Annotated in this window: 49 protein-coding genes and 1 tRNA gene (2 of these 50 cut by a window edge); 8 read left to right on the forward strand and 42 right to left on the reverse strand. The window is 30.3% G+C overall.

Annotated elements, in window-relative coordinates; genetic code table 11:
* Positions 1 to 27, reverse strand: partial view of a tyrosine--tRNA ligase gene (tyrS, locus tag ACN6I1_RS12360; RefSeq protein ID WP_419742101.1) — the start only. Its footprint begins 1,194 nt before the window's first position; 27 of the gene's 1,221 nt are visible here — the first part of the coding sequence; it begins with the start codon at positions 25 to 27; its stop codon lies off the left edge, out of view.
* A gap of 192 nt (positions 28 to 219) precedes the next feature.
* On the opposite strand from tyrS, the gene ACN6I1_RS12365 reads away from it, so the two are divergent.
* The gene (locus ACN6I1_RS12365) at positions 220 to 2,964 is read left to right on the forward strand and encodes a transglycosylase domain-containing protein (RefSeq protein ID WP_419742102.1); all 2,745 of its coding nucleotides are present in this window, start codon (positions 220 to 222) and stop codon (positions 2,962 to 2,964) included.
* Between the two features lie 43 nt (positions 2,965 to 3,007).
* Here ACN6I1_RS12365 and spoVAE read toward each other — a convergent pair whose 3' ends face one another.
* From spoVAE to spoIIAA, 6 genes are all read right to left on the reverse strand, one after another.
* The gene (spoVAE, locus tag ACN6I1_RS12370; RefSeq protein WP_021428531.1) at positions 3,008 to 3,370 is read right to left on the reverse strand and encodes a stage V sporulation protein AE; all 363 of its coding nucleotides are present in this window, start codon (positions 3,368 to 3,370) and stop codon (positions 3,008 to 3,010) included.
* Positions 3,371 to 3,382: 12 nt separating this feature from the next.
* Positions 3,383 to 4,396, reverse strand: a complete 1,014-nt coding sequence (gene spoVAD, locus ACN6I1_RS12375; protein ID WP_419742103.1) for a stage V sporulation protein AD — start codon at positions 4,394 to 4,396, stop codon at positions 3,383 to 3,385.
* Between the two features lie 15 nt (positions 4,397 to 4,411).
* Positions 4,412 to 4,849 (reverse strand): stage V sporulation protein AC, encoded by a 438-nt coding sequence (spoVAC, locus tag ACN6I1_RS12380; RefSeq protein ID WP_278682091.1) that lies wholly within the window; start codon positions 4,847 to 4,849, stop codon positions 4,412 to 4,414.
* 85 nt (positions 4,850 to 4,934) lie between these two features.
* Complete coding sequence (gene sigF, locus ACN6I1_RS12385) at positions 4,935 to 5,699, reverse strand: RNA polymerase sporulation sigma factor SigF (protein ID WP_021428420.1); 765 nt, start codon at positions 5,697 to 5,699, stop codon at positions 4,935 to 4,937.
* Positions 5,700 to 5,709: 10 nt separating this feature from the next.
* On the reverse strand, positions 5,710 to 6,144 hold the full coding sequence (gene spoIIAB, locus ACN6I1_RS12390) for an anti-sigma F factor (RefSeq protein WP_419742104.1): 435 nt from the start codon (positions 6,142 to 6,144) through the stop codon (positions 5,710 to 5,712).
* Positions 6,137 to 6,493: an anti-sigma F factor antagonist gene (gene spoIIAA, locus ACN6I1_RS12395; protein ID WP_419742105.1), complete on the reverse strand. Its 357-nt coding sequence runs from the start codon at positions 6,491 to 6,493 to the stop codon at positions 6,137 to 6,139. The genes spoIIAB and spoIIAA overlap by 8 nt, the downstream gene beginning before the upstream one ends.
* Positions 6,494 to 6,656: 163 nt before the next feature.
* Between spoIIAA and ACN6I1_RS12400 the strand changes: the two genes are divergently transcribed.
* Positions 6,657 to 7,892: an LL-diaminopimelate aminotransferase gene (locus ACN6I1_RS12400; protein ID WP_419742106.1), complete on the forward strand. Its 1,236-nt coding sequence runs from the start codon at positions 6,657 to 6,659 to the stop codon at positions 7,890 to 7,892.
* Between the two features lie 56 nt (positions 7,893 to 7,948).
* Here ACN6I1_RS12400 and ACN6I1_RS12405 read toward each other — a convergent pair whose 3' ends face one another.
* Both ACN6I1_RS12405 and ACN6I1_RS12410 read right to left on the reverse strand, forming a co-directional pair.
* The gene (locus tag ACN6I1_RS12405) at positions 7,949 to 9,541 is read right to left on the reverse strand and encodes a DEAD/DEAH box helicase (RefSeq protein ID WP_220796021.1); all 1,593 of its coding nucleotides are present in this window, start codon (positions 9,539 to 9,541) and stop codon (positions 7,949 to 7,951) included.
* Positions 9,542 to 9,689: 148 nt separating this feature from the next.
* Positions 9,690 to 10,646, reverse strand: coding sequence for a calcium/sodium antiporter (locus ACN6I1_RS12410; protein WP_419742107.1), 957 nt, complete (start codon positions 10,644 to 10,646; stop codon positions 9,690 to 9,692).
* A 280-nt stretch (positions 10,647 to 10,926) separates the two neighbouring features.
* Here ACN6I1_RS12410 and pflB point away from each other — a divergent pair, with 280 nt between their 5' ends.
* Together pflB and pflA are read left to right on the forward strand one after the other, a co-directional pair.
* On the forward strand, positions 10,927 to 13,158 hold the full coding sequence (gene pflB, locus ACN6I1_RS12415) for a formate C-acetyltransferase (RefSeq protein ID WP_419742108.1): 2,232 nt from the start codon (positions 10,927 to 10,929) through the stop codon (positions 13,156 to 13,158).
* Positions 13,159 to 13,418: 260 nt separating this feature from the next.
* Positions 13,419 to 14,153 (forward strand): pyruvate formate-lyase-activating protein, encoded by a 735-nt coding sequence (pflA, locus tag ACN6I1_RS12420; protein ID WP_419742109.1) that lies wholly within the window; start codon positions 13,419 to 13,421, stop codon positions 14,151 to 14,153.
* A 40-nt stretch (positions 14,154 to 14,193) separates the two neighbouring features.
* Here the strand turns inward: pflA and thiI are convergent, their stop codons facing one another.
* Together thiI and ACN6I1_RS12430 are read right to left on the reverse strand one after the other, a co-directional pair.
* Positions 14,194 to 15,372, reverse strand: coding sequence for a tRNA uracil 4-sulfurtransferase ThiI (thiI, locus tag ACN6I1_RS12425; protein WP_150841935.1), 1,179 nt, complete (start codon positions 15,370 to 15,372; stop codon positions 14,194 to 14,196).
* 16 nt (positions 15,373 to 15,388) lie between these two features.
* Complete coding sequence (locus ACN6I1_RS12430) at positions 15,389 to 16,540, reverse strand: cysteine desulfurase family protein (RefSeq protein ID WP_419743307.1); 1,152 nt, start codon at positions 16,538 to 16,540, stop codon at positions 15,389 to 15,391.
* 687 nt (positions 16,541 to 17,227) lie between these two features.
* On the opposite strand from ACN6I1_RS12430, the gene ACN6I1_RS12435 reads away from it, so the two are divergent.
* The gene (locus tag ACN6I1_RS12435; protein ID WP_220796017.1) at positions 17,228 to 18,223 is read left to right on the forward strand and encodes an asparaginase; all 996 of its coding nucleotides are present in this window, start codon (positions 17,228 to 17,230) and stop codon (positions 18,221 to 18,223) included.
* Positions 18,224 to 18,265: 42 nt separating this feature from the next.
* On the opposite strand, the gene ACN6I1_RS12440 is transcribed toward ACN6I1_RS12435, so the two are convergent.
* Positions 18,266 to 20,308, reverse strand: coding sequence for an ATP-dependent helicase (locus tag ACN6I1_RS12440; protein ID WP_419742110.1), 2,043 nt, complete (start codon positions 20,306 to 20,308; stop codon positions 18,266 to 18,268).
* Between the two features lie 77 nt (positions 20,309 to 20,385).
* Here ACN6I1_RS12440 and ACN6I1_RS12445 point away from each other — a divergent pair, with 77 nt between their 5' ends.
* Positions 20,386 to 21,291 (forward strand): ribonuclease H-like domain-containing protein, encoded by a 906-nt coding sequence (locus ACN6I1_RS12445; RefSeq protein WP_419742111.1) that lies wholly within the window; start codon positions 20,386 to 20,388, stop codon positions 21,289 to 21,291.
* Between the two features lie 52 nt (positions 21,292 to 21,343).
* Here the strand turns inward: ACN6I1_RS12445 and ACN6I1_RS12450 are convergent.
* The 25 genes from ACN6I1_RS12450 to ACN6I1_RS12570 all read right to left on the reverse strand — a co-directional run bounded on the left by ACN6I1_RS12450 (position 21,344) and on the right by ACN6I1_RS12570 (position 47,602).
* Positions 21,344 to 21,435: transfer RNA gene (locus ACN6I1_RS12450), tRNA-Ser, on the reverse strand.
* A gap of 112 nt (positions 21,436 to 21,547) precedes the next feature.
* Entirely contained in the window at positions 21,548 to 21,835 is a 288-nt protein-coding gene (locus ACN6I1_RS12455; protein WP_021431748.1) for a hypothetical protein, read from the reverse strand.
* A 12-nt stretch (positions 21,836 to 21,847) separates the two neighbouring features.
* The gene (locus ACN6I1_RS12460; RefSeq protein ID WP_021428408.1) at positions 21,848 to 22,264 is read right to left on the reverse strand and encodes a DUF3842 family protein; all 417 of its coding nucleotides are present in this window, start codon (positions 22,262 to 22,264) and stop codon (positions 21,848 to 21,850) included.
* A gap of 45 nt (positions 22,265 to 22,309) precedes the next feature.
* Positions 22,310 to 22,501 carry a CooT family nickel-binding protein gene (locus tag ACN6I1_RS12465; protein WP_021428376.1) on the reverse strand — a complete coding sequence of 64 codons (192 nt, stop codon included), beginning with the start codon at positions 22,499 to 22,501 and terminating at the stop codon, positions 22,310 to 22,312.
* 162 nt (positions 22,502 to 22,663) lie between these two features.
* Complete coding sequence (locus ACN6I1_RS12470) at positions 22,664 to 23,479, reverse strand: lipoate--protein ligase family protein (RefSeq protein WP_419742112.1); 816 nt, start codon at positions 23,477 to 23,479, stop codon at positions 22,664 to 22,666.
* Positions 23,461 to 24,438, reverse strand: coding sequence for a radical SAM protein (locus tag ACN6I1_RS12475; RefSeq protein ID WP_220796013.1), 978 nt, complete (start codon positions 24,436 to 24,438; stop codon positions 23,461 to 23,463). The genes ACN6I1_RS12470 and ACN6I1_RS12475 overlap by 19 nt, the downstream gene beginning before the upstream one ends.
* The gene (locus tag ACN6I1_RS12480; RefSeq protein WP_247012136.1) at positions 24,435 to 25,301 is read right to left on the reverse strand and encodes a radical SAM protein; all 867 of its coding nucleotides are present in this window, start codon (positions 25,299 to 25,301) and stop codon (positions 24,435 to 24,437) included. Before ACN6I1_RS12480 ends, ACN6I1_RS12475 begins: the two co-directional genes overlap by 4 nt.
* Before the next feature lie 4 nt (positions 25,302 to 25,305).
* On the reverse strand, positions 25,306 to 27,234 hold the full coding sequence (gene acsV / locus ACN6I1_RS12485; protein WP_419742113.1) for a corrinoid activation/regeneration protein AcsV: 1,929 nt from the start codon (positions 27,232 to 27,234) through the stop codon (positions 25,306 to 25,308).
* A 310-nt stretch (positions 27,235 to 27,544) separates the two neighbouring features.
* Positions 27,545 to 27,922: a glycine cleavage system protein GcvH gene (gene gcvH, locus ACN6I1_RS12490; protein ID WP_021428363.1), complete on the reverse strand. Its 378-nt coding sequence runs from the start codon at positions 27,920 to 27,922 to the stop codon at positions 27,545 to 27,547.
* A 30-nt stretch (positions 27,923 to 27,952) separates the two neighbouring features.
* A complete protein-coding gene (acsB, locus tag ACN6I1_RS12495) occupies positions 27,953 to 30,088 on the reverse strand; it encodes an acetyl-CoA decarbonylase/synthase complex subunit alpha/beta (RefSeq protein WP_419742114.1) in 2,136 nt (711 codons plus the stop codon).
* A gap of 47 nt (positions 30,089 to 30,135) precedes the next feature.
* Positions 30,136 to 30,948: a carbon monoxide dehydrogenase/acetyl-CoA synthase methytransferase subunit gene (acsE, locus tag ACN6I1_RS12500; RefSeq protein ID WP_021431742.1), complete on the reverse strand. Its 813-nt coding sequence runs from the start codon at positions 30,946 to 30,948 to the stop codon at positions 30,136 to 30,138.
* A 37-nt stretch (positions 30,949 to 30,985) separates the two neighbouring features.
* The gene (acsC, locus tag ACN6I1_RS12505; protein WP_021428449.1) at positions 30,986 to 32,356 is read right to left on the reverse strand and encodes an acetyl-CoA decarbonylase/synthase complex subunit gamma; all 1,371 of its coding nucleotides are present in this window, start codon (positions 32,354 to 32,356) and stop codon (positions 30,986 to 30,988) included.
* Positions 32,357 to 32,384: 28 nt separating this feature from the next.
* The gene (acsD, locus tag ACN6I1_RS12510) at positions 32,385 to 33,329 is read right to left on the reverse strand and encodes an acetyl-CoA decarbonylase/synthase complex subunit delta (RefSeq protein WP_419742115.1); all 945 of its coding nucleotides are present in this window, start codon (positions 33,327 to 33,329) and stop codon (positions 32,385 to 32,387) included.
* Positions 33,330 to 33,347: 18 nt separating this feature from the next.
* Positions 33,348 to 34,118: an AAA family ATPase gene (locus tag ACN6I1_RS12515; protein ID WP_021431739.1), complete on the reverse strand. Its 771-nt coding sequence runs from the start codon at positions 34,116 to 34,118 to the stop codon at positions 33,348 to 33,350.
* Between the two features lie 45 nt (positions 34,119 to 34,163).
* On the reverse strand, positions 34,164 to 35,558 hold the full coding sequence (lpdA, locus tag ACN6I1_RS12520) for a dihydrolipoyl dehydrogenase (protein WP_419742116.1): 1,395 nt from the start codon (positions 35,556 to 35,558) through the stop codon (positions 34,164 to 34,166).
* A 21-nt stretch (positions 35,559 to 35,579) separates the two neighbouring features.
* Positions 35,580 to 36,461, reverse strand: coding sequence for a methylenetetrahydrofolate reductase (locus ACN6I1_RS12525; protein ID WP_220796007.1), 882 nt, complete (start codon positions 36,459 to 36,461; stop codon positions 35,580 to 35,582).
* A 31-nt stretch (positions 36,462 to 36,492) separates the two neighbouring features.
* On the reverse strand, positions 36,493 to 37,164 hold the full coding sequence (locus ACN6I1_RS12530) for a methylenetetrahydrofolate reductase C-terminal domain-containing protein (RefSeq protein WP_021428516.1): 672 nt from the start codon (positions 37,162 to 37,164) through the stop codon (positions 36,493 to 36,495).
* A gap of 26 nt (positions 37,165 to 37,190) precedes the next feature.
* Positions 37,191 to 38,063: a bifunctional 5,10-methylenetetrahydrofolate dehydrogenase/5,10-methenyltetrahydrofolate cyclohydrolase gene (locus ACN6I1_RS12535; RefSeq protein WP_419742117.1), complete on the reverse strand. Its 873-nt coding sequence runs from the start codon at positions 38,061 to 38,063 to the stop codon at positions 37,191 to 37,193.
* A 59-nt stretch (positions 38,064 to 38,122) separates the two neighbouring features.
* Positions 38,123 to 38,755, reverse strand: coding sequence for a cyclodeaminase/cyclohydrolase family protein (locus tag ACN6I1_RS12540; RefSeq protein ID WP_419742118.1), 633 nt, complete (start codon positions 38,753 to 38,755; stop codon positions 38,123 to 38,125).
* Positions 38,756 to 38,997: 242 nt separating this feature from the next.
* Complete coding sequence (locus tag ACN6I1_RS12545) at positions 38,998 to 40,677, reverse strand: formate--tetrahydrofolate ligase (protein WP_035116908.1); 1,680 nt, start codon at positions 40,675 to 40,677, stop codon at positions 38,998 to 39,000.
* A gap of 49 nt (positions 40,678 to 40,726) precedes the next feature.
* Positions 40,727 to 41,500: an AAA family ATPase gene (locus tag ACN6I1_RS12550; RefSeq protein ID WP_035116909.1), complete on the reverse strand. Its 774-nt coding sequence runs from the start codon at positions 41,498 to 41,500 to the stop codon at positions 40,727 to 40,729.
* Between the two features lie 37 nt (positions 41,501 to 41,537).
* Positions 41,538 to 43,460 (reverse strand): anaerobic carbon-monoxide dehydrogenase catalytic subunit, encoded by a 1,923-nt coding sequence (cooS, locus tag ACN6I1_RS12555; RefSeq protein WP_021428464.1) that lies wholly within the window; start codon positions 43,458 to 43,460, stop codon positions 41,538 to 41,540.
* A 159-nt stretch (positions 43,461 to 43,619) separates the two neighbouring features.
* Complete coding sequence (locus tag ACN6I1_RS12560; RefSeq protein ID WP_419742119.1) at positions 43,620 to 44,531, reverse strand: bifunctional enoyl-CoA hydratase/phosphate acetyltransferase; 912 nt, start codon at positions 44,529 to 44,531, stop codon at positions 43,620 to 43,622.
* A 155-nt stretch (positions 44,532 to 44,686) separates the two neighbouring features.
* Positions 44,687 to 45,832, reverse strand: coding sequence for a tetratricopeptide repeat protein (locus tag ACN6I1_RS12565; RefSeq protein ID WP_419742120.1), 1,146 nt, complete (start codon positions 45,830 to 45,832; stop codon positions 44,687 to 44,689).
* 9 nt (positions 45,833 to 45,841) lie between these two features.
* Positions 45,842 to 47,602, reverse strand: a complete 1,761-nt coding sequence (locus ACN6I1_RS12570) for a B12-binding domain-containing radical SAM protein (protein WP_419742121.1) — start codon at positions 47,600 to 47,602, stop codon at positions 45,842 to 45,844.
* Positions 47,603 to 47,779: 177 nt separating this feature from the next.
* Here ACN6I1_RS12570 and ACN6I1_RS12575 point away from each other — a divergent pair, with 177 nt between their 5' ends.
* A complete protein-coding gene (locus tag ACN6I1_RS12575) occupies positions 47,780 to 47,980 on the forward strand; it encodes a hypothetical protein (protein ID WP_021428472.1) in 201 nt (66 codons plus the stop codon).
* On the opposite strand, the gene ACN6I1_RS12580 is transcribed toward ACN6I1_RS12575, so the two are convergent.
* The 4 genes from ACN6I1_RS12580 to ACN6I1_RS12595 all read right to left on the reverse strand — a co-directional run bounded on the left by ACN6I1_RS12580 (position 47,977) and on the right by ACN6I1_RS12595 (position 53,786).
* Positions 47,977 to 48,900 carry a hypothetical protein gene (locus ACN6I1_RS12580; RefSeq protein ID WP_021428501.1) on the reverse strand — a complete coding sequence of 308 codons (924 nt, stop codon included), beginning with the start codon at positions 48,898 to 48,900 and terminating at the stop codon, positions 47,977 to 47,979. The genes ACN6I1_RS12575 and ACN6I1_RS12580 overlap by 4 nt on opposite strands.
* Before the next feature lie 275 nt (positions 48,901 to 49,175).
* Entirely contained in the window at positions 49,176 to 50,876 is a 1,701-nt protein-coding gene (gene argS, locus ACN6I1_RS12585; RefSeq protein WP_419742122.1) for an arginine--tRNA ligase, read from the reverse strand.
* A 70-nt stretch (positions 50,877 to 50,946) separates the two neighbouring features.
* Positions 50,947 to 51,396, reverse strand: coding sequence for a DUF523 domain-containing protein (locus ACN6I1_RS12590; protein ID WP_419742123.1), 450 nt, complete (start codon positions 51,394 to 51,396; stop codon positions 50,947 to 50,949).
* A gap of 11 nt (positions 51,397 to 51,407) precedes the next feature.
* Positions 51,408 to 53,786 carry an endonuclease MutS2 gene (locus ACN6I1_RS12595; RefSeq protein ID WP_021431726.1) on the reverse strand — a complete coding sequence of 793 codons (2,379 nt, stop codon included), beginning with the start codon at positions 53,784 to 53,786 and terminating at the stop codon, positions 51,408 to 51,410.
* 142 nt (positions 53,787 to 53,928) lie between these two features.
* Between ACN6I1_RS12595 and ACN6I1_RS12600 the strand changes: the two genes are divergently transcribed.
* Entirely contained in the window at positions 53,929 to 55,377 is a 1,449-nt protein-coding gene (locus tag ACN6I1_RS12600; protein WP_419742124.1) for an aminoacyl-histidine dipeptidase, read from the forward strand.
* Positions 55,378 to 55,413: 36 nt separating this feature from the next.
* Here the strand turns inward: ACN6I1_RS12600 and mprF are convergent, their stop codons facing one another.
* Positions 55,414 to 57,671: the 3' portion of a bifunctional lysylphosphatidylglycerol flippase/synthetase MprF gene (mprF, locus tag ACN6I1_RS12605; protein ID WP_419742125.1), read on the reverse strand. Its footprint extends 277 nt past the window's final position; 2,258 of the gene's 2,535 nt are visible here — the last part of the coding sequence; its start codon lies off the right edge, out of view; the stop codon is at positions 55,414 to 55,416.

Genomic DNA, 57,671 nt, shown 5'->3' on the forward strand with positions numbered 1-57,671 from the left:
CTTCAATTGCTCATTTATTTCAATCATATGTACACCTCACACATATTTTTTTTATACTTAGTTAAAAATAATTAATATTGTATCATAGTTAAATGTTAAATTCAAATAGCCAACTGACACCACGACTAATTAATTACATAATATTCATTTTTATCTATAAAATACAAAATTATTCGCATATATGATATAATATATTCTTATAGTAAGGAGGTTAATTTCATGGGAAATGATAACAATGACAAAAACAAAATACGTAGAAAAAAAGTTAGCTCCTCTAGTACTAAACCTACTGCCTCGTCGAGGAAATCAACTAAAAACAGTAGTCAAAAAACTAAAAGTATTTCTAAATCTTCAAAAAAGGATAAGTTTAAAATATTTAGAACTGTAGGTGTTACACTTTTAGTTATGTTGGTATTAGGAGTTGCAGTTTCAACTGCACTAGTATTTGTAGCCTTAAAAGACGTAGAGCCTGTTACAAAAGCTGCTCTTGATAAAAAAGTTAACACAGTTACAGAACTTTTATATAGTGATGGATCTTTAATGGGAAATCCTCCGACAGATAATAAAAAGGTTCCTATATCTATAAAAGATATGCCAGCTCATCTTCAACATGCACTTGTATCAATAGAAGATGAAAGATTTTATGATCATAATGGTGTAGATTTTAAAGGGCTTGCTAAAGCCACTCTTATAAATCTATTTACATCTTCTTCTCCTGGAGGAAGTACTATAGACATGCAGGTTTCTAAAAACTTACTTACTTCTAGCGAAGTGTCTGTTGTCCGTAAAATTAAAGATATTTACTATGCTTTAGAGATGGATAAGACGCTTAACAAGAATGAAGTTTTAGAACTTTATTTAAATAGTGCATACTTTGGAAGAGGTGCTATAGGTGTTGAAGCTGCTGCAAATGCATACTTTAATAAACATGCTAAAGATCTTTCAGTTGCGGAATCAGCTATGATTGTTGGTATAACTCAAAATCCTAATAAATATGCAGCTTATAACACTGCAAAATTAACAGGTAATGAAACTAAAGACGAATTAAAAGGAAAATTAAAATTCTATTTAAAGAGTGATGGTTTTGATGAACCTACTAAAGTAGAATCAGATATGGTTAATAAACTTTATGACTGGGGTCTTATACCTGATGATGATACTTTTAGAGAATTAAAAAAAGGTAATATGGTTTGCAGAAAAGTCGAATTAAACCCTAATGCTAAGAAAAGACAAGAAACAGTTTTAATGAAAATGTTAGAACTTGGTTACTTAACTCAAGAAGAACATGACAAAGCTGTTGCAGAGCAAATAAATATACAATTACCTAAACCATCTAAAAAACCAGCTTCGTCAGTTGAAGACCTTATAGAAACTGATGTTATAAATAGTCTTATAACTCAAGGATATACTGAAACTGAAGCTAATACATTGTACTTTAATGGTGGTTTAAAAATACGTACTACTATAGACAAAAATATGCAAAGTGACTTAGAAACTGAATTTAATAATAGAAATAACTTCCCAGGCACTGAGCCTGGCCAAGATGGAATTCCTCAACCTCAAGCTGCAATGGTAGTTTTAGATTATAGAACTGGTAAAATAAAAGCCTTAATTGGTGGTAGAGAAATTAAAGCTAGAAAAGTTTTAAATAGAGCTACTGAACCACACCAACCTGGTTCTACTATAAAACCTTTATCAGTTTATACTCCAGCTATTGATAATGGAATGAATCAAGCAGATACATTTAGCGATGCTCGTGGAGGATATAAATTCAAAGAAAATAATAAATGGAATCCCAAAACTACTACATCTGGATCTGGTGAAATGACAATGCGTAAAGCTTTAGCTTATTCATCAAATACAATAGCAATAAAAGTAGCTGAACAACTTGGTTCAACTTACAATGAAAGTGTTGATGTTATGCTTGATTACCTAAAGAACTTCGGATTATCTGATTTAAAAGATGGTCCTGGTGGGGCTGATAGAACATTCCCTGCTCTTACTCTAGGTGGTATGACAAAAGGAGCTTCTCCACTTGATATGGCTGCAGCTTATGGAACTTTAGCTAATGGTGGAACTTATGTTGAACCTATAACATTTACAACAGTTGAATCATCAGATGGTCAAGTGTTAATACAAAACACTCCAGAAGAACATAAAGTTGTAGATCCTGAAGTTGCATATGTTCTTACAGATATGCTTAAAGCTGTTATTACAGAAGGTATCGGTGGAGCTGCTAAATTTAGTGATATGCCTGTAGCTGGTAAAACTGGTACAACAAATGATAATAAAGATGCTTGGTTTGTTGGATACACACCTTATTATGTAGGTGCTACTTATATAGGTGATGACTATAGATTTGATCCAACTACAAAAGAAACCATACCTCGTAGAGGTGTTATTCATGGAAGTTCAACATCTGCTAAATTATGGTCTAAAGTAATGGGTAAAGTACATGATGGCCTTGACCCAATTGATTTTAAAAAAGCAAGTAATATAGAATTTTACAATATAAACTTATTGAATGGTAGTATAGTTCCTAAAGGAGCTTATAACGCTGGTATGGCTGCTTTCATAAAAGGACATATACCTACTACTCATTCTTCTTATACACCGCCACCAGAGACTACAACGCCTCCTGTAGAAGAAGAGAATAAACCTGAAACGGAAACTCCTTCTCCAGAAAATCCAACTCCAGAAAACCCTAATCCTGGAGATAATGGAAATAATGGCAACAATACTGGTGGTAACGAAAATAATAATAATACAGGTACTGGCACTAACCCAGGAACTGGCGGTGGAAATACAGGTGGTGGTACTGGAACTAATCCAGGTACAGGTACCGGTGGAGGAACAACAGGTGGTGGTAATGAGGTGACTCCTACTCCACCTCAAGGTAATACTCAAACTTCACCTACTCAAACCACTCAAAAACCTAATACAGCAGCAAAACCAGCTGCATAAAAAAAGAACTATATGAGTTAAGTCTCATATAGTTCTTTTTATTTTATGGCTTAGCCTTTGGGGTAAATACAACGGCCATTATATATCCAAAAAATATAGCTGCTGTTATGCCTCCTGCAGTTGCAGTTATACCACCTGTAAAAATACCCATAAATCCATCTTGTTCTATTGCTTTAACAACTCCATTATATAAAGAATATCCAAACCCTATTATAGGAACAGTTGCTCCAGAACCTCCAAACTCTACAATAGGCTGATATACACCTAAAAAACTTAATATTACTCCACTTGTTACATAAGTAACCATTACATATGGTGTTTGTAATTTAAAGTAGTCCATTAATATCTGAGCAATTAAACATATAGTTCCGCCTACTAAAAACACTTTAAGATACTCTATAAGCACTTCTTACACCTCCTATTCATTTTCTATAACTACAGCATGAGCTACACTAGGTATGCTCTCTTTTTGCAATGTACTTGTAGGTGATAATAGTGCGCCTGTTGAAACTAACATAACCTTATTAAATTTTTTAGATTTTAGCATTTTATAAATATAACCATTAAAAACAGATGCTGAACATCCACACCCACTTCCACCACAATGAACATCTTGATCGTCTAAATTAAAAATTTCTACTCCACAATCAGTATAAACTTTAGATATATCTAATCCTTTTTCTTTTAATAAGTCTATAGTTATTTGCATCCCTAATTTACCTAAGTCGCCTGTTGCAATCATGTCAAAACTATTTGGATCATCTTTTGTATCTATAAAGTAAGAGTATATCGTGTCTATAGCAGCTGGAGCCATAGCTGCTCCCATGTTATTTGCATCACTTATCCCTTTATCAATTACCTTTCCTATTGTTACATACTTAACCTTTGGTCCTTCTCCATTACTAGATATCAAAGAGCAACCAGATCCTGTAACTGTCCATTGTGCCGTCATAGGTTTTTGATTTCCTAATTCTAACGGAAATCTAAATTGTCTTTCTGCTGTACAGTAATGACTTGATGTCGCTGCAACCACTAAGTCAGCAAATCCTCCATCAACTAACATCGACCCTAATGATAAAGACAGCGCCATTGTAGAACATGCTCCATAAACTCCTAAAAATGGTATGTTTACTTCCCTAGCTGCAAATGATGTTGATAAAAGCTGATTTAGTAAATCCCCAGCAATCATATAATCTATATCATCTACAGATTTTTTCCCATTTTTTATGGCGTTTTCTATAACCGTCTGAACCATCTTACTTTCTGCAAATTCCCAACTTTTTTCTCCAAATAAATCATCGTCTAGCTTCATATCAAAATATTCTTTAAGAGGCCCATTCGCTTCTTTAGGTCCCACTATTGATGATGTAGATATTATAGTTGGTCCATTCTCTAATTTAATAGTCCTTTTTCCTATCCTATTTCTAGCCACCTATATATCTCCTTTCTATATGACAATTTTTATTATGTAGTATATTAACCCACATAACACAGATGAGCCTATTCCATACACTAAAACAGGCCCTGCAATCTTAAATAAATTGGCTCCAACACCCATTACATATCCTTCTCTTTTGTACTCCATAGCAGGTGATACTATAGAATTTGCGAATCCTGTTATTGGAATTATAGATCCAGCCCCTGCCCTTTTACCAATTAGGTCATAAACTCCTAATCCTGTTAAAAATGCACCTATAAAAATTAAAGTCATAGATGTTGCCCCAGCTGCTTTCAATTTATCTAGTCCAAAATTCATATAAACATCATTTATAGCCTGTCCAATTACACAAATTATTCCACCTACGATAAATGCTAATATATAATTTTTTGCATATGTAGGTTTAGGACTTATTTTATCAACATATTCTTTGTAATTTTTATCCATATTCTGACCTCCTATTTAATCAAGCTATATATTGTTATTATTTAACAAAACAAAAAAAATAAACCCTTAAATTAAGGGTTTATTTTTATCCTATATAAGTCTTTAGTTTTGATAATACTTTTTTCTCTATTCTAGAAACTTGTACTTGAGATATATTTAAAAGTTCTCCTATTTCACTTTGAGTCTTATCTTCAAAGTACCTAAGCATTATAATCTGTCTTTCTCTTTTATCTAGTTTTCCCAATACCTCTTTTAATAAAAGATTATCTATAACTTTATCTTCTTCATCTTCACCTTTTAGACTTATTTTATCAATTAAGCATATAGGTGCTCCTTCTTCTTCATGTATTACTCCATGTAAATATTCCACAGAGAAATTTGATTCTAATGCCATAACCAATTCTTCTTTATCTACTCCTACAACTTTTGCTAGTTCCTCTATAGTCGGTTCTCTTCCTAATTTTTTAGTTAGAACTTCAGTTTGCGTTTTAGCTTTTATTGCTACTTGTTTTAAAGATCTCGAGACTTTTATCATTCCATCATCTCTTAAATATCTTTTTATTTCTCCTAAAATCATAGGTACTGCATATGTAGAGAATTTAACATTAAATTTAGGATCAAATTTATAAATTGATTTTATAAGTCCTATTGACCCTAATTGAAATAAATCATCTCTTTCATACCCTATATTTAAAAATTTAGATACAACACTTCTAACTAACCCTAAATTACTCTCTATAAGTATTTCTTTTGCTTCTTCATCCCCATTTTGTACAAGTTGTATTAATCTTAAAGTCTCCTCATGACTAAGCAATCCCTTTCTTTCTTCTTTGTTGGCAGTTATCCCCATAACAAAACCTCTATTCTATATTAGATGAATCTATTTTCTTTTTCATAATAACTTTAGTTCCCTCGCCCTTTTTAGAAGAAACAGCTACTTTATCCATGAAACTTTCCATAACGGTAAATCCCATACCAGATCTTTCTAATTCAGGTTTCGATGTATACAATGGCTGCATGGCCATATCTAAATCTTCTATCCCATTTCCAGTGTCTTCTACTGTGATAGTTATTTCTCTATCTTCTATTTCACATCTTATATTAACAAATTTAGTTTCATCTTCATCGTATCCATGTATTATTGAATTAGTTACAGCTTCAGATACCGCAGTTTTTATATCTGCAATTTCATCTAATGTAGGATCTAATTTAGCTGCAAATGATGCAACTATTATCCTTGCAAAACTTTCATTTTCTGATCTTGCCGAAAACTTTACTTCCACAATATTATTCATTTGCAACGCCTCCTAAAAAAGAACTTACAGCATCTTCATAAGTGTCATGAATTTGTATGATCTTATTCATTCCAGATAAATCAAAAATCTTTTTTACTCTTGAATTTAAATTAATTACAGCTACCTTTCCACCCTCACTAGATATTTTTTTGTATCTACCAATAACTACTCCAATACCTGAAGAATCCATAAAATTCATATTTTTAAAATCAAAAACTATATTCTTGATTTGCTTATCTTGTATAACATAATCAATCTCTTCTCTTACTTCATTTGCAATATGATGGTCCAATTCTTTACTTAAAAACTCAACTTTTAAGTTTTTATTGTCTAAAGAAAAATTTATCATTAGCTTCCCCCTCCTATCGAATTTAAAAATGATACTTTTTATTCAATTCTATAAATCAGATTATTATCCTTCAACGAAATTTAAATAGTTTTGTTTTATTGTATCAAAAAACTATTTATTAAAATATTATATATTATACTAAATTAGTTTTGGAGGAATAATAATGGATTTTATTGACAACAAAGTTTCTGCCCGACTTGGTGGTTCATCATTTTTTGAAAGCAATGATAAACTCTATAAATTCGAGAAAATAAAAAAAATAACAAAAGAGGTTAAATCTAAATTTCCTGATGTAAAACTTATCGATATGGGAGTTGGAGAACCTGATAAAATGGCTGATAGTTCTATTGTTGATATATTATGTGTTGAAGCTGGAAAACCTGAAAATAGGTTTTACTCAGACAATGGAATTATTGAATTTCAAGAAGCTGCTTGTAGATATTTAAACAATCTGTATGATTTGAAAAATATAACCCCTGAAAATATAGTGCATGGAATAGGCTCTAAACCAGTACTTGCTATGATTCCACTATGTTTCATAAACCCTGGGGATATATGTCTAATGCCCTCTCCTGCATACCAAGTACTTGGAACATATTCAAAATTTTTAGGTGGTGAAATTTATAAGCTTCCTTTATGTCCCGAAAATAATTTTTATCCAGATTTAGACAGCATACCTGAAGATATAAAGAAAAGATCAAAACTTTTATATTTAAATTACCCAAATAACCCTACTGGTCAAATCGCAACAAAAGAATTTTATGAGCATGCAGTTAAATTTGCAAAAGAAAATGATATTATGATTGTTTCTGATTTAGCATATGGAGCTTTAACTTATGGAGATACTACTCCTCTTAGCATATTGAGTGTCGATGGTGCCCTTGACGTCTGTATAGAGATTCATTCTCTTTCAAAATCATTTAATATGACTGGGTGGAGGTTAGCATTTGTTGTCGGTTCTAGAAAAGCTATGCAACTATATTGCGCTATAAAAGGCCATACTGACTCTGGTCAATTTAGAGCTATTCAAAAATCAGGCGCTTATGCACTAGATAACTATAATAGCTTAATTAATTTAAATAAAGAAAGGTATTCAAGAAGATTTGATTTCCTAATTGATGTTTTAAATCAAGTTGGATTTAAAACATCTAAGCCTGAAGGTGGATTTTATTCTTATGTTAAAATACCTAAGGGTGTTAAAAATGGAGTTAGATTTAGTAGTGCCGAGGAAGCAAGTCTTTATATACTTTCTCATGCTTTAGTATCTACTGTTCCTTGGGATGATTGTGGAAGTTTTTTAAGATTTTCAGTTACCTATGATGCTAATTCTTTAACTGATGAAATTAATGTTATGAATGAGCTTAAAAGAAGACTTTTATCTTTAAATCTAGAATTCTAAATTGAATATAATTAAAGGGTACCTCAATTTTGAGATACCCTTTTAATATCTATATATTATTTACTTTTTCTCTTATTATTTGCTTTTTCTATATTAACTTTGTTTCCTTTTATTTTTATGTTCTTCATTTTATCAAGAACTTTTCTAGTATGTTTCTTTGGTATCTCAACAAAAGTATATTTATCATATATATCTATAGTTCCAACTAATTTACCTGGTATTCCAACTTCTCCAGCTATAGCCCCAACGATATCTTTAGCTTGAACTTTTTGTGTTCTACCTATATTGATAAATAATCTAGTCATTCCAGACTCAGCACCTGTGTTATGACTTTCTTCTATTATTTCTTCTTTTGCTTGATCACCTAGAGCTAATTTAACTAAAGCAGCAGCTATATCTAAAGTATCATAATCTTCTTCTTTACAGAAGTTCTCTAACCATTGTACTTGCTTTGTTAAATGACCTTCCTCTATAGTAGATTTTACTTGATCAAAGAATAAGCTTACTTTTTTCTCTTCAACATCTGATATTGAAGGTATGCTATGTTTTTCTAATTTAGATTTAGTGTATCTTTCTATATCTTTCATCTTTCTCATTGATTTTCCGAAAACAAAAGTGAATGATACTCCATTTCTACCAGCTCTTCCTGTTCTTCCGATTCTGTGTACATAGTACTCTTCATCTTGTGGTAAATCATAGTTAAATACAGCTTCTACATCATCAACATCTATTCCTCTAGCTGCAACATCTGTAGCAACTAATATATCGATAGTTCCGTTTCTAAACTTATCCATAACTATATCTCTTTGAGTTTGCTTTAAATCTCCATGTAGCGCATCTGCAAAATACCCTCTTGCTTGTAAATCACTAACTAATTCATCAGCACCTCTTTTTGTGTTACAAAATACTACTGATAATTTAGGGTTGTATACATCTACTAATCTGCATAATACTTCTAACTTATTAGCAGCTTTAGTTTCTATATAATATTGTTTTATATTAGGAACTGTAAGTTCTTTTCTAACTATTCTTACATGCTCAGGATTCTTTTGGAATCTCTTTGTTAAATCTAATATACCCTTAGGCATAGTAGCTGAGAAGAAAGTCGTTTGTCTATTTTCAGGAGTTTCATTTAAAATCATCTCGATATCTTCTCTGAATCCCATATCTAGCATTTCATCCGCTTCATCTAATATAACCATTTTTACTTTATCTAACTTTAAAGTCTTACGATTTATATGGTCTATTATACGACCTGGAGTTCCTATAACGATTTGAACGCCACTCTTAAGAGACTTTATTTGTCTGTCTATAGGTTGTCCTCCATATACAGGTAAAGTTTTTATCCCGTGCATGTACTTACCTATTTTTCTTATTTCACTTGAAACTTGTATTGCTAATTCTCTTGTTGGACATAAAACTACCGCTTGTAGACTCTTGTCCTCTGGATCTACCATATCTAATATAGGTATACTAAATGCTGCTGTTTTCCCCGTACCTGTTTGTGCTTGCCCTATAATATCTACTCCAGTAATTATTTTTGGTATTGCTTGAACTTGTATTGGAGATGGTTCCTCGAATCCCATTTCTAATACAGCTTTTTTTATGTTCTCATTTATTGGTAAATCATCGAATTTAACTATATTCATATATTATTTCCTTTCCGTTATCAATTTATATTAACTTTATCAATTATATATTTTTTTTTAATATTATGCAATTAATATTTTATCCTAATAGTAAAGATCATATTCAATTTAAAGCAAAATAGAGGGTATTTTCTAACCCTCTATTTTTTTATTTTATATATGTAAAATATAAAACAAATAAATATAATAAATATATAAGTATCATTAAAATTCCTTGAAATCTATAAATTTTTTCCTTTATAATTGTAGGAACTGTTAAAATTAAAACCAGTACTATCATAAATGGAAAGTCTATAATTGATGTCTGTTTAAGTATGGGCGTATCATTTATAAAAGATGATATAGATATTACTGAAACTATATTTAAAATATTAGCCCCCAATATATTGCCTACAGATATAGCATTATGATTCTTTTTTATAGCTGTTAAACAAGATACTAACTCAGGAAGTGAAGTGCCTAATGCGATTACAGTTAAACTTATAACTCCTTGTGGAACTCCTATATATTCAGCTATTATTATTCCATTATCAACCAACAGTCTAGAACCTATTATCATCATAATTATTCCTACTATAAATAAAAAACTTATTTTCATCATGTTAATTGATTTTACATCTTTCCTAGCACTAGCATCTGATACTGATCTCATTTTAGTTTTAGGTATACTCTTGTAATTGTTAATCATGTAAATAATCAACATTCCCATTAGAGCCATAGCATCTTTTCTGTCTATAACTTTGTCCAAACCTAATACAATTAAAATGATTATAGATATGATTAATAATGTAGCTTTTGAATTAAATACTTTTTTATCCACTTTAAAAGGTCTAATAATTGCAACTAATCCAAGCGCTAACCCCGTATTACAAATTATAGAACCTACTGCATTTCCTAAACTCATTGTAGTGTGACCTTTTATTGATGCACATACTGACACTGTCAATTCAGGAAATGTAGTTGCTAAACTAACTATAGTTGCTCCTAAAACAATTTCAGGTATATTAGTTTTTTTTCCTACAGATATAGTAGAGTCTATAAATATATCCGCACCCTTTGTTATAAGTATAAACCCTATTAAAAATAGTCCTATTGTAAATATCATTGTATCCCCCCCTTATTAAATAGATATTCAATCATCTTAATTCTATATGTATAAAAAATTTTTAAATTATTCTTAAAATTTATGTTTATTCGACATTTTAACCGGGTATCATATGAACATAAGAAAATAACAGAAAAATCTATCAAAAAAGAAAAGATAGTGTAAAATTCTGTATACAAAATACTAATTCTATGTTATGATTATATTGTTTAAAAAATATCTAGCTAGATTTTATAAAATAAATATACTCAACACATATAAACTTAAGGAGGCTATCAACATGAATGCATGGCAAGGATTCAAAACTGGTAGATGGACTAAAGAAGTAAACGTAAGAGAGTTCATACAATTAAACTACAAACCATATGAGGGAGATGATTCTTTCTTAACTGGAGCAACTGAAAACACTAAGAAATTATGGGATAAAGCTCTTGAATTATTCAAAAAAGAAAGAGAAAATGGTGGAACATTAGATGTTGACACTGACACTGTATCTTTAATAGATGCTTACGGTGCTGGATATATAGATAAAGATTTAGAAACTATTGTTGGTTTCCAAACTGATGCACCTTTAAAAAGAGCTGCAATGCCATTTGGTGGAATAAGAATGGTTGAAACTTCTTGTGAAGCTTATGGATACAAATTAAACCCAGAAATAAGTGAAATATTCACTAAATATAGAAAAACTCATAACCAAGGTGTATTCGATGCTTACACTTCAGATATGAGAGCTGCTAGAAGTGCTGGTATAATAACTGGTTTACCAGATGCTTACGGTAGAGGTAGAATAATAGGGGACTACAGAAGAGTTGCTCTATACGGTGTTGATAGATTAATACAAGATAAATTAGATCAAAAAGATACTTTAGAAGTTAGATGTATAGATGAAGAAGTTATAAGATTAAGAGAAGAATTATCTGATCAAATAAAAGCTTTACAAGCTTTAAAGAGAATGGCTGCTGCTTACGGATTCGATATATCTCAACCTGCTACTAATGCAAGAGAAGCTGCTCAATGGACTTACTTTGCATACCTTGGTGCTATAAAAGACCAAAATGGTGCTGCAATGTCATTAGGTAGAGTATCATCTTTCTTAGATATATACTTCGAGAGAGATTTAGCTGCTGGTACATTAACTGAAGAAGAAGCTCAAGAAATAATGGACCACTTCGTTATGAAGTTAAGAATGGTTAAATTCTTAAGAACTCCTGAATACAATGATATATTCGCTGGAGATCCAACTTGGGTAACTGAATCTATAGGTGGTATGGGAATAGATGGTAGAGCTTTAGTAACTAAAAACTCATTCAGAATGTTAAATACTTTATATACATTAGGAGCATCTCCAGAACCAAACTTAACAGTATTATGGTCTACTCAATTACCTCAAGGATTCAAAAACTTCTGTTCTAAAGTATCAATAGACACAAGTTCTGTTCAATACGAGAACGATGATTTAATGAGACCTTATTGGGGAGATGATTACGGTATAGCTTGTTGTGTATCTGCAATGAGAATAGGTAAACAAATGCAATTCTTCGGAGCTAGAGTTAACTTAGCTAAAACTTTACTATACGCTATAAACGGTGGTATGGATGAGAAGAAATTCAAGCAAGTTGGACCTAAGTTCGAACCTATAACTTCTGAGTACTTAGACTTTGATGAAGTTATGACTAAATTTGACTTATTTGCAGATTGGTTAGCTAACTTATATGTAAATTCATTAAACGTAATCCACTACATGCATGATAAGTATTCTTATGAAGCATTAGAAATGGCTTTACATGATAGAGACGTATTCAGAACTATGGCTTGTGGTATAGCTGGTTTATCAGTATGTGCTGACTCATTATCTGCTATAAAATATGCTAAAGTTAAAACTATAAGAAATGAAGACGGAATCGTTGTTGACTTCGAAATCGAAGGTGATTTCCCTAAATACGGAAACAATGATGACAGAGTTGATGATATAGCTGTTGAATTAGTTGAAAGCTTCATGAACAAGATAAGAAAGAACAAAACTTACAGAAATTCTTATCATACTCAATCTATACTTACTATAACTTCAAACGTTGTTTATGGTAAGAAAACTGGTAACACTCCTGACGGAAGAAGAGCTGGTGAGCCATTTGCTCCAGGAGCTAACCCAATGCACGGAAGAGATACTAGCGGTGCTTTAGCATCATTAGCATCAGTTGCTAAATTACCATACGAGCATGCTCAAGATGGTATATCTAATACTTTCTCTATAGTACCAGGTGCTTTAGGAAAAGATATGGATGAAAGAGTAAGCAACTTATCTTCAATGATGGATGGATACTTCTCTCAAAATGCTCATCACTTAAACGTAAACGTATTTGATAGAGCTACTTTAGAAGATGCTATGGAACATCCAGAAAAATACCCTCAATTAACTATAAGAGTTTCAGGATACGCTGTAAACTTCATCAAGTTAACTAGAGAGCAACAATTAGACGTTATAAACAGAACATTCCACGGAAAAATGTGCTAATTATAACTTAATATAAAAGTAAACATATTATAACAATCAATTATCAAAGTATATTCAGAGTGCAAACCTCATCAGTTTGCACTCTTTTTTTTCTAAGCACTAAATAAATTAATTAAGTATAAATTCCCATGAATAAAAAAACTATTTAATAGACTTTATAGGTTTAATGTTTTATAATAGTGGGTAGAAAGTATAATGTATACAATTATTTTAGATGATAAATTTTATTAGTATAATATATAATTAACGAGGTGGATAAAATGGTAAAAGGTAGAGTTCATTCAATAGAAACATTTGGGACTGTAGATGGCCCTGGAATTAGATTTATATTATTCATGCAAGGTTGTCCTTTAAGATGTAAGTACTGTCATAATAGAGATACTTGGGATGTTAAAGGTGGAACTGAATACACTACTGATGAAATAATAGAACAAGTTAAAAAATACTCTTCTTATATGAAATTCTCTGGAGGAGGTTTAACAGTTTCTGGTGGTGAAGCTACTCTTCAACCTGAATTTTTAAAAGATTTATTTAAGAAAGCTCAAGAAAATGAAATTCATACATGCTTAGATACATCTGGTTTTGTAAACATAGATGTCATAGATCCAGTACTTGATTATACAAATTTAGTTTTACTTGATTTAAAGCATATGGTACCTGAAAAATGCAAAGATTTAGTAGGTGTTAGTATAGATAAGACATTAGAATTTGCTAAGTATTTAAGCGATAGAAATATACCAGTTTGGATAAGACACGTTCTTGTTCCTGGAGTAACAGACGATAGAGAAAACTTAGAACTTATGGGTAAATTCATATCAACCCTAAAAAATGTTGATAGAGTTGAATTACTCCCTTACCATACTCTAGGAGTTCATAAATGGGAAAACATGGGGTTTGAATATGAATTAAAAGATGTTCCTGATGCTACAACAGAAGATATAGAAAAAGCATCTAAAATACTAGCTGAGTTCGGTGTAATAACTCATAATAAATAATAAAAAAAGATCTATACAAAATTGTATAGATCCTTTTTTATTAAAATTCAAATACTTCAACTTCCATATTATCGATTGCATCTTGTATTAGTTTTTCTACATCTAAAGATGATTCTGATTTCTCTATTCTATCTAATTTAGGTTTTGTTACAGGACTTTTCGGAGAAAATACTGTACAACAATCCTCTTCTGGTATAACTGATGTTTCAAATGTTCCTATTTTTTGAGCTATTTTTATTATCTCTGATTTATCCATTGCTATAAGAGGTCTAAATACAGGTAATGATACAGAAGCATTTGTACAAGTTAATCCTTGTATAGTTTGAGATGCAACTTGTCCTATACTTTCTCCTGTAACTAATGCATCACAGAATCTCATTTCTCCTACTCTTTGAGCTATTTTCATCATAAATCTTCTAGATATTATAGTCATTTCTTCTTCTTTACATGATACGCCTATTGCCTTTTGTATTTCTAATATATTTACTTTATGAAGTCTAACTTTACCACAATATTTTGCTAGTATCTGAGCTAAGTCCCTTACTTTTTCTTGTGATTTTTCACTAGTAAATGGATAACTGTGGAAATGTATAGCTTCTATTTCTACTCCTCTTTTTGCAACCATCCAAGAAGCAACTGGGCTGTCTATTCCTCCAGATAATAAAGACATAGCTCTACCATTTGTTCCAACTGGGAGACCTCCATAACCTGGAACTGTATCACTATATACCATTACATGATTTTGTCTATATTCGCAGTGTATAGTTGTCTCTGGGTTTCTAACATCAACTTTTATTCTATCTTTTACATTATAAACTAAAAATCCAGCTATATCTTTACTCATTTCTTGAGAAGTTAATTCTAAACTCTTATCTCCTCTTCTTGAAGTAACTTTAAACGATTCTGAACCCGCTTCTATCTTTTCTTCTAAAAGTTGTAGTGCTAGTTGCTTTAATTTATCATAGTCTTTTTCTGCTCTTATACCTGGGCAAACTCCTACAACTCCAAATACTTTTTTGATTTCTTCTAATACTTCTTCATAGTCTTCTGCATATTCTCCTAAATCAACATATATTCTTCCATATTCTTTATATACATTAAACTTTCCTATATGCGCTAACATATTTTTCACATTTTTTATTAATTTATTTTCAAATATATATCTATTTTTTCCTTTTACACCGATTTCTCCGTACTTAACTATAGCTATATTATACAAATTTATCACCTCTTAATTATCGTCTTCTTATTATAAATCTAAGTTCTTCTACTGATTTTTTTATTATTTCACAAGCTTCATTTATTTCTTCTTCTGTTGTCATATCCGATAAGCTAAATCTTATAGCTCCGTCAATTTCTTGTGGAGTAAGCCCTATTGCATTTAAAACATGGCTTCCCTTTTTCTTTGATGAACAAGCTGATCCTGTAGATACAAATACACCCTGCTGTGCTAAATGATGAAGTAGTACCTCTCCTTTAACATCTTTAAATGATATATTTAATATATGACATACACCGTCCTCAGGAGAATTCACTTTAATATCATCTATATTTTCAACTATAAAATCTTTTAGTAAAACTTTTAGTTTTTCTATTTTCTCTATTTTTGAATTTAAATCTGACATTATTATATCTATAGATTCTCCTATTCCATATATACCAGCTACATTTTCAGTTCCAGATCTTATTCCTATTTCTTGTCCTCCACCAGTTAACATAGGTTTTATTTTGTTATTTTCCTTTACGTACATAAATCCTATACCTTTTGGTCCGTGTAATTTATGTCCACTAACACTCATAAAGTCTATGTTATATCTAGATGGCTTAAAATTGATTTTAGCAAATGACTGAACTGCATCTACATGTAAATATACTTTTTCCTTTAACGTACTTATATACTTACCTACTTCTTTTATAGGTTGTATACTTCCAATTTCATTATTTACATGCATCATACTAATTAATATAGTATTCTCTTTTATTGCATTTTTTACATCATCTATATTTACTGTTCCTTTGTCATTTACTTTTAGATAAGTAACTTCAAATCCTTGTTCTTCTAAATCTTCCATTGTTCTTAAAACTGATGGATGTTCTATGTTTGTAGTTATTATATGATTTTTTCTCTTTTTGTGAAGATTTGCAATACCTCTTATGATTGTATTATTAGCTTCTGTTCCTCCTGATGTAAATATTATTTCTTTATCTTTACATCCTATACTTCTAGCTATTTCTTGTCTTATTTTTTTTATATTCTTTTCAACTTCAACACCTTTTTTATGTACAGCTGAAGGATTTGCATAATCTGTAGTAAGTGCATATACCATTTTTTCTACTACTTTTTCATATGGCTTAGTTGTTGCACTATTATCTAAGTATATTTCCATACTAATACACCAACTTTCTTTGTATTTAATCATACTATTTATACTCTATATTATTGTCCCAATTAACTATGTAAATTATCATATAATTTTAGTGAAACTTTTACTATTATACCACTATTTTCTCTTTTTTTATATAGCAAAGCGCTATAATTGCACACTTCTATTGCTCTTATTCTTTTTTTATATCTATTTTTATCGTAAATTAATGTTTTTTTAATTTTTTTGTCAAAACTGTTGATTTTTCTGTCGAATCTTGGTATTATGTATACATGGTTATCCCCCTGATAACCTTAATTAAAATCTCTATTCCCAATACCCCTTTTAAATGGATGTATACATTCATTTAAATCCTACTTCTTAACGGAAAAGAAGTAGGTTTTTTTTATGTTTAAAATCAATTTTCAATTTTAATTAAATATATTGTCAAAAACTATTGATTTTTCTGTCGAATCTTGGTATTATATATACATGGTTATCCCCCTGATAACCTTAATTAAAATCTCTATTCCCAATACCCCTTTTGAACGGATAGACTTTATATCCAATGTTAAACTAACAACGGAAGTTAGTTTAACGCAAAAAGAGCTTCCCCAAGCTCTTTTTTTTATGCTCAATTCTACATTTATCTCGCTTTTTTTGGTATAATTTAATGTATATATATAATAAAAATTTTAGGGGGTCGATACTATGCAAAACAAGAAAAAAGTAGCTATAGTATTTACAGGTGGAACTATTTCCATGACTGTAGATGAAAAAATAGGCGCTGCTATACCATCTCTATCTGGGGAGCAAATAATGTCTATGGTAACTAACATAGATAAAGTTGCTGATATAGAGATATACAACTTCGATGAGATTCCAGGACCTCATATGACACCTGAGAAAATGCTTAGTTTAAGAAATTATATAAACGATATAATTTCAAAAGACGAATTTTCTGGTGTTGTTGTTACTCATGGTACAGATAGTTTAGAAGAAACTGCATATTTCCTAGATTTAACATTAGATACACCTAAACCAGTTATAGTTACAGGCGCAATGAGAAGTAGTGATGAACTTGGATATGATGGTCCAAGTAACCTTGCTGCAGCTGTTTGTACTGCTATTTCTGATGAAGCTTATAATAAAGGTGTTTTAGTTGTTCTAAGTAATGAAGTTTTATTAGCATCTGAAGCTACTAAGACTAATACACTTACATTAAATACTTTTAAATCTTTAACTTGTGGTCCTTTAGGAATAATTGACTGTGATAAACTTGTATTATCTAGAGATATAGTTGATAGACAAACAATATTAGTAGATAAAATTGAGTCTGATGTTGCTCTTATAAAATCAGGTGTTGGCATGGATGATTCTTTTATAAAGTTTGCAGCTGATAAAGGATGCAAAGGTATAGTTATAGAAGCTATGGGTAGAGGAAATATACCTCCAGAAATGTTAAAAGGTGTAGAATATGCTAGAAGCAAAGATATACCTGTTGTTATAGCATCTAGATGCCATTCTGGTAGAGTTTTTGATAGTTATGGATATTTAGGTTCTGGTAGGGATTTAAGAAATCTAGGATGTATATTTGCTGGTGATTTACCTGGGCAAAAGGCTAGAATAAAGCTTATAGTTGCTTTAGGAAAAACAAATAATCTAAATGAATTAAAAGATATGTTTGAAGAAGGAATATACTATTAAATAAATAATAAAAAAGGTTATTCATATGAATAACCTTTTTTATTATTTTCTCTCTATAATTCCATTTTTTAGGCATATTGAGTAATCTAAGTCTTTCACTCCAACCTTAAATTTAACCTCTATCATTTTGCCATCTTTCCCTATTACATTTCCTTCTCCAAATTTACTATGTAAAATCTTATCCCCAATTTTGATTGCATCTATATCTTCTTTTGTTGGCGACTTTATATTATCAATAAACCTTGAGGCAAAAACTTTTTTTCCATATTTCATTTTTGGTGAACTTATATGTAGTTCATCTTGAGCTCTAGTTATTCCTACATAAAATAATCTTCTTTCTTCCTCTATAGCTGATTTTCGTTTTTCTTCATCTTCTATGTCATAAGATTTTTCATGAGGTATTGTTCCTTCATTCACTCCTATTATATATACATATGGGAATTCTAATCCCTTTGCACTATGCATAGTCGTAAATATTACTCCCTCTGAGTTTTTGTTATTTCTATTTTCAACTATCTCAGATTTAACCTTTTCTATATGCTCTAAGTATTCATTTATAGTTTTAAAGTTACTTGAAGAACTTTCTAGTTCATTTAAAATTTCTATTAACCCATTTGGTTTAATCTTCCTATTACTACAATAATCTAATACATATCTATCATAATCTAAACTAGTACGTATATATGAAATTGCATTCTTAGGAGATAATGTCTTTAAATAACTTAAATCTATTTCTAAATCATTTAATGTCTTTACTTGTTTTGGATGTAATCCACCCTTATTTATTAATGCACCTATAAAATCTCTATCCTCACTTGCAAGCTTTATACTATCTTTAGATATATATCTAAATGGTTTATTAATAATTCTTATCCAATCTTCACTCAATGTTGTATCTATCCCTAGTCTTAAATACGCTAATAAATCTTTCGCAACCCAATGGTCATATATAGTTACAATTGAGTCTCTAACAACAAATGGTATATGCATATCCATAAATACATCTACTAGTGCTCTAGACTGGATATTTGTTCTATATATAACTGCAAAGTCATCATAGTTAACACAATTATCTTCACATTTACTAATTATGTCTCTAGCTATAAATTTTGCTTCTTCTTCTGAGTCTTCAGTTTTTATATAATTTACACTTCCCTTTTCTTCTCTATCACACTTAATTACTTTTTCGTATCTATTTTCATTAAATTGAATAAGCTTATTTGCAGTATCTGTTATACCTTGTTTTGATCTATAATTTATATCAAGAACATATTTTTTGCTATTTTCAAAGTATCTTTCAAACTCTAATAGAAAATCTGGTCTAGATCCTCTAAACCCATATATACTTTGATCTTCATCACCTACAACAAATATATTGTTATTTGGACTTGCTATTAACTTTATAACTTCAAATTGCACTTTATTTATATCTTGGAATTCATCCACTAAAATATATCTATACGCATTTCTGACTCTTTCTAAAACTCTTTTATTATTTCGTAATAAGTGATAAGTCTTTATAAGCATATCATCAAAATCTATCTTTTTGATACTTTCCTTATAATCCTCATACATATTATAAGCCTTTATAAATTCATCCTTTGAAAGTATTTCTGGATCAAAATCTAATTTATCCATTAACTCATTTTTGACATAAGAAATTTCATTTATAACATTTAAGATTGTATCATCATCTTCTGCATTTTCTATATTTAAATTTTTTAAGATTCCTCTTATAGCAAATTTTTTATTCTTTTCATCTAATATACAATCCAGCTCGTACTTTTCAAAAAATCTAAGTATTCTAAAGAAAACTGAATGGAATGTACCATAGCTAACTTTATTTAATCTAACATCATGACTCAAGCTTAGAGCTCTATTTTTCATTTCTGTTGATGAAGCTTTTGTAAAACTAATAGCTAAAATATTTTTAGGATTTATATTATTATTTAAAACCATATTAACTATTCTATACGTTATAACTCTTGTCTTACCTGAACCTGGACCAGCTAAAACCATACAAGGTCCATCTATATGCATTACTGCGTTTTTTTGATTACTATTTAATCCATTTATATCTATCATCATTTATCACCTTGAACTATCTTTATATTATTTTATAATTAATATTATATACTATATTCACACAAAGGAGTAAACCTATGGAAGTTATTACTAAAACTATAGATAATTTAATTGATATACCAAAAAATCATTTCGTATTCGATATAGAGACCACAGGCCTTAGCCCTAAGTATTGTAAAGTAATATTAATAGGGGTTTTATACAATTTAAATAACAAAACTATAATTAAACAATATTTTGCTGAGTCTGAAGAAGAAGAAAAAGATTTACTTTTAAAGTTTATTAATGATATAAAAACTTTTGATCATCACATAACATTTAATGGAGTATCTTTTGATATCCCTTTTTTAAACTCAAGGTTTAATTCTAATGATATTGATTTTTCCATAGATAAATGTGATGATATTGATATTTTAAGAATTGTAAAACCATTTAAAGAAAAACTGTCTTTATCTGATTGTAAACTAAAAACAATAGAAAAATACATGGGCATACAACGAGAAGATACTATATCCGGAAAAGAAAGTGTTGAGTTATATAAAAATTTTGTAATTAGTAAAGATATTAGTTTAAAAGAAAAAATACTATTGCATAATTACGAAGATATTTATTACTTAGGAAAAATATATAACATAAAAAACATAATAGATGAAAGTTTAGATTACATAGATATAAATATAAACAATTTAAATTATAAAGTTCTTTTAAGTAAATATAAAATTACAAAGTCTGTTTTGCATTTAAATTTTATATCTAGAAAGGAATTTGAACTTCCATTAAATATATTTAGAGATACTTATACTATTTCTACCGAAAAAAATATATTTAATATATTTATAAATCTTAATAAGGGTATCGATAGCAATGGAAATACAATATTTTTTTATAAATTAGGATCTATAATTCCCATAAAGTTTAATAATGATTTTATAGTCGATAATATTAATGCCTTATCTAAATTTATAATTTCTAAAGAGTTATAAATATCATCTTTGTCCAAAAAAAAAGAACTGTTGAAATATCAACAGTTCTTACTGGCGGAGAAGGAGGGATTCGAACCCTCGCACCGGTTAACCCAGCCTAATCCCTTAGCAGGGGATCCTCTTGAGCCACTTGAGTACTTCTCCGTATTCATTTTTACTATACTATGATTATATAAGTTTTTTTTTTTGATGTCAACGTTTTTTACAAATTTTTTTGATTTGACATAAAAATAAGGAGATTAACTCCTTATTTTGCTTACATATTCTTTTTAGCTTCTAATAGCATTTCATTTGATTTTTTTAAGTAATCAATTGCTTGTTCAATATTTTTAGCAGTTTCTTCTTTTCCCATTTCTCTAGCCTTTTCTGCCCACTCTCTAAACCCTTCTTCATGAGATTCATTGTGATTTACCCAATGAACAAGAAGTATGTTAAGAGTTTTTTCATCTTTATTTTCAGCTACAGCTGCACCTGAATGTTCTATATGTTCATGATCATGGTCGTGACCATGGTGGTTTCTTACACTAGTTTTATTAAATAGCATTTATAATCCCCCTTATTTTATATTAAATTCTTTTTTTATCACTTTCACCGCATCCTTTATCAACAGTGATAATGGTTTTCCTTCTAATCCCACCATTTCTACATCTTCTGGCATTATAGGAAGTAATATTTTTAAAGCTTCACTATCTGATATTGCTTCACTAATTCTAGCGGTTACTTCACCCATCATTGCATTTGGTATAACTGCAGATACTGGCGCAACTACTATACTAGCTTTTTTTGTTGAAACTATTATAGCGTTCTCTCCTGTAGCACCTTTATTAGCGTGTGCTTTCATCATTGAACTTGTTGCTATTGAGTTTGTCCCTAGTGCGTATATTTCTATGTACGATGGAAGTTCATCTCTAAGCGCTGATACAACTTGAGCTCCTATTCCGCCTCCCATTCCATCTATAACTGCTATTATCATATTTTCTTCCCCTCAATTACATTTTTATGTAAATTAAAATTTGATTTATACTGATTCTTTGATTATTATTTTATGATCCATAAGTCTTATTTCTTTTATTTCCCCATCGATTATTTTTTGCTCTCCTAGTAAATCTGTTAAATATACTTTTCCTTCGTATGGGTCTACACTAACCACATTATCCATTACTCTTTCAAGATTGTTGTTTTTTAACACATAAGCTGCTGATTCACACATAACATAATCCCCCTTAGTATATTAATTTTATACTCAATCAAAAAAAGATTCCTCCAAGGTATTTCAAAACCCTTAAAGAAATCTTCATGATTTCAAATAACTTTGTATATTTTGAGTATAACACCAAATTTTGGTTAAAGTCAATTCCTTTACTTATATAAATTATCTTTTATTTGTGTACTCATCTGAAGAGTATTTACTATATAAACTCTTGGCTAAATCTAGTTCATAATTCGTTAGCTCTTCATCTTCAAACTCAACATTAAAAGTCTTTGCCATTCCTCTTACAATGGATTTTTCGAGGCTGTTTATATCTATTTTTCTTCCTATTTCATTTTCAATACCACTTGCCTTACTTAACGTAAGTTTCTTTGCTCTTTCTTTTATTTCTGGAGATTTGGTTTTTATAATTTCATACAAATCATCTATATTGAAATCCAATACAATAGACCCATGTTGTAATATAACTCCATCATGTCTATGTTGAGCACTTCCTACAACCTTTTTCTCATTTATAGTTATTTCATATGAAGCATGAGCATTAAAACACGCAGCTGAAAGTTTCTCTCTACTAATTCTTTCTCCCTTGCTTAAATTATCAACCGCTATACCTTCAAGCTTTAATCCATTTGCAATTCCTTCACTTATAAACTTGTATGAACTATTTATACTCTTATCCATCAGTTCATTGTCTTCTCCTACAATTATAGAATAAGTTAACTCATTTTGATGTAATACAGCTCTTCCACCTGTAGCTCTTCTTACACAGTCTATATTTAATTCTTTGCATTTTTCTATATCTACTTCACTTTCAAGCTTTTGAAAGTATCCTATAGTTAAACAACTAGGATTCCAAGAATAAAATCTTAGTGTAGGCTTACATTTTCCTTCTTTATGCGAAATAGTAATAGCTTCGTCTATAGCCATATTCATTGCACCATCATAAGTTTTGTTTTTTATTACTCTCCACTTTTGCATAATTTTGCTTCCCCTATATCTAAGTTAATTTCTTTAATTGCTAGTTTAATTTCTTCTTTACTTAACTTTCTTGAATAATTATATATTGTATGTCCTGGTCTCTCATTATAATATGGTCTATTACAATTCTTACATCCTTTTATCTCAAATGGCTTTCCTTTTAATATATCCATCTTTATATATTCATCTATCTCTATTTGTTCTATGTACCCATCTGATCCAAATTTAAAGTAATCCCCATTATATCCTTTATCCATCATATATGTCATAAGTTGAACCCTTCTATAACTCTCTATACTAGGTTGCCTTACATCTTCCATTTTAGTTCCCTTTACAGGTGTAAATGCAAATAAACTAATTGTTATATTGTAACCTTTCAGAGTTTTATATAAATCATATATATCTTTGTGACTTTCTCCTAATCCTACAATTATATGTGTACTAATTCTATTTGGATATATAAGTCCTGCTTCTTTTATAAAATCTATTTTTTTATCAAAGTTAGTTCCTTTTATCTTCTCATACAATTCCTTATTTGCAGCATCTATAGCTATACCTATTTTTTCAACTCCTAGTTCAAAGAATTTTTCAATTTCATCCATATCTTCTAACTTAGCTGATAAAGATATAGGTATATTTAAATTAGAATTAACATATTTGATAAATTCTCTTACTTCATTAAGAGCTTCTTCACTATCCATTGATTGTAAGCATATTCTTTTTATATTTTCTCCTTCATAGTTTTTAAAAGCATCTAAAATTTCTTCTTTTGTATATTCTGGCCACAAAACTCTAGATAGTTTATCTTTTCTACTATTACTTTCAACGGACTGTGAACAAAATGAACATCGATTATTACACTGATTTCCTATCATTATATAAGCAGTAGTAGGAGGTATGTCGCTTTGGCCTCTTTTTATACCAAGTTCTATTGCAGTTCCAATAGACAATCTAATCATAATATGCAACACTCCTTACTCTCTTTAATATCTAACTTCATTTCAAGTGCTAAGTTTTTACATGATCTTGACGGTAATACAATTTTATTTATTCCACATTCTATCGCTAATTTATCTAAATCACTTCTATATTTGCCCCTGGGCCTCATACAGCCTAAATTTATTTTAGTTTTTGGAAGTCTTATTCTAGCTTCACATAATACATCTATAACTTCATCTAAATTAGGTGGCTCTACATTTTCATACTCAGTTTTTTTTGTAGGTATCAAAACTATAAAAGTTAATTGATCTGGCTGGTTTTTTTCAAGATAGTCTATAATCTCATATTCTCCTTTTACCTTTCCACCCTTTAGTCCTATGCATATATGTGGAGCTACCTTTGTGTATCTTTTTATATATTCATATGTAGCTATGTATTCTTCTCTACTTTTATTAATCTTATATACTTCTTTTATAGTATCCTCATCAAATACAAGGTCAAATGATACATAATCTAAAAAATTGCAGACCAAATCTATATTTTCTTTATTCATAAGTCCTATATGTGAATTTAATTTATATCCCTTTTGTTTTAAATTTTTTATAGTTTCTATATGACTATCTATAGGAACATCTCCATCTTGGCTGCATCCACCACTTAATAATATACTAGTTATATTTCTCTTTTTTATATCTTTTTCATATTCAGCTATAGGTGTCATGTTTTTTAAATAATGACCATTACAATGAGCACATCCTAGACTACAGTTTGTATCTGTTATACTCACTGCTAAGGTTTGAGTTGGATATGCAAACTCAATATCATTTCCAAAGTTTTTAACTTTTGTATCATATGCTAAATTAATTTTTCGATTTAAATTCATAGATTTATTCTCCTAATATATTTTTAACTGAAGGAAATTGTTCTATATTTGTATGAGGTAAAAAACAAGCAGATATAAATTCATCCATATATGTAGGATATACACTTAATTCTACATATGTTAATTGATCTCCTATTTCTTCTAACTTATCTTTCGCATCATTACTTATTAATGTTAAGTAAGAACCTATAAGAGAGCTATTACCGATATAGTCAAATTTATCTCTATCTATATCTGGTAATAACCCTATCATAATAGAATTTTCTATATCTAAGCTATTTCCAATGCCTCCTGCAATTAAAACTTTGTCTATTACGCTAAAATCCATACCCAAGCTTTCTATAAGTATAGATGCGCCTGAATATATAGCCCCTTTTGCCCTTATAAAGTTATCTATATCTACTTCATTTACTGCTATATCATTTTCTATATTGTACTCTTCCTTAAATGCAAGCACATATTCTCCTATATCATGTTCATTAAATCTTATACGTTTATTTTTTAATTCTTTATTGATCTTACCTCTTCTATCAACAATTCCGCTTATCATCATTTTACATATAATATCTATTATTCCTGAACCACAAACTCCAACTGGATTGCAATCTCCAATAATTTTCAATTTAGGATTTAAAGTATTTTTATCTATATCAACTTTCTCTATAGCTCCATTTGAAGCTCTCATACCACAACTTATTCCTCCACCTTCAAATGCAGGCCCTGCTGAGCATGCACAAGTCATCATATAGTCTTTATTTCCAAATACAATCTCTCCATTAGTTCCTAAATCTATAAACAATACATTTTCTTCACTAGCCCATATTCCAGCAGATAGTACACCTGCTGTTATATCTCCGCCAACATAACTAGCTACAGATGGTGCTAGATATACAGTAGCATCTTTATTTATATTTAATCCTATATCATGAGCACTTAAATTTGGAGATTTTACAAATGGAGGTATATAAGGTTCTTGTCTTAAAAAATCCGCATGTACTCCTAAAAATAAGCTGCTCATTGTCGTATTCCCTGCAACTACAAAATAGCTTATATACTCTTTATCAATTTCATTTTTATTACATACCTTTTCTATTAGTGGGTTTATAGTTTCTTCTACTATTGCATGTTGTAGAAGTTTAATTCCATCCTTTTTAGTTGAATATATTATCCTATTTATTACATCTGCTCCATATTTAATTTGCGCATTTCCTGATGACTCTTTTCCTATAATCTCATTATTTTTTAAATTAACTAAACAAACTACAACTGATGTAGTTCCTATATCAACAGCTATTCCATAAAATGCATCTTCTGTATTTCCAGTATTAATATCAATCAAATAAACAATGTTATTTTTAACTTCATAAGTTATAGTTACCTTAAAATTATTATCTCTAATTACTAAAGGTATCTTCCTAAGTAAATTCAAACTAAACTCTATATTTTCATATCCAAAATTATTTCTAATATGTCTTTGAATTCTATCTATATCGCTTATATTATCGTCTAAATTTGGCTCATCTAACTCTATATATTTTTTAAATATTTTTTTATTGAAATCTAATGAATTGTCCTTTAATATGTTGATTGATTTATCAAATATTTTTTTATCTTTATTATTATCACTACCTTCAATTTTCATTTCATTCATAGATGTTGAAAGTTTTGAAGGAACTTCTATTTCTATATCTTCAATAACCTTACTTGCACACGAAAGAATATATCCTTGCTTTTTTTCTTCTTCATTTATATGTATATTAATTTTAGAATCTACTTTACCATTTTTTAGTTTTACTTTACACTTTCCACATACCATACTTCCATTGCAAGGAGCATCGATAAATATATCATGTTCTCTAAGAACCTCTAGTAAATTATCCTCTTTGTTACATTCAATCTCTTTTTTATGAGACAATATTTTTACTTTAACCATGCTAATCCCCCTTATTTAAAGTCACTAAGTTACAAAGTTATCCCCTAAATATATATTCTATGTAAACAATCATATTACCTTGATTTTTGTTTTATTTTTATCAAATTTTGAAATCAAAATTCGCTTTGCTCATGTCGCCAACGACTTCGTTCGTTGCTCAAAAACTTTTTTACGCTCAAAATATACTGTGTTGATATAAAACTAAGCTTAATAGTTTATCTGCAATTTTTAGTAAGTATAATTTCCTTAAGCGTAAAAAAGCTGTTCCAAGATCAATTGATTTTACAATTTCACTTGAAACAGCTTTTTGTTATTCCTCTATGCTAGCTTCATATCCATCAGAGTTTATTAAACTATCTAACTCTTCTGGATCTGACATTTTTATTTTTATTATCCATGCATCATAAGCATCTTCATTTATAGCTTCTGGCTCATCTTCTAAATCTTCATTTATTTGTACAACTTCTCCAGATATAGGAGCGATTAAATCAGAAGCAACTTTTGATGATTCTACAACTCCAAAGTCACTACCTTTAGTTAATTCATCCTCTACTTCAGGCATCTCAACAAATAATATTTCACCTAATTGATCTTGAGCATAATCTGTTATTCCTATATAAGCATATTCTCCATCTACTTTTACCCATGTATGCTCTTTACAGTATTTTAAACTTGGTATAACTTTCATTGTTTCACTCCTCAAATTTATAAGATAATATTACATCACACATTCCATGCTTAAAGCTGGATGACCTTTTTCTTCTAGGTATGCTAATACACCTTCAGAATCTGTAGATATAGTTTCATCACAAATCATATCTGTGAAGTTTTCTATTCCATGTAATTCCATCATTGCAGCATTTAACTTATCTGCAACATAGTCTTTTAATTCTTTAGGCATCCATACTATTCTAGATGGTCCGCCTTCTGCATAAGCAAATTTCTTAGAAGATATAAATTGTCTTCCGTGACCCATAAATCCTGGAGTTTGAACTCCTCCACCTGTCATTGAAGCAAGTTCTCCAAATGTCATACCAACAGGAGTCATTCCTGCAAATTCTCTATTTACTATAACAAATCCGTTAGCTTCTGGCATTATACCACATATACATTCAAAACATCCACATGAAGTCATTGGATCTTCTAATATAGAGTACAATGTAACACTTTCAACCGCACCTTGAGATATAGCACTTACTTCATCATTTACTGATTGCCATACACCTTTTAAGTCATCTAAGCATTCACCTTTTATTATAGGTTGGCATGGTCCTGTTTTATCAAGCTCTTTTGTTGCTTTTGCATCTAGCCAACTAACAGCTCCACAAAGACCTAGTCTTTCAGGTGTTACAACACAAACATGTGCAGGTGCAAATGACTGACATAAATTACAAGTATAGAATTCATCAACACTTTCATCTACTAGAGAAGCTAATCTTTCATCTCTAGCAGTATATCTAGGAGTTGCATACTCTGATTTTAATTTAGCTACTTCTTCTGCATCTGTTATTAAAGTAACTTGACACTTATCAACTACTGATTCAAACTCATCTAGCATCTTAGCATATATAACTTCTCCTATATGGTTTAGTCTGAATCCTTTTTCAACAGCATCTTTAGAGATTCTTATCCAAGTTATATCTCTTTGCCCAACATGCATTACACCTTCTATATAGTTTAAGAAGTAGTGTAATCTTCTTTCTAAAACTGGTTCAAAGTCTTCTTGCATATTCTTACCAGCTATATCAACTATAACTGCAAGAGGCAACCTTACAACTCCATTTACAGCTTCAACTTGATCTATATCACTACCTATAATTTCTATCTTGTGATCCTCAACTTCAGATAGCTCTTTCTTTCTAACTAACTCCCAAGCTTCTGTTCTGTTTCCACCAAATTCAGCAAGCATATCATTTTTTCTTATTCTTTCACCTTCAAATGCTGCTGCAAAAGAAACTGGTATTGGTATTTCAGTTATTTTTATTTTTATGCCTCTAGCTTCTAGAGATGTTGCTACAAACTTATCATAATCCTTTTGAGTTAATAAGTTCATTGGAACTTCTAACACATCTTGATCTGTTATAACTGGGAACCCTAAAGCTATTGCTCCTGCTCCACAAGATACAACTAAATCAGTCAATGGTCCAAATGCATTTACAAATGCTGGCACTCTCTTAGCTGTATATTCTAGTAATCCAGTTAAATCTCCAGGAGCTAATCCTCCAAATATTAGTGCTGCTCTTATAGCAACTGACACAACATGTATTACGCTTGTTACATCATATCCTAGAGGTATAACTCTAAGCTCTAGACCCATTTTCACTCCAGCCTCAATAGCCTGATCTATAACTTTACCAACTAAGAATGTCAATAATCCTTTAGATTGATAGTCTTTTATTATCTTAGCTGCAGTTTCTGCATCTGGACATTCTCCAAGTACAACCGCAACCCCTGGTATATCTCCTGTAACTAATGGTACTCCAAGAGATCTTATTATAGGGTCTGTTATATGCCCTGCACATGGCTCACTATATGGAGCATCACTCATTGAGTATTTTATAGCTTCTATTACTTCTGCTGCTAAAGCTGTTGCTAATCCTGAATTGAATACATGTTCTAATAAATGAGTTTTATTTATTAAACTTTCAATAATTTCTAGTGCAGCTTCTAAATCTCCTAAATTATTAATTTTCTTTCCTGTTGCAGCATATATGCAAGGAAGCGAATATGCCGTATCTGGGAATTCAACTTTATGGTCTTTACCATGTTTTTCTATAGCTTCATTAAGCAATCCTTTTGCAGCTTCTAATGCCTGCTCGGATCCATTAAAAACAGTACTGTACAAATTTTTCACTCTATTTCCCCCTTTTATATCTATACTATATATAAAATAAATACTTACTATACGTTATATGCAAATCCACCTTCATTTAATTCTAAATATGAGTCTGCATAAAGACTAGAATTTCTTATTATGTCACAAGATTTTATAGTTCTCATTAATTCTTCATCACATGGATTTACTATAGCAGAGCTAAATCCATTTGCCATAGCCATAGCTGCGAATGCACTATCTAATATAGGTCTTACATGTTTAGGACATCCATTTGAAACATTTGATAACCCTCCAGTTGTTAAAAGTCCCATTTCAGTCATCATTTTTATAGCTTCTAAAACTTCCATTTGTTTGTCTTGCATTCCTTTTATAACTAAGCATAGTGGGTCAAATAACATATCTTCTGGTTCTAATCCTGCCATTAATCCTCTTTCTAATAATTCTTGGCAGTATGCCATACGCTCATCATTATCTCTAGGTATACCTTCTTTAGCACATAAAGCTATAACTTTAGCTTGGTATTCCCCTGCTAAATCTATTAACTCTATTCTTCCACCCGCATCAGCTGAGTTTATTATAGGTTTACCATTATCTCTGTTATAAACTTTAAGTCCGGCTTCTATAGCGTTTCTATTTGCAGTATCTAAAGCTAATGGTACATTGTTAAATTCTGATTGAAGTAGTTGAACACCCCAAGTCATTATATCTGCTCCATCTCTTTCAGCTGGCCCTATGTTGAAATCTATGTAATGAGCTCCAGCGTCTAATTGTTCTTTAGCTCTTTTTAGTATTGGAGCTGGGTCTCTCTCTTCTAAAGCTTTTCTTATTGATGGCGATATACAGTGTATTCTTTCTCCTATTATCATAAATTTTTCCATGTGATTTGTTCCCCCTATTAAATATAGTTTATTGAATTTAAGCCATAGCAGTTTCTTTATTGGCTTTATATTCTCTTAAGAATTTTGGTAATTCCATTGATTCCTCTGTTCCAATTACTACATTCCATCCTGGTAAATTATCTTCTATATCTCCTTTTAATACTGCTACTTTACCCGGTATTATTAAATCTCTATTCTTAGTTTTTTCAGCTACTCCTATTTCTTTTATAAAGTTAGCTATAGAACTTCCTCCAAACTTACCTGCCGCCCATGCAGTTAAAACTGAATATCCTCCTGCATCTGGTATTGCTAACCATACAGGTACTTTAGATCTTTCTATCTCTCCTGCGATTATGAAGTAAGTTAGTGCAAAGTCAACTGTAACTAAAACTGGTGAATTTTCATCTGGATTATTTATAGGATATAATTTAGTTTCTACTCTCATTGGTCTTTGTGGATCTGTGTATATATTTTGTCTAAGTGCAAATAAAGGTAAAGCTTTTGCATAATTTATATCATCTAATACTATTATAGATCCATATTTAACCGTGAATATTGAAGATATAGCAACTTCCATATTAGGATCATTTTTAGCTAATTTATTTGCAAATACTAATGATGGGTATCCAAATGTTCTATCTTGTTCTTTTAAAGATATTCTTCTTATTTGAACTACATTTGTAAATGTGTCTTTCATTGTTTCTCCAGTTGCATCTAATAACAGTTCTTTATACCCTAAAGCTTGTATAGCTTCTGTTGTAGAATATAATTCTTCTAAATTAGATGCATTGACACCTAATACTAACTTATCATTTTTAACTAATTCAACCATCTCTTTGTAGTTATCTTTATTTGCTCCATAAACTACTGGATTTTCGCCTTTTAATAATTCTACAGCTTCCTTAGCTACTTGAGCATCTTCACATATTATCATGTATGCTAAAGTTAAATTACTTTGTTTAACTTTGTTTATTAAATTTAAATATGATTCTTTATTTGAAGTATATCTTAAAGCCGCTATCTCTACTTTCATTTCTTCGCCTATTCTTATGTAGTTTACAGCTTTTATATTTTCTAATTTAGAATTTATTTCATCTTCTGTCATGCAGTCACAAAATTCTACTGCAAATCTATTTTTATTTAAGAAAGTTTTTTCATGTCTAAATAATACAGTTTCTCCACCTAAATCATATTGAGCTTCTCCTGCTCCAATTTTTAAACTTTTCATAAGTGGAGCAGTAGCTTCTGATAATTTATCTAAAGCTTCCTGAGCCATATGAGGGCATTTTCCTATTTCACACGCCCCTGATGCAACCTTCATGCAAAACGCCATACAAGTTGGAAAACCACAATCCTTACAATTTTTCTTTGGTGTTAATTTAAATATATCTAAAGCTTTTAAAGCCATATTATTCTCCCCCTAACCTTTTAACTTATTATGCTAATTCGCTAATTAAAGTTTTTATAGTTTCTACAGATTTTGGATGACGAAGCACTACTGCATTTGATCCTCCAGCTAAAGCACTTGATGCTGTTGAAATTTCCATAGATATTCCTCTTTCTTCTGGGCAACCCCATGCTGGTTCATCTTCTATACTTGCAACAGACTCTTTTACATTCCAACTTTCAAAGCAAACCGGTGTTATTATTGGCATTTGTAATGTTTTATCATTTTGACCAAGTGCCGCAAGTCTAATTCTATCCATTGTAGATGCAACATATTCATATCCATATCCAGCTGCTGAACATCCAACGTTCATAACTATATTTTCTTGCTTAACTCCTAATTGAGTTAGTAAAACATTTAATTGTTTAGCTAAGTTTATATCAACTGAAGATTCAGCTCCTACTTTATGACCATAAGCCATTCCAGCTGCAGCCCCTACCCCTTTATAGTTTTCTTCTGTAGCCGACATAAATAAGCAATTATATCCATCTACAGCTTGAGCTACTTTTTCAAATACCTTTGCATCTTTTTCATGATTTCCACATCCTGCTATTACTATTGGCAATGATACATTTTCTAAAACTTTCTTAGCAACTTCTGCACATTCTTCAGGAGTTTTATCTAATCCATTAGGATCTGCTCCCTCTAATCTTAAACATATAAAATCAGGTTCTATTTTTTCTTCTATATACTTAGCCCATTTAACACTATCATTAGCTACATCTTCATATAAGTTTTTAATTTCACTAGTCCAGTTTTCTGGATATACATCTAGCATTTCTACACCAATTTTTTGTGTATTTGCTTGATCTCCATCAAAGTTATAAAAAGGAAGTATGTTTTCTCCTCCTATTTTTATAGTGCTTTCCCCTGAACCTATTTCAACCTCTGATATTTTCCCAGAGTATTTTTGAACAGACATCTTAAATGCCATATTTTTTTCCCCCTTAGTCTAATTTAATTCTAATTTAGATATAATATCTTTAATAGCGATTTTTGACTTAGCATCTTCAGGTAAATTTATTAAAGGTATACCTGAAGAATCATATTCATATATCATATCATCTAAAGGTACAACACCTAAAAGATCTAATTTATGTTTCTCTATTTCCTCTTTTACACCATCATTTAAAATTCCATTTGGAACCTTATTTACTACTAACTGCATATCTCCTACATTTAAGTTTAACTCTCTAGCTAAATCTCTTATTCTTGCAACTGCTTGAATACTACGTCTTGAACAGTCACTAACTAAAAGTAATTTATCTATATGTTTAGTAGTTTTTCTGCTTAAATGTTCCATACCAGCTTCATTATCTATAACTAGGTAATCGTAGCTATCTGAAAGTTTATCTGTTTGCTCTCTTAAAATTCCATTTACATAACAGTAGCAACCTTCTCCTTCAGACCTTCCCATAACTATCAAATCATATCCTGGTCCTTCTGCTACAGAAGTGTTCAGTCTATATTGTAAGTATTGAGCTTTAGTCATACCTCCTGGAAATGCATTACCTTGTTTTTCTCTTTGGTTTATTTCTTCTCTTATTTGACCTAATGTTACATCTATATCTAATCCTAGTACTTCATTTATATTAGCATTTGCATCTGCATCAACTACTAATATTGGCCCCTTATTTTCTTTTACTAAGCAGTTTATTAGAAGACCTGTAAGACTCGTCTTTCCAGTTCCACCTTTACCTGCCACTGCAATATTAAATCCCATAAGATTTCCCCCTTTGTTTGTCTAAATAGAACTTATTTATTCTACTTATGCTTTTGCTAATTTAGGAGCTGCATGCACACATTCACCATGAACATCATGAAGTGCTTCCATTATTCCTTCTGATAATGTAGGATGTGCATGTATAACATCCCCTACTTCTTCAACTGTTAATCCTAAATGAACTGCTAAAGATAGTTCTGTTAGTAAATCAGTTGCATGAGGTCCTACTATAGACGCTCCTATTATTTTGTCATTTTCATCTGCTAATATTTTTATGAAACCTTGGAAATGTCCTATTGCCTGAGCTTTTCCTAGTGCTCTAAAATCGAATTGTCCTGTATTATACTCTATACCATTTTCTTGAAGCTCTTTTTCAGTTTTCCCTACTCCTGCAACTTCTGGTTCAGTATATACACATCTTGGAACTGCTGCATAATTTACAGTCTTTGAATTGCCACAAACAGCATTTTGTGCTGCTACTAATCCTTCCTTTGATGCTACATGCGCTAAAAATGGTGTATTTATTATATCACCAATTGCATATATACCTTTAACATTAGTTTCTAAATTTTCATTTACTATAACCTTACCTCTATCTAGTTGTATTCCTATATCTTCTATTCCCGAATTATCAAGATAAGGTTTTCTTCCTATAGATAGTAATGCTTTTTCAGCTTTAACTTCTTTACCATTAGACAGAGTTGCTACGACATCATTGTCAACTATTTCACATTTTTCGATCTTAACCCCTGTCATCACCTTAATTTTATCTTTTTTAAATTGTCTTTGCAACTGTTTAGCAACATCTTTATCCTCAAGTGGAAGTAACTGATCAAACATCTCTACAATAGTCACTTCTGTTCCTAAAGCTCTAAAAAACTGACCAAATTCACATCCTATAACTCCTCCGCCAACAATTAACAATGACTTAGGTATATCCTTTAAATTTAATGCTTCATCACTAGTTATAACCCTATCTCCATCATAAGGAAACATCGGTAGTATAACTGGCTGAGATCCATTAGCAAGTATTATCTTATCAGCCTCTACTAACTCTTTACTTCCATCTTCTTTGTTAACTTCTATTTTATTTGTATCTATTACTTTTCCAAATCCATTAACTAGTTTTATTCCTCTTTTTTCGAATAAGAACTCTATTCCACTAATTAATTGGTTTACTACTTTATTTTTTCTATTCATTATGTCATCAAAGTTGGCTTCTATATCTCCATTTATATGTATTCCAAAGTCTTTAGCTTCTTTTATAGATGATATTAATGATGATGATGCTAATAATGCTTTGGTTGGTATACATCCAACGTTTAAGCAAGTTCCTCCAACCTTTCTTTTTTCTATAACTGTAACTTCAGCCCCAAGCATAGCAGCTTTTATAGCAGCTACATAACCACCTGGTCCTCCTCCGATTACTGCTACTTTCATTTTTCAATCCCCCTATGAAATTTATAGTTTTGCTGCGTCTAAAATTGCTGGAACATTTTCTTCTGCTCCAATTGCCATTATATGCACTCCATCACATAAATCTTCATCTCTTAATTGTTGAATCAACTCTCCTGCTATTTTTATTCCTTCACTTGCCCAGTTTTCTTTTCCTACAGATCTTAATCTATCTATAAATTCATCTGGAACATATATACCTGGAACATTCTCATTCATAAACTTAGCCATTCCTGGAGATTTTAATGGAATTATACCCGCCAAAATCTTAGTATTCATTTCCTTTGTATGCTCTTTAAATTCTCTCATTGTATCTATATCATATACAGCTTGAGTTTGAAAAAACTTAGCTCCTGCATTTATTTTCTTCTTCATTTTTAATAATTGTATTTCAATAGGTGTGTATCGAGGTGTCACGGATGCTCCCAAATAAAATTCTGGTGATCCTTTTAATTGATTGCCTACCATATCTGTTCCTTGCGAAAGTTTCTGTGCCGTTTGTAAAATTCCAACACAATCTAAGTCAAATACAGGTTTAGCTTGAGGATGATCTCCTACTATGGTGTGGTCGCCTGTTAATGCTAGCATGTTTTCTATTCCAAACACACCAGCTGATAATAATTCTCCTTGAATTGCAATTCTATTTCTATCTCTTCCAGTTACTTGTAGAACTGGTTCTAATCCTTCATCTTTCAACAATTTACATGTAGTAAGTGAAGTTGTTCTCATTACTGCAGATTGAAAATCTGTTACATTAACAGCATGTACTCTTCCTTTGACAGCTTTTGCACACTCTACTAAGTGTGATAAGTCTATTCCCTTTGGAGGAGCCATCTCAGCAGTTATTGCAAACTTACCGCTCTCTAAAGCTTCTCTTAATAAGCTCATTGTTTATCCCCCTTCAACCTTTTAAAACTATTTAAGCATTTGCCATAGCTTCTTTTTTCTTTAAACTTAAGCTACGTGGGTTACACGCTTTTGAATAATCTTTTGGTTCTTTTACCTCTAATAGGTTATCCAGTTGATTTATTGCTTTTAATCTATTGTATATAAGAACCCAAGCACAATCATTTTCAGGATTTACTTCACATTTTCCATCTCGTGCTCCACCGCAAGCTCCATTTAATAATCCTTTAGCACACATAGTAACCGGGCATATTCCTCCAGTCCATGCAAGTTCACAAGAACCACATGCTTTACATGCTTCCTCAAACTCTCCAACTCTTTTAACTTCGCCTATAAATAAAGTGTCATTTGCTGGATATACTGGTTTATCTTTTATATTTTTAACCACTGTTTGAGTTCCATCTCCGCATGCTAAGGACAATATAGCATCAGCTTCTTTTATCTCAGATTTCAACTCTTTCAAGTCTTTCTTTGATTTTAAAAGATTACATGCAGGGTCTAATACTTTATATCCTAAAACTTCTTTTCCTTCAGCCTCTAATAAGTCTTTCATCTTTAAAATTTCTGTTTCTCCACCACTTTTACAAGTAGATGCACATAGATTACATCCTACTAAAACTAGTTTTTTAGCATCTTTGACATAACCTAAAATCTCTTCAAATGGCTTATTTTCAGAAATTATCATCTCTATTCCCCCTTGAAAATCCCCATTTATTTTTTGTTTTGTAATTTACAAGCTTTAACGATATTAGTAGCTAATATAGAAGTTGTTACAGCTCCTACTCCTCCTGGTACTGGTGTTATCATAGAAACCTTGTCTAATACATCTTCCATATCAACATCTCCACATAAATTACCTTGATCGTCTACATTTACACCTACATCTATTACTATTGCTCCATCTTTTACATAGTTCTTTTTAACCATCTTAGCTCTTCCAACTGCTGCTACTAATATATCAGCTTGAGATGCTATCTCTGGTAAATTTCTAGTTTTTGAATGGCATATATTTACAGTTGCATTCTCGTTTAATAAAAGCATTGATAGTGGCTTTCCAACTACCATAGATCTTCCTAAAACAACAATGTTTGCACCAGTTAAATTTATACTGTAGTGCTTTAATATTTCTATAACTGCCGTTGGTGTACATGGTGGATATCCAGTTTTATCATTTTCTACTATTTTAGCTGTATTTATAGGATTAAAACAATCTATATCTTTTTTAGGACTTATCTCATATTTTATTTCATCTTCACTTAAATGCTTTGGAAGTGGTCTAAATGTTAAAATACCATTAACTTTATCATCTTCGTTTAATTTATGTATAGCCTTTATAAATTCATCTTGGCTTATATTCTCATCTAACTCTATTACTTCTGTTTCAATTCCTATGTTTTGGCATCTTTTAAGTGCTCCTCTTTCATAGGCTAAATCATCAGGTCTTTCACCTACTCTAACTATTGCTAACTTAGGGTTTATACCCATTTCATTTAAATTTTTAACTTCTTTTTTTAAATCTTCAGTTATCTTATCTGCCACAGGCTTACCTTTTATTATCTGTGATTTTACATTAGTTTCGTTCATATTTTTGTTGCCCCCTATATCTTATTTCATAAAAATTTCAAATTAAAAATATATAAAGTTTATTTATTTAAAGCTAATTCAACTTTTTTATAAACTTCGTCACAAATTCTAACTCCATCTTCAACAAGCTTATTGACTTCATTTCTGACAGTCTCAACATATTGTCCATCTTTTATAGAATTTATATTTATAAAAATATTTAATTGTCCACTAAGAATTGCAGCTCTTAGACATTGTACACCAACACCAACATCACTTATTGCTAGCCTTGATCCTTTGTCTACCAAATCTTCGTGTAGTTTTATAGCTTCATAACATACCTTTACTATCTTTATTGGTACTTCACATGCTGTCTTAAGGGCACTTTCCATAGTTTCATCTTTTACCTTTTTCTCTTCTTCTGTAGAACTAGGTAACCCGTAAGCTTTTGATAAAGGAAGAAAACACTCTGCATCTTCATCTATCATATCTAGTAATTCTTTTTCTAAAGTTCTAGCTTTTTCTAATATACATTTTACACTTTCTTCATATTCAGCATATTTTTTCTTTCCTATAGTTAAATTGCATACCATACTACCTAATGCAATACCTATAGATCCAGTTAAAGCTGCTGCTCCACCTCCACCTGGAACTGCTGATTTTGAAGCTAGTACATCTACAAACTCTATACAACTTTTTTGTGCTATCTTCATACTTATCTCCCTATAAAAATTAATTTATTAAAAAATTATACTAGGTAGCTAAATAAGAAATATAGTTTATGCCGTAGCACTTTAAAGCATATCTTTTCAGTGCTTTATTCGTAGGAATTAACTATATTTCCTACAAGCCCCTTCATAAATTTTAAGCTAATCAAAAATATTTCATATAGTAGGGAAGTAGTAAATATAGTTTTTTGGTATAAAAATCAACTATATTTACTACACCTATCTACCTAGAATAATCCTGATATTACTCCATTTTCATCAACATCTATTCTTTCTGCTGCTGGAACTTTTGGAAGTCCTGGCATCTTCATTATTTCACCAGTAAGAGCAACTATAAATCCAGCACCTGCAGATACTGTTAATTGTCTAACTGTTATTCTAAATCCAGTAGGTCTTCCTAATTTTGTTTGATCATCTGTTAAAGAATATTGAGTTTTAGCCATGCATATTGGTAATTTACTAAAACCTAGCTTTTCTAAATTTGCTATCTCTTTTTCTGCTGCTGGCGCAAAGTCTACTCCATCAGCTCCATATATTTTAGTAGCTATTGCTTCTATTTTTTCCTTTATAGATAAATCATCTTCATAACAGAATTTAAAGTTATTTTCTTCTTCATCTAATAATCTTAAAACTTCTTTAGCTACTTCAATTCCACCTTCTCCACCTTTTGCCCAAACTTCAGAAAGTGCAACATTAACACCTAACTCTTTACACTTATCTTCTACTAATTTAAGCTCTGCTTCAGTATCAAGTGGGAATCTATTTATAGCTACAACTGCAGGAAGACCATAAACTTTTGTTATATTCTCAACATGTTTTAATAAGTTTGGTAAACCTGCTTCTAAAGCTTCTAAGTTTTCTTCATTTAATTTATCTTTTGCTACACCGCCATTGTATTTCAATGCTCTGACTGTAGCAACTATTATAACTGCATCTGGTTTTAAGTCTGCCATTCTACATTTTATATCCAAGAATTTTTCAGCACCTAAATCAGCCCCAAATCCAGCCTCTGTTACAACATAATCTGCAAAATGCATAGCCATCTTAGTTGCTATTACAGAGTTACATCCATGAGCTATATTTGCAAATGGACCACCATGAACAAATGAAGGAGTTCCTTCTAATGTTTGAACTAAATTTGGTTTTAATGCATCTTTTAGTAATGCTGCCATTGCACCATTTGCATTTAATTGTCTAGCTGTTACTGGTTCATTATTGTATGTGTATCCAACTATAATATTTCCTAATCTTTCTTTTAAATCTATTATGTCGTTTGCTAAACAAAATGCTGCCATTATTTCAGATGCAACAGTTATATCAAATCCATCTTCTCTAGGAACACCATGTGCTTTTCCACCTAATCCATCAGTTATATTTCTTAACTGTCTGTCATTCATATCAACACATCTTCTCCAAGTTATTCTTCTTGGATCTATGCCTAGAACATTTCCTTGATGTATATGGTTATCTAACATAGCTGCTAATAAATTGTTTGCAGCTCCTATAGCATGGAAATCTCCAGTAAAGTGTAGATTTATATCTTCCATAGGTATAACTTGAGCATACCCACCCCCAGCAGCTCCACCTTTAACTCCAAATACTGGACCTAAAGAAGGTTCTCTTAAAGCAACTAAAACATTTTTATCTAATTTAGCAAATGCATCTGCTACTCCTATAGTAGTTGTAGTTTTTCCTTCTCCAGCTGGAGTAGGGTTTATAGCAGTAGTTAATATTAACTTAGATTTTTTACTTTTGCTATCTTTCTTTAATAAGTTATAATCAACCTTTGCTTTGTATTTTCCATAAAGCTCTACTTCATCATCAGTTAAACCTAATTTTTTAGCTATTTCCCTTATATCTTGAGGTTTTGCCTCTTGAGCAATTTCTATATCTGACTTAAATCCCATAACTAAATCTCCTCTCACTTTACTTCATTATATTTATTATACTAATATCTTAAGAATTCGTCATTAATCTATTTTTTATTTTGACGATTTGATCTTTAGTATCTAAGCTAACATCGTATGGAGATTTGCTTGCTCTATCAGAGTCTATAACATCTTGATTGTAGTAAATAAAGCCTAGCAATTCGCCATCCTGTAAATTACTAGTCACAAAGTCTTCATCTGACTTATTTCTAATTTTATTCCCTACTACAAAAACTTTTTTTACACCTATATCTTTACCTAGTTTTTTTACTTTTCTATAAGTTTGTAAACTTCTTTCTCCTGGTTCAACAACAACTATAAAGGCATCCACTCCTTGTGCTGTTCCTCTTCCTAAATGTTCTATGCCCGCTTCCATATCCATTATTACTACATCTTTATTTTGTAGTATCAAATGAGAACATAATCTTTTTAATAAAACATGTTCTGGACATACACATCCCGATCCTCCAGAATCAACAGTTCCTAAAGTAAGTAACCTTACATTGTTGTATTCCTTACAGTATAAGTCTGGAATATCATCTACTTTAGGATTCATTTTAAACATTTTTCCAAAGCTTTGAGCTTCAGCTCCTGTTCTTTCAGAAACTAATTTTTTCATTTCTGAAATAGGAGTTATCGATTCTGAAATTTCAGTTGGAAAACCTAATGCTAAACCTAAGTTTGCATCTGGATCTGCATCAACTGCTACAACTCTATATCCTTCATCAGCAAATGTTCTTGATAACATTGAAGAAAAAGTTGTTTTTCCTACTCCACCTTTACCTGTTATTGCTATTTTCATATCTCTCTCCCTCTGTCATTAGTTTATTTTTTATTTTTTAAGCTTCTGCTGTAACTTTTTTATTATTTTTCTCGTATACTACCTCTTCAAAGTGAGGACGTTTAGATTCTATATTGTTTACTATTGCACTTGCTAACTCTTGTGGATTTTCATGTACTGCAAACTTAGCTCCTACATGCTCAGTAATTGTATTAGTTAATTTTTCTACCATATTAGCAGAACCACCAACAGGAGGCATAACACCTAAGAATGTATCTATTCCTGAAGATACAACGTAGCATGCTATTGCAACAGCTTTTTCTGACATCCACTCTGGTGCAACCCCAGCTACTGGAAGATCATTCATATCTAAATCTAAATAGCTAGCACAAGCTGCTACAACTTCTAATATACGACTTATATCAACACATGAACCCATGTGAAGCACTGGTGGTATATCTGCTAATTCACAAACTGTAGCTAACCCTTTACCTGCTAATTTTCTAGCATCTTTGCTTAATAAGCCATGTTTAGCTGCTGCTTGAGCTGCACACCCTGTTGCAACTACTATTATGTCATTTTTTATTAATTCCTTCATTACAGTTATGTGACCTTCATCACCTACTGTTTTAGGGTTATTACATCCTACTATACCAACTGCTCCTCTTAAAACTCCAGATTTTAGACAGTCTACTAATGGTTTTATAGTTCCTGGTTCATCTATTTGTGAGTTCACAACTCTATCTAATTGAGATAATATAGCTTCTATACTATATCCAACTGTTGCGAAAGATTTCCCCTCTGGTATAAATACTTTTTCTGCTTTTCTATTTTTATAGTTTAATATAGCTTCTTTTACTATACCTTTTGCTGATTCTAATGCTTCTTCTTCGTTGAATTCTATGTGAGTTGCTCCTGTGATTTTTGCTTTTGGTGATGTTGTTATGAATTTAGTGTGATAGCAATCTGATAATGATGCTAGTGCTGGGAATATACATTGAACGTCTACTATAACAGCTTCAACTGCTCCAGTTAAAATTGCCAATTCTTGTTGATGGAAGTTTCCAGCCATCTTAACTCCATGTCTCATAGTAACCTCATTAGCTGTACAGCACATTCCTGCTAAGTTAATACCTTCAGCTCCAACCTCTTTTGCTAAAGCTATCATTTCTGGATCTTCTGCAGCTAATACTACCATCTCTGATAGTGAAGGTTCATGACCATGTAATATTATATTTACTTTATTATTTTCTAATACTCCTAAGTTTGCCTCTGTTTCTCTTGGTATAGGTGTTCCAAATAAGATATCACTAAAACGTGTTCCTATCATAGATCCACCCCAACCATCTGCTAAAGATGTTCTCATACTCATATGTATTAAACTATCTAAGTCTGATGTACAGCCTATATGAGTAGAGTGCATTATTGTTACAATCTCTCTATCTATAGCTCTTGGTTTAATTTTATATTTTTCCCAAACTTCTTGTCTTTGTTTAGGTGCTCTTTCTAAGAATCTTAATGTTCCATGAGGTTTACCAAATTCCATTAAAGCTACATCTGCTACCTCATGAGCTATATCATATATATCTCTATCTTCTGTAGCAACTCCCCATTCTGTTGCTAAATCTAATAGTTTTTTTTCATCTCTTATTTTATAATTTCCATCTGGACTAGCAAGTGCCATTGTGTGTGCTATATCTCTTGCATGGTCAGAGTGAGCTGCTGCCCCTCCAGCTACCATTCTTGCAAAGTTTCTTCCAACTATAGTGTCTGCATCTGCTCCACATATACCTCTTGGTGTTTTTGGAGTTATTCTACAAGGTCCCATTGCACATATTCTACAACAATTTCCTTGTAATCCAAATCCACAGGCAGCTTTCATAGCAGCCTTTCTATCAAACGCTGTTTCTACCCCATCTTTTTTAGCCTTCTCCAACATAAGCTGAGTATTCAAATCAATTGACCATATTTTTTCACTCATATATCTATCCCCTTTTTATAAATTTAATTAAGAGAAGTATTTTGTTTTGTATAAGCTACATTCATTGCCGCATTTTATATTTATTAATTACCTAAATTATAGCAATTATATAGCATACTTTCACTATAATTTAGGTAATTTTTTAACAAAATTTACATATTATCTAGCTTTCATAGCTATTAATGCTCCATATGCTATAGAGTATAGCTTTGATTCATGGCTGTCAGCCCTTGAAACAAGTACAATTGGGCTTTTAGCTCCCATTATAACTCCTGCAGATTTTGCATCCGAAAAATATGTTAACGATTTCCCTATTCCATTTCCAACTTCTATCGTAGGTACTAAAATTACATCTACATCTCCTGAAATTTTACTTTTAAAACCTTTTACTTTAGATGCTTCTTTTGATACAGCTAAATCAAATGCCAAAGGACCTTCTAGTGTAACATTTGATCCAAAGATTCCAGCTTCACTTGCATCTTGCAACTTTTTAGCATCTATAGTTGCCTGCATCTTTTCATTTACTTTTTCCTTAGCAGCTAATGCTGCAATTTTTATATTATCAATATTAAGCGACTCACAAGCTTTTATTGCATTTAAAACTATTTTTTCTTTTTGCTCATAATTAGGACTTATGTTCATACCCCCGTCAGTTAATATTAATAATTTGTGATAATTTGGTACTTCATATATCATTACATGACTTAGTAAACTATCAGTTCTTAGTCCATACTCTTTATTTAAAACCTGTTTTAATAGTATAGATGTATCTAATAATCCTTTCATTAAAAAATCTGCTTTTTTGCTACTTACTAATTTAACTGCAATTTCTGCGCACTCTTCGTAGCTTTCAGCTTCAATCATTTCAGTTTTTTCCAAATTTAAACCTAGATCTTTAGCTATTAACTTTATCTTTTCTAAATTTCCTATTAAAATCGGATCTATTATATTCATATTCATTGCATCCAAAACAGCATGTAAAACTTCTTCATCTTGGGCTGCTGCTACTGCTAATTTAACTTTTTTGTTTACCTTTAATTCCTTTATTATGTCTTCTAAGCTGTTGATCATTGTAACTCCTCCTTATATCTTTACTTTTGCCCTATTCTAAATATGTGTATAAATTTTTAAAGCTACCATTAATCTATTTGACATCGCTTTATTTACTCCTTTTAATAATAAAAAAAAGCTATAAAGATTTAATCTTTATAGCTTTTTTTATTATATTATCTAAAGTTATTTAACTCTCTTAAACAAGCAAGTGTAACTTCGTCTTGTGGATCTATTTCATATGCTCTTTCTATATAGTAAGTAGCATTATCTAAATCTCCATCATTTAGATATGCCATACCTAAATTGCAAAGTATTTCTGGATCTTCTTTCTTTAATTTTGCTGCCTTTTCAAAGTATTCTATAGCACCTTTCATATTATAACTAGATGCTTCGCAAAGCCCTAATTCAACTAAAGTATCTACTTGATTTGGTCTTATTATAAGTATTTTTTCAAAATACTTCTTAGCTTGGCCTACATCATTCATATTTCTATAAGCTAATCCTATCATAAATAATAAGTTCCACCAATCACCATGCTCATCAGCTAATGGTAATAATTTTTCTAAGGCTTCTTCATTTTTACCTTGGAATACTAAATTATATCCTTCTTCATACTGAACTTTAAAATCCATTTTCCCTAAAATTTCTTGTATCTCAGCCATAAAGTCTTCAGGCAATCCTAATTTTATAGCTTCTTCCCAAGTAACCTTAGTTTTTATATATTGATTTTGATTGTAATAATGATAACCTAAGTGATAATGAGCAAGTGCAAATGATTCATCTAAATCTCTAACTTTCTCTAAAGCTTCTATTGCATCTAATAGGAATGCTTCCATAGGCTTCTCATCGCCATTTTTTTGATGCTGCTTAGCTAACTCTTGGCATACTATTGCATAATGATACAATGAATTAACATCATCTGGATATAAATCTACACTGCACTTTAGATATATTAGAGAATCTGTATAATCCCCAACTTCAAAGTACTTTCTAGACATATAACCCATATATGATTTTAAATCTAGATCTAAATTCTCTTCAATAGCTTTAAGAAACTTTTTATATTCATCATTGTATTTAAAATTGCTATCAATTCCCATTATGTATATCATTGCATCTGCAATAGACATAGAACTTAACCCATCTTGAGCTGTGTTAGTTTTTATTCCTTTAACTAATACATCATTTTTTATAGGCACATCTAACCCCTCTTTCGGGAATGTATATCCTTTTAAATTAAAATCTGCTCCATTTTTAATTTTTAAAAATGCTAATTCTTCAGCTTTTTTTAATATATATTTTTCAACTCTAAACTTCATATTGACCTCCTATATCTCTACTGTGTATGATTTAGATTTCTCAAACACCTTTTTATCATCATAAACAAATAACACTATACTCTCTTTTTTATCTAAGTCAGCCTTTATGTTTTCTTTTAGTTTTAATATATCATACTTAAAAGGCTCAAAATGTACATGCTTTATTATTTGCTTAGCAGGAGTATTTTCAAATCTAGGTATATATTTTAATATATTTTCTTCGTTTTGTAAAAATAAATGACATCTATTTTTAAAATCTTCAACTTCTATCTTACTCATAAACCCTGGTACGTTAGATGTTTTTCCTAAAGATATATAGTCATATTTTATAATTTCAGTAAATAGTTCTATATTCTTATTGATTTTTTCAGTGTAAAAATCTAATAGTATTTTGTATAATTGATTTTTACCTTGAGACATATTAAAGTATCCATTTTTATCAAAGTAAGTTGCAAAATTTTCAAAGAACTTAAATGGACTTTCTTTGTAGTAATTATGAATTATATATCTCATTGAAAGAACAAAGTTCTTTGAGTTAAAATATCTTTCCAATATTTCTTCTATATCTTTTAACTTTAAAATCTCATTATATGTTATATATTTGTTATATAAAACTTCATAAGGTGGATAATCTTTATATCTAAATTCATGTTCATCTGCATTGTTTCTTATTCCCGTTCCTTTTATCATCTTTAAAAAACCTAATTGCAGATGCTCTATACCTAAGTTAAAAACATCATTAAATGAGTTTTCAAAACTATTATAATCCTCATACGGTAAGCCAGCTATTAAATCTAAGTGCTGGTGTATATTTCTATATGAAGCTATTTTTTGAACTACGTATGAAAGTTTACTGAAGTCATCTCTTCTTCCTACCGCTTCTAATACTTTTTCATTTGTAGTTTGTACTCCAATCTCAAATTGGAATAGTCCTTCTTTACATCCCTTTAAAAACTCTATCATGTCTTCCGTTAATAAATGAGCTGTAACTTCAAAATGATATGTTGTATAGTCATTATCATTTTCCATTAAAAACTGCATTATTTCCATTGCAAATTTTTTATTTGCATTGAAAGTTCTATCTATAAATTTTATTTGAGATACTCTAGCGTCTATAAGTGCCTTTAAATCGCTTTTTACTCTATCTATACTAAAATATCTAAGCCCTTGTAATGTAGAAGATAAACAATATTGACAATTAAAAGGACATCCTCTAGATGTTTCATAATACACTATTCTATTTTCATATTCTGCTTTATTTAAATCTACATAAGGGCTAGGTATTATGTCTAAGTTTTCTATATCTTTCATAGGTTTGTTTTTTACTATATCTCCATTATTTCTATAAACAATCCCATTTACATCTTTTATATCAATATCTCCTTTTAGAGATTTTACAAAGTCTCTAAATACAAGTTCTCCTTCTCCATAAAGTATGTAGTCTACAAAATCATATTTTTTCATAGACTCTTCGCTATCATAAGTTACTTCAGGTCCACCTAATGCAATTTTAACGTTTTTATTAACCTTTTTTAAGTTATTACATATTTTTACTATATCATTTACATTCCATATATAAGTTGAGAATAATATTACATCATAATTATTAGCATATATATCTTTTAATATGAAATCTAATTCGTTATTTATTGTATATTCTCTTATATCTACATCTATATCTTCAATATCTTTAACCATTTGGTTTAAATATCTTATCGCTAAGTTTGTATGTATAAATTTTGAATTTAATGTTGTTAAAAGTATTTTCAACTAAATCACCTCTTTTTTAATTTTATTAGCTATAATTACCTATTTTTTGTTAAAATATTACATGTACTATTTTTTCTAACATTATGTATAAAAAGAAGGTTTTTTTATATTATTGTAGAATTATATCATATTATAAATTTCTTAAATCACTAAATTATATATGAAAGGAAGTATTGTATGAAATTGTTTGACAAAGTATCCATTGATGCACTATCTAAAAGAGATTTATTGCTTGTTATTAAAGCATTAGAATATACTTATGAAAATACCAATTTAGAAGATTTCATCGACCTTAGAAATAGTCTTATAAAAGAACTTTGCTTTTTAACAAATACTGATGAACAAGTTTTTGTTGATTATTTAGAAACTAATGACTAAGCTCTTTTAAATTTAAAATTATAATCACCCGTTTTAGAAACCAATCCTATATTTAAAACATTATTGGAAAAGTTTCTAGATATAACTTTAATATTGTTTAATATTGGATCTGATTTTGTATCTCCAATTTCTAAATTTATTAAATATCTCGGGTCAGATTTTATATTATATTCTTTTTTATTTATTTTATATTTTCTAAGTTTAATAATATATTCTGCCATAGAGTTTATAAAATCTATGTTATCTATCTTCTCATTTATATCAAAGCCTAAAATAGATAATATAGATTTTTTTATGCTCTTTATTCCTTGTATTTGAGTATCTCTATCATTTATGTATACATCATATATTACATTTAACAGGTTATTTATTATGTCACTATCTTCATAGTCTTTTATCTTTAAATCTATATATCTATCTATACTTTGAATTACTTGTATTCTCTTCATTTCAAATTTAATAACTTCTACTTTTTCCATCTCATATGTAAATTCAATTATTGTTGATTTAATTTTTTGCATCAATTCTTCGTACTCTATGTCTTTATTTTCTATAATAGAGTGAATTAATGTATTGTAAATTAAACTAGAAATTAAAAAATCATTCATATATTCATTTTTCTTATTATACAATACATAATATTTTATAACTTTTACAACTTCTTCTTCACTTTTTTTCATGTTTGTATTGGATATTATAACTGGTAATAAAATGTTTACTATATTTATATCATCTAGCTTTTCACCATAAAATCTATAATAAAGTAATTCATCTCTTAATCTATTTTTATCTATTTTTACATATCTCTGAGCTAAATCATCAATTAAAGACTTAGTATTCAAGATAATCATATTTTTTATATATTTATCCTCAATGCTAAATGCATTTATATATGCTTTTTTTAATAACTCTTCTTTCATAGATACTACCTTCCTAACCCTCAAACTATTTTATAGTTTTATCAATTAATTAACTTGATATACTTTTATAATATAATAGCTTTGATTTTTAAAAAAAATAGGCAGCTATTAGCTGCCGTAAATGTAGGGGGGGAGTAGAATAGTGTTTATATACTCTACTTCCATATATATCTTTTGATTCTAATAAACTCATATTTCAGAGCCATTTCTTAATTTAATTATACAATACCCCAAATTTAGATGTAAAGTATTATTTTTCGACAAACGCGTATTTACTACATTCTTTCAGGCGCACCCATACCTAATATAGAAAGAGCATTTTCTATAGTTTGTTTTGTAGCTGCAACTAATGCTACTCTAGCTTTTTTAACTTCTATATCATCTACTAATATAGGATTATCATGATAGAACTTATTAAATGCTTGTGCTAAATCTAATACAAATCTTGTTACTATATGTGGTTCATTTTTTCTCATTGCTGCTAATATACTATCATTAAATGATGCTATTAATTTTAAAACTTCCGAACTGTCAGCATCACTTAATACGCTATAGTCTACATCTGCAGTTACATCCATGTTAGCTTTCCTTAAAACAGAACAACATCTAGCATGAGTATATTGTACATATGGACCTGTCTCACCTTCAAAGCTTAATGTTCTTTCCCATGAGAAAGTATAGTCTTTTATTCTACTATTAGATAGTTCTTGGAATACTACAGCTCCAACTCCAACTTGTTTAGCTATTTCATCTACATTTTCAGCATTTGGGTTTTTAGCTAACATAGTTTCCTTTGTTTTCTCTATAGCTTGTCTTAATACAGACTCTAAAAATACTACTCTTCCTTTTCTAGTTGACATTGTACCTTCTTCTAATGCTACCATTCCAAATGGAACGTGAACCATATCTTTAGCCCATTCAAATCCTATTAATTCTAATACTTTAAATAGTTGTTGGAAGTGTAAACTTTGTTGAGATCCAACTACGTATATACACTTTTCAAAATCATAATTTTCTTTTCTGTAAAGTGCAGCCGCTAAGTCTCTAGTCATATATAATGTTGATCCATCTTTTTTAGTTATAAGCGCTGGTGTCATATTATATTCTTCTAAGTTTACTATGTTTGTTCCCTCAGATTCTTCTAATAATCCTTTATCTTTTATAATATCTATTACTCTATCCATTTTATCTGAATAGAAACTTTCTCCTGCATATGAATCAAATTCTATATCTAATAAGTCATATACTCTTGAGAATTCTTTTAAACTTTCATCTCTAAACCACTGCCATAAATCTTTAGCTTCTTTATCTCCATTTTCTAATTTCGTAAACCAAGCTCTAGCTTCATCTTCCATTTCTGGATGTTTTTCAGCCTCATCATGGAATTGTATGTACAGTTTTAATAGTTCTGGTATTGGGTTAGATTCAACTGCTTCCTTATTTCCCCATTTTTTGAAAGCTACTATAAGCTTACCAAATTGAGTTCCATAATCTCCAAGGTGATTTACTCTTACTGTGTTGTATCCTTGAGAATCATATATTTTATATAAAGCATTTCCTATAACTGTTGTTCTTATATGTCCTATATGGAAAGGCTTAGCTATATTAGGAGATGAGAAGTCTATAACTACTGTTTTATCTTTTCCTAATTCACTATGTCCATATTTTTTTCCTTGAGTTAATACATCATTTATAACATTTTTAGCTAATTGAGATTTATTAACGAAAAAGTTAACATATCCTCCCGCTGGTTCAACTTTTGATATAGCATCTTTTGCTTCTATACTTTCAGCTAAATCTGCAGCTATCATATTTGGAGCTTTTCTAAATACCTTTGCTAATCTAAAGCATGGAAATGCGTAATCTCCCATCTCACTATTAGGTGGTGTTTCTATTAACCCAACTATTTCTTCTAAATATAAATCTTCTATTTTTTCTTTTAACGATTTGGCTACTTCTATTTTAAAATCTTGCATATCAGTACTCCTTCCTTATTCTTATAACACTTTATGATAAAACAAATTATACTTTTTTTCAAGTATCTGTCTACTTTTCCAAATCTTTCTCATTGATAATGTGTATTCCTTGATTTTTTAGGATTGCAGCTGTAACACCTGCCCCATTAATTTTTTTTCCTGTAAATGTTCCATCATATATTTTATTACTTCCACAAGACGGACTTCCTTCCTTTAAAATCGCTTCACTACAATTATATAATTGTGCTATTTTTAAAGCTTCTTTAGCACCTTTTATAAAATTTTCTGTTGTATCTATTCCATCTTTATTTTTAACTTTCCATTTACCTGATAAAACATCAAATCCATTTCCATTTTCAATTTCACATGGAATTCTTGGTGTACTTAATCCCCCTAATTGTTCAGGGCAAACTAAAACAAATTGTTTGCCCTTTAAATATTTCTTAACTATTTCATGGTTGTTATTATCGCCATCATATTTACAGTTTATTCCTAATAAACACGCTGATACTAATATCATTTTTTATCTCCTTATTTTAAAGTTACTATTGTAACTCCCATTCCACCTTCGCCATATTGTCCTGGTCTTTGAGATTTTACATGTTTATGTTTTTTTAACATTTCAGTTATTCCACTTTTTAATACTCCTGTTCCTATACCATGTATAACTGTTACTTTTTCAAGGCCTGCTAAACATGCATCATCAAGGTATTTATCTACCTCTTCTCTAGCTTCTTCTAAAGTCATACCTCTTAAATCCACATCATTTTTTACTCTTCCAGATTTAGATTTTATAACATTTCTAGTAGCTTTTGTAACTGTAGATTTCGGATCTTTTTTAGCTTTTTCTAAAGATTTAAACGGTAGGTTCATTTTCATTATTCCAATTTGTACTACAGCTTCCTTTTTATTATTATCTACTGTAACTACAGATCCTTGTTGATTTAAAGTTATTACTTTAACTTCATCTCCAGGATTTAATTCCTTTATTTCCTTTGAAGATGTTTTTGGAACTATCATACTTTTTACACTTGGTTGTAATGCACCCATAGAATTTGAGATTTCTTTTCTTAATTCTTCTATTTTTCTATTTTTATCTTTAGACATGCTTTCTTGTTCTAATCTTCTAAGCTCTTTTATAACGGCCTCTGTCTCTTCTTTTGCTTGTCTCGTAATCCTAAAGGCTTCTTGCCTAGCTTCTTCTAGTAATCTCTCTCTTTGAGCTGCTATTTTATCTAACTTAGATTCATATTCTTCTTTTAGTTCTTGAATTTCTTTTCTTAATCTAGCAGCTTCTTCTCTTTCTTCAACAGCTTCTACTCTTGATTTTTCTAAGCTATGAATTACATCTTCAACAGCTATAGTGTCTGTATCTATAAATTCTTTAGCTCTATTAATTACATAATCACTTAAACCTAACCTTTTAGATATCGCAAATGCATTAGATTTTCCTGGAACTCCAATAAATAATCTATATGTTGGTCTTAAGTTTTCTAAATCAAATTCTACTGCTGCATTTTCTACTCCATCTTTAGTAAGTGCATAGTGCTTTATCTCACTGTAGTGAGTAGTAGCTATACATTTAGCTCCTGCCATATTTACATCTTCAAGTATAGCTATAGCAAGTCCTGCACCTTCTACAGGATCTGTTCCAGCTCCTAACTCATCAAATATTACCAATGAGTTTTCAGTTACTTCATTTAATATAGATACTATATTAGTCATATGAGATGAAAATGTAGATAAACTTTGTTCTATACTTTGCTCATCTCCTATATCTGCAAATACATTGTCATAAACGCACATACTCGTTCCATAGTCTGCAGGTATGTGTAACCCACTTTGTACCATAAGTGCAAATAGTCCTACAGTTTTAATCGTAACAGTTTTACCTCCTGTGTTAGGTCCTGTTATAACTAATGTATGAAACTCCTCACCTAGTCTTATGTCGTTTCCTACCACGCTTTTTCTATCTAATAAAGGATGTCTTCCATTTTTTATATTTATATAATTTTCTTTATTTAGCTTTGGTTCTATACCTTTTAATGCTAATGATAATTTACCTTTTGCAAATGCGAAATCTATCTTTCCTAGAATTTCTTGATTACTTAATATATCATCACTTATATCTCCAACCATAGCTGATAATTCACTTAGTATTCTTTCTATTTCTTCTTTTTCTTTTAATCTAAATTGTCTAAGTTCATTGTTCATTTCAACTATGCTCATAGGTTCTATAAATAAGGTTGCTCCTGACGATGATTGATCGTGAACTATACCTGATACTTGACTTCTATATTCAGCTTTTACAGGTACTACAAATCTATCTCCTCTTATTGATATGATTGCATCTTGTAAATACTTTTGATAAGTTGATGAACTGATTATTCCATTTAGTTTAGAACGTATAGATTGATTCTTTTGTATTATTTTTCTTCTTAAAGATCTTAACTCGCTCGAAGCACTATCTGAAATTTCTACTTCACTAACTATAGCATTGTATATTTTTTCTTCTACTTCCCTATAAGTATATAGCCCACTTGATAATGCTTGTATTATTGGGTAGTTGAAATCTTCTTCTTCACTTGAAGATAAATTGTTGTTTAAAAGTCTCGCTACCCTCAAAGTATCTGCTATCATTAATAAGCTTCCAGGATCTATAGACGCTCCAACTTTTGCTCTTTTAACTTTATCTTCTACATCATGTAGACCTTGTAGGTTTATTCCACCTTTTTTTATAAGTATCGATTGAGCTTCGCTAGTTTCTTCTAGCATATATTTGACTTCTTCATAGTCTGAACTAGGTACTAATTCATTGATGTATTTTAACCCTAAAGAAGACGAAGCTTTTTCTTTTAATAATGATGTTATCTTATCAAACTCTAAAATTTTCAACGATTTTTTATTCATGCTTCCTCCTAAAGAAATTTTTATGTAAATTTTAAGTGTATTTTATGTAATTTTGTACTATACTATTTATATATTATACATAATCAAATCTATTTTGTGATATATATAATTTAATTTAATTTTTAGCAAGGAGATGTTTTTTATGAACAGTGTTTTAAAAGATTTACAACCTAGTTTAGTTTTTAAGTATTTTGAAGAGATATCTCAAATACCAAGAGGATCAAAAAATGAAAAAGCTATAAGTGACTACTTACGTAATTTTGGTGAAAGCTTAGGGTTAGAAACTATTCAAGATGAGAGTCTAAATATAATAATAAGAAAGCCAGCAACTCCTGGATATGAAAATGCGCCTGGCGTAGTACTTCAAGGTCATATGGATATGGTTTGTGAGAAGAATAAAAGTACTAATCACGATTTTATGAAAGACCCAATCAAATTAAGAATAGATGGAGATTATATATATGCAACTGATACAACTTTAGGTGCTGATAACGGTATAGCTGTTGCTATGGGACTTGCTATACTTGCTTCTAATGATATAGCTCACCCAGCTTTAGAGGTTCTTGTAACTGTTGATGAAGAAGCTGGTATGACTGGTGCAATGGCACTTGATGGTAGTTTAGTAAAAGGAAAATACATATTAAACTTAGACTCAGAAGAAGAGGGTCATCTATTAGTAAGTTGTGCAGGTGGAGTAACTGCTTTATCAACTTTACCAGTAGAATTTGTTAATGCTGATGCTGCTAAGACTGCTTACTTATTAGAAGTAAAAGGTTTACTTGGTGGACACTCAGGTATGGATATAATAAAACAAAGAGGAAATGCTAATAAATTATTAGGAAGACTTTTAAACTTATTAGATTTTGACTTTGATTTAGCTAAAGTTGAAGGTGGTTCTAAAAACAATGCTATACCACGTGAAGCTGATTGTGTAATAATGATAAACAATGATCAAAAATATAAATTTAAAGCTTGTGTAGATGCAATAACAGCTACATTTAAGCATGAATTAAGCACTTCTGATCCAGGTCTTGAAATAGTATGTTCTGAAACTACTATGCCTGCATCAGTACTTAACGCAGATTCTAAAGATAAAGTTGTTAAGATGCTTAACTTAATACCAAACGCTATCCAAACTATGAGTATGGATATAGAAAACCTAGTTGAAAGTTCTACAAACTTAGGTGTTGTTAGAACTACAGACTCTACAGTTACTTTCGAATGTGCTGTTAGAAGTTCTGTTAAATCTCTTAAAGAAGATATAACAGCTAGAATGAATCTTTTAATATCTGAACTTGGTGGAAGTATGGAATTAATAAGTGACTATCCAGCTTGGGAATATGCTAAAGGTTCTGAATTAGAAAAAATATGTGTTGAAGCATTTAAAAATCTTACAGGTAAAGATCCTATAATAATGGCTTTACATGCTGGTTTAGAGTGTGGTTTATTACTTGATAAGATACCTCATGCTGAAGCTATATCATTTGGACCTAATATGCACGATGTTCATACTCCAAATGAGCACTTAAGCATATCTTCAACTGAAAATACATGGAACTACTTAGTAGCAATATTAAAATCTATGAAGTAGTAAAATAAAAAACTCCTCTAAATTAGAGGAGTTTTTTTATTTCAATTTATCTATTGGCTTTTCAGCCACAATTATTATTTGTAATGCAGTTGTAAGTAATGAAGTTTTCTTTCTATACGCCATATATTTACTTTCCCATATATCACAATACTTTTCTTTAAATTTTTTCAATCCTTTAAATGAATAGAAGTTTTGTCCATGAGAATATATTTGTGCCGCTATTTTTTCTGATAAAAATGAGTATTTTGATCTACCTACGTTAGATAAAGGAGCCATTCCCATATTAAATCTTTCATAACCTTGCTCTTTTCCCCATTTAAATAAGTTTACAAATATGAAATCCATTATTCCATTGCATGTATCATGTGAGAAACGCATTAAATCTATTGATAATGTTTTATTGTTATCATACATAGGCATTAAATTGCTGAAGCCTTTTATTTCATATTCACTATTTCTAACTATAGCTATAGGTTGCTTATTTAAATAATCCTTATCAAAGAACCCTATATAGAATCCCTTCTCTTGTCTTCCTCCTAGCCATTCATCTGAAACTTCTTTTAATTGATCAAACATTTCATCTGAAAATGGTGGATGTATAATCTCAAATGTATAAGCTTCTTTTTCTACTCTAGAAAGTGCATTTCTTACACTTTTCATTTTTCTACCTTCTAGTGTAAAGTTTTTTAAGTCTACCAATCCATCCTCACCTAGTTTCATAAACTCATAGCCAGTTTCATGTAGGTCAGGCATCATAGTTTTATCTATAGCACAGAATACTGGTGAGTATCCATATAAATCAGCTAGATTGTAAAATTTTTCAATAGTATCAAGTACTTTTTCTTTGTTTCCTACTGGATTCCCAAGTATTACTATTTTATCAGCTGATATTTGATATTGAAGTAAAACATCTTTAGTTTCATTTATATATACAAATTTATCTTTTAAATAAATATAGTGTATTAATGGAGATCCTGAAAACTTATCAATTATATTTTTAACATCGTCTTCACATTCATCTATATGTCTGCGAGGAAAATCATTATCTTTATTTATTTTGTAAATCATCCATAATAAAAATATAGCAATTATAAGTCCACTTATACTTAATCCTAGTAAAGATAATCCATAATGTTTTATAGATTGTATCTTATAGTTTGCAATAGGTAATTTACCTATTTTACCATTTAAGTTTGCATAAACTGTGTAAATGTATAAACCTTGGAAAGATAATAGTAAGATTATATCTTGTATAAATACTCCCCATCTCATTACGAAGCTTTCTCTATAAAATTGTTTTTTACCAACCCATAATAAGATTGCAACTATTGCTAGGTAAGCACTTCTATAATACCACGGATCCCTTATAAGAGTAATTACAACTGCTCCAATTATTAATGTTAGTGTCAGTTTATAAATTCCTTTTGATTTATAAATCATTACTCTAGACATTGCAATTAATAAGAATCCTATAACTATAGATATTCTTTGTGGTATATGAACTATCGAAAAACTAGATACTTTATTTAATATAAAAAATTTCCTAGCTAAATCAGGAGTTGCTTCAGTTATTAGCAAACTAACACCTGATAATAATACAAGCAATACTAGCCCTATATGTGCAATTTTTGATAAAGTTGTCATTATTATATCTTTTACATCATCATTTAAGTTCTTAAAGTAGTCTTGAGCATATAATAAAAGTCCTATAAGTAAAGGAATTATATAATATGAAACACGATATAAAAACATTGCTAATAATACCTTTTCTGATGGTACATTTAAAGTTTCTAGACCAAGTATCATCGTTATATCAAATGATCCTATTCCACCTGGAGCCATGCTTACAATTGCTGCAACAATTGCAACTACAAATATTGGTAAGAATTTTGCAGCAGGAACTGGTTCTCCTAGAATTCTTATAGTGCTGTATATTAAGAATATCGTAGTAACCCACTCTAAAGCAGATATAATCATTATAATAACAGCATCTTTTATATCTGTTTTTTGATCTGCTGTTGATTTTAAAAATTTAAATACTAAATATATTGATAATATAGGAAAGTAAGTACTTATTAATACTGTCATTATACTTACAAATTGATTTAGTTTTATTTCTCCAAAATTTGTTATTACATAAACAAAGCAAACCATAGAAAATCCAGTAAGATTTAAAGCAACTATTTTGGATATTTCTTTTACTAATAGCTTTGTATCTTTAACATGATCTTTATAGAAATTAGTTTTTAGAGCTATTGCTGTACTTCCTCCAAATCCAGCTATACTAGCAATAG

Source organism: Paraclostridium dentum, assembly GCF_048568265.1.
GTDB classification, from domain to species: domain Bacteria; phylum Bacillota; class Clostridia; order Peptostreptococcales; family Peptostreptococcaceae; genus Paraclostridium; species Paraclostridium dentum.

Bases quoted from the DNA above. Each gene is read 5' to 3' on its own strand.
- ACN6I1_RS12410 (WP_419742107.1), bottom strand. From the start codon at position 10,646: ATGATATTTACAATAGGACTATTTTTAATAGGGTTTATACTTATAACA.
- ACN6I1_RS12460 (WP_021428408.1), bottom strand. From the start codon at position 22,264: ATGATAATAGCAGTTATAGATGGAATGGGAGGCGGAATAGGAGCTCAA.
- ACN6I1_RS12400 (WP_419742106.1), top strand. From the start codon at position 6,657: ATGGATTTTATTGACAACAAAGTTTCTGCCCGACTTGGTGGTTCATCA.
- ACN6I1_RS12550 (WP_035116909.1), bottom strand. From the start codon at position 41,500: ATGAAAATAGCAATAACAGGTAAAGGTGGAGTAGGAAAAACAACTTTT.
- pflB (WP_419742108.1), top strand. From the start codon at position 10,927: ATGAATGCATGGCAAGGATTCAAAACTGGTAGATGGACTAAAGAAGTA.
- ACN6I1_RS12475 (WP_220796013.1), bottom strand. From the start codon at position 24,438: ATGATTAGATTGTCTATTGGAACTGCAATAGAACTTGGTATAAAAAGA.
- acsV (WP_419742113.1), bottom strand. From the start codon at position 27,234: ATGGTTAAAGTAAAAATATTGTCTCATAAAAAAGAGATTGAATGTAAC.
- ACN6I1_RS12575 (WP_021428472.1), top strand. From the start codon at position 47,780: ATGAAATTGTTTGACAAAGTATCCATTGATGCACTATCTAAAAGAGAT.
- ACN6I1_RS12540 (WP_419742118.1), bottom strand. From the start codon at position 38,755: ATGAAGATAGCACAAAAAAGTTGTATAGAGTTTGTAGATGTACTAGCT.
- spoVAC (WP_278682091.1), bottom strand. From the start codon at position 4,849: ATGGATAAAAATTACAAAGAATATGTTGATAAAATAAGTCCTAAACCT.
- sigF (WP_021428420.1), bottom strand. From the start codon at position 5,699: ATGGGGATAACTGCCAACAAAGAAGAAAGAAAGGGATTGCTTAGTCAT.
- ACN6I1_RS12365 (WP_419742102.1), top strand. From the start codon at position 220: ATGGGAAATGATAACAATGACAAAAACAAAATACGTAGAAAAAAAGTT.
- ACN6I1_RS12590 (WP_419742123.1), bottom strand. From the start codon at position 51,396: ATGATATTAGTATCAGCGTGTTTATTAGGAATAAACTGTAAATATGAT.
- ACN6I1_RS12515 (WP_021431739.1), bottom strand. From the start codon at position 34,118: ATGGGATTTAATATTGCAGTGGCAGGTAAAGGTGGAACTGGAAAGACG.
- ACN6I1_RS12525 (WP_220796007.1), bottom strand. From the start codon at position 36,461: ATGAGCTTATTAAGAGAAGCTTTAGAGAGCGGTAAGTTTGCAATAACT.
- ACN6I1_RS12455 (WP_021431748.1), bottom strand. From the start codon at position 21,835: ATGCTATTTAATAAAACTAGTGTAAGAAACCACCATGGTCACGACCAT.
- ACN6I1_RS12530 (WP_021428516.1), bottom strand. From the start codon at position 37,164: ATGATAATTTCTGAAAATAAGCCATTTGAAGAGATTTTAGGTTATGTC.
- ACN6I1_RS12565 (WP_419742120.1), bottom strand. From the start codon at position 45,832: ATGAAGTTTAGAGTTGAAAAATATATATTAAAAAAAGCTGAAGAATTA.
- gcvH (WP_021428363.1), bottom strand. From the start codon at position 27,922: ATGAAAGTTATACCAAGTTTAAAATACTGTAAAGAGCATACATGGGTA.
- cooS (WP_021428464.1), bottom strand. From the start codon at position 43,460: ATGAGTGAAAAAATATGGTCAATTGATTTGAATACTCAGCTTATGTTG.
- ACN6I1_RS12580 (WP_021428501.1), bottom strand. From the start codon at position 48,900: ATGAAAGAAGAGTTATTAAAAAAAGCATATATAAATGCATTTAGCATT.
- ACN6I1_RS12430 (WP_419743307.1), bottom strand. From the start codon at position 16,540: ATGGAAATATACTTAGATAATAGTGCAACAACTAAGCCATATGAAAAA.
- acsD (WP_419742115.1), bottom strand. From the start codon at position 33,329: ATGGCATTTAAGATGTCTGTTCAAAAATACTCTGGGAAAATATCAGAG.
- pflA (WP_419742109.1), top strand. From the start codon at position 13,419: ATGGTAAAAGGTAGAGTTCATTCAATAGAAACATTTGGGACTGTAGAT.
- ACN6I1_RS12435 (WP_220796017.1), top strand. From the start codon at position 17,228: ATGCAAAACAAGAAAAAAGTAGCTATAGTATTTACAGGTGGAACTATT.
- ACN6I1_RS12470 (WP_419742112.1), bottom strand. From the start codon at position 23,479: ATGCAAAAGTGGAGAGTAATAAAAAACAAAACTTATGATGGTGCAATG.
- ACN6I1_RS12480 (WP_247012136.1), bottom strand. From the start codon at position 25,301: ATGAATTTAAATCGAAAAATTAATTTAGCATATGATACAAAAGTTAAA.
- ACN6I1_RS12465 (WP_021428376.1), bottom strand. From the start codon at position 22,501: ATGTGTGAATCAGCAGCTTATGTGTTAAAAAACAACAATCTTGAAAGA.
- acsE (WP_021431742.1), bottom strand. From the start codon at position 30,948: ATGGAAAAATTTATGATAATAGGAGAAAGAATACACTGTATATCGCCA.
- ACN6I1_RS12405 (WP_220796021.1), bottom strand. From the start codon at position 9,541: ATGAATATAGTTAAATTCGATGATTTACCAATAAATGAGAACATAAAA.
- ACN6I1_RS12560 (WP_419742119.1), bottom strand. From the start codon at position 44,531: ATGATCAACAGCTTAGAAGACATAATAAAGGAATTAAAGGTAAACAAA.
- ACN6I1_RS12595 (WP_021431726.1), bottom strand. From the start codon at position 53,786: ATGAATAAAAAATCGTTGAAAATTTTAGAGTTTGATAAGATAACATCA.
- ACN6I1_RS12600 (WP_419742124.1), top strand. From the start codon at position 53,929: ATGAACAGTGTTTTAAAAGATTTACAACCTAGTTTAGTTTTTAAGTAT.
- ACN6I1_RS12445 (WP_419742111.1), top strand. From the start codon at position 20,386: ATGGAAGTTATTACTAAAACTATAGATAATTTAATTGATATACCAAAA.
- ACN6I1_RS12535 (WP_419742117.1), bottom strand. From the start codon at position 38,063: ATGAACGAAACTAATGTAAAATCACAGATAATAAAAGGTAAGCCTGTG.
- acsC (WP_021428449.1), bottom strand. From the start codon at position 32,356: ATGGCTTTAAAAGCTTTAGATATATTTAAATTAACACCAAAGAAAAAT.
- spoIIAB (WP_419742104.1), bottom strand. From the start codon at position 6,144: ATGAATAATATTGTGGAAGTAAAGTTTTCGGCAAGATCAGAAAATGAA.
- ACN6I1_RS12440 (WP_419742110.1), bottom strand. From the start codon at position 20,308: ATGATAGATATAAATGGATTAAATAGTAATCAAAAAAACGCAGTAATG.
- lpdA (WP_419742116.1), bottom strand. From the start codon at position 35,558: ATGAAAGTAGCAGTAATCGGAGGAGGACCAGGTGGTTATGTAGCTGCT.
- ACN6I1_RS12545 (WP_035116908.1), bottom strand. From the start codon at position 40,677: ATGGGATTTAAGTCAGATATAGAAATTGCTCAAGAGGCAAAACCTCAA.
- argS (WP_419742122.1), bottom strand. From the start codon at position 50,876: ATGCAAGATTTTAAAATAGAAGTAGCCAAATCGTTAAAAGAAAAAATA.
- spoIIAA (WP_419742105.1), bottom strand. From the start codon at position 6,493: ATGATAAATTTTTCTTTAGACAATAAAAACTTAAAAGTTGAGTTTTTA.